Below are 55850 nucleotides of genomic sequence, written 5' to 3' on the forward strand. Positions count from 1 at the left end.
CAGGCGCCCAGCCACCCGCCCCCCCTCTCCTCGCGGTGCGGCAATGTCAGGCGTTTCACATGAAGGAAGCCATCACGGGCCCCGAGCGCCCGCCTGCCCGTCCGCCCTGGCCATGGCGAGCGGTCGTCCCCACCTTCCCAGGTACGGATGAGCATCAAGGAGCGCAGGAAGAACGACCTGGAGCAGCCAGAGGTCTCTCAGCAGGCCATGGCGCAGCTCTTTCGTGGCGAGCTCAGCCGCTCGGACACGTGGCGTACGCGGCTGGACACGACGACGAACTGGGCGCTCACCACGACGGCGGCGGTCATCTCCTTCGGCTTCGCGTCGCCGGAGAGTTCGCACGTCACGTTCCTGGTGGGCATCTGGATGGTGGTGTCCTTCCTGCTCATCGAGGCGCGGCGCTACCGCTACTACGACCTGTGGAACCGCCGCGTGCGCCTGCTGGAGGACGGCTGGTGGGCGCCAATGCTGCGGCGCGAGCCGGTGGATCCAGACGCGCTGCGGGAGCTGGCGGTGGAGATGTCCCGGCCGCAGATCCAGCTATCGCTGGTGTCCGCCATCGCGACGCGGCTCAACCGCGCGTACGGGCCCATCCTCATCGTCCTGTTGGTGACCTGGTTCTTCAAGGTCTACAGCCACCCGCGTCCGCCGCGTGACTTCGGGGACTTCGTGGACCGGGCGCACGTGGCCTGGATTCCAGGCCCGGTGGTGATGGCCGCGCTGCTGTTCCTCACCGTGGCGGCGGCGTACCTCTTCAGCGCGTCCTTCTTCATCCGGGCACCGCTGGGCGAACTGCGCACCCGGCCGCGCGGACGCAGGGCGGCGCTGTGGGAGGCCTTCTACCGGCCCTACGCCATCCAGCGCCGCAAGCGCCCGCGTCCCCCGGGCGTGCGCGCCAGCACGCCGCGCCCGCCGGCCCCGTTCGACCGCTGACGTTAGCCGCCAAGCTGCGCGCCCACCTGCGCCATCAGCGCCATCACCCGCGCGCGCGTGGGGGCCTGGAGGTCCGGCCGCACCGCGATCGCCTGGAGCATCTGGAACACGGGCGTGCCCCCTTCCAGGTGCTGGGCCGCGACCGCCAGCAGCGCGGGCTCCTCGCCTGGCGCCAGCCCCCCGGCCACCACCCAGGCCCGCAGCTGCTCCAGCGCGCTGGCATCCAGCGGCCGCGTGTTCAGCGCGTCCAGCAGTGCCCGCTGCACGCCCCGGTCCTTCTCCGTCCCCAGCGCGTCCAGGAGCAGCCGCGTGGCCAGCTCCTGCGGGGCGGCGCGCAGCGCGTCCGCCGCCGCGGCCCGCACGTCCGGGGACTCCGCGCGCAGGTGCGGCGGCACCACGTCCATCAGCCGCTCCGCCCGCGTGCCGCCCATCGCTCGCAGCGCGTGCGACCGGGCCTCGTCCCCAGAGGCCTGGGCCACGGCGGTCTCCAGCGTCCGCACCGCGGCGCGCGCCTCCACGGAGTCCGGGTTCAGGTGCGACGACCAGACCCCCAACGCGTACGACGTGGCCCGCTCCACAGGGACGTCGTGCTCCATCCGGGCGCGCTCCAGCAGGCCGTTGATCATCACACCCGTCTCCGGCTCCGGCTTCGTCAGGAACCCCGCGCGCTGCACCATCATCACGTACGCGCCCGCGTGCTCCCGGGCCTCCGTCGACAAAAGCAGCGTGCGCAGCGTGGCCTGCGCCTGCGGGTGGCCCGCGCCCACCAGCAGGTCCAGCATCAATTCGCGCATGCCGGGCTTCGTGCCCGGCTTCAGGAACAGCCGCGCCAGTTCCTGGCAGCGCTTCGGCTCCAGCGTCAGCGCCGCGATGGCCCGCCGCGCGAACACGTCCAGCCCCGCGATGGCCTCCGGACCGCTGGCGTCCTCCAGCGTCTCCAGCAGTTCGTCCACCGTCATCCCGTCCGCCTGGCCGCGCAGCGCCGCCGTCTCCGGATCCATCTCGAAGGCAATCTGCGACGGCGTGCGAATCACCAGCTTCTGCTCGCCCGACGGCGGCAGGGGCTGCATCTCCCGCGACTGGTAGGTCAGCCTCAGGCGCAGCCGCTTGGACAGGAGCACGCGCCCGTCCGTGCCCAGCGCGTCCAGCACCTCGTCCTGGGTGATGGCGACGAGGCGCCCTTCCGCGTCCCGGTCGAAGGTCGTGAGCGAGCCCAGCTCCTGCTTCGCCACCGTCGCCGCGCCCGCCGCGCGCAGGCTCTGGTAGCGCGTCCTGCGGCGCGTCAGCCGCGAGGTGTCTCCGGGCTCGAAGGCGAACGCCGACTCCACGTCGCCCGTCTGCGTGGACTCCGTGGTGGTCCAGGCTGCCGCGTCGCGCAGCTCGGAGGGGAACAGCTCCGCCGCCAGCGTCTGCGCGAACTGGCGGAACAGCGGGGGCTCCGCCTCGGAGAAGCGCACCGCCTGGAGCGCGCCGCGCGCATCCAACTCCAGCCACGCGCTGGCGGTGTCCGGCAGGTGGGCCTGAAGCGCCGCCGCGTCGGGCAGCAGCGCCTGTCCGGAGAGGGTGGCTTCGTGCCGCGCCAGCCGGCGCAGCGTCAGGCGCAGCCGGGTGCCCGTCGCGCGCGTCTCCAGCGCCTGGAGCATCAGCTCGCCATCCAGGTGCAGCACGCCCTCCAGCTCCTGGGCCTTCGCGTCCTGCGCCGGCATGGGCAGCGCCACGCGCGTCAGGTCATCCCAGACGAGGTGGAAGGTGTGCGCCTCGCCCACGCGCCAGCGGAACAGCGGCAGCCGGTGGACGGACTCGGAGGCCTCCACCGTCGCGGCGGACGGAGACGACTCGGACAGCCAGAAGGGCAACGCTCCCAGGCACACCAGGGCACCCAGGCCGGCCACGCCACGAACGAGGGTCGAGCGACGCATGAAACACTCCCGCAAGGAAAAGTCGAAGAAGGTAGGGAACCACTCCCCGGGGCCGTTGAAGGCGGCCCCGGGGTCATGCGAGCGCGGCTAGTAGAGCTGCGCGAGCGGCAGGTAATGCTGGTCGTTGAAGAGCTGCGCGCTGGTGCCGAAGCCCGGCCACGACACGATGGGGAACTCCGCCTTCAGGAAGCCCAGCTCCGCGAACAGGGAGAGCCGGCCGTCCAGCGAGCGCAGCGTGAAGTTCAGGCTGGTGCCCAGCCCCAGGAACAGCGTGTTGGGGTTGGTCGGGTGCGTGGGCGAGCTCAGCGCCACGCCGATGCGGCCCTGGAGCGGCAGCTCGAAGCGCACGATGGTCAGCGTGCCGCGGACACCAATCTGGAGGCCCGGGATGCCGATGGCCAGCGACACGAAGCCGTTGGCGGACGCGTAGGGCCCGATGTTGCCCAGCAGGTCCAGCGTGATGAGGTTGCGCGTGCAGTCACGGCCCATGGCGCCGCCCAGCGAGGCGACGATGCCCACCTCCACGGACAGGCCGCCGCTCACCGTCACGGGGATGAACCACACCATGAAGGTGGCGCTCGCCTTGGCCGCGTCCTTGTCCACGAAGGGCTTGCGCTCCACGAAGGTGAAGCGCGCCGGGTAGGACTGGTCGAACGTGAAGACGGGGTTGCCCAGCACGCGCGCGCTCAGCTCCGCCCGGATGGCGGAGGGCTGCGTGGACGCGCGGCCCGTCAGGTAGGCGACCTCCGTGCGCGTCGGGCTGAACACGTTCGCGTAGAGCCCCAGCTCGCTGAAGATGCTGGCGTTGGTGTCGCACCAGTTGCCGTTGAACGCGGAGCCGGGCGTGCTGATCTCCCAGCCGGCGCGCAGCGAATAGCCACCGCCGAAGTTGTTGTCGCCCGCGTAGCCTCCCGCGGAGAAGTCCTGCCCCTGGCGCTTGGTCATGGTGACCGGGTTCGTGGGCGGCTGCTGATTCGCCGCCTGCTGCGCCAGGTACTCCGCCAGGATCCGGGAGTACGCGCTCACCAGCGTCGGGTTGAGCGTGTAGTCCTTCTGGTCCAGGCCCTTGATCTTCAGCCGGTCCGCGTTGCGGATGAAGCTCTCCACGCCGAAGTCATTGCCGGTGACGGTGAGGCACTGGCGCAGGTCCGCCTCGCGGCGGGGCACCATGACCGCGTCCACCATCGCCTTGTAGCGGCGGGGGCTCCAATCACACGCCGTGGTCTTGTCGGTAACGAGGCAGCCCTCGGCGTCCGCCTTCTCCAGCGACGCCTCCAGGGCCTTGTCCAGGCCGTACAGTTGCTCGGCGGTCTTCTCATCCAGCTCCACCGTGCTGAAGTCGCGGCTGCGCAGCATCTCCGACTCGCGCTGCCAGCTGGCATAGGCGGCGTTGCGCCGCTCCAGCAGGGCCGCGAAGGCCTCCTGGCGCTGCTGCGAATCGTTGAGCACGTCGTCGGCGACCTTGCTCAGCGACTTGCTCAGGGCCTGGTGCCACGCGTCCGAGGGCAGCACCGCCTGGCGGGCCTCGGCGTTGTTCGCCTTCAGCGCCGCCTCGGAGGTGAAGACGTAGCCCTTGGTGCCCTTGGGGTACGGCCCCGGCACGAAGCGGAAGTACGCGTTCTTCTCCACGCGCGTCTTGCCGTCCCAGAGGGGCGCCTGCTTCACCCCGTCCTTGCTGAACAGCGTGCGCTCCGCGATGCCCCCGGCGCCGTAGGCCGCGGTGAACAGCGCGCGGAAGTCGTCGCCGAAGCGGCCCGCGTTCTGCTCGAAGCGGCTGAAGTCGTAGTGCTTCTCGTGCACGTACTCCTGGCACGAACGCTCCAGCACGCCGTTGGCGTCCCACGCCTGGCGCTGCTTGTCGTACGCCTGCTCCACCTTGGTGAGGTTCTTGTAGCCCTTGCGCGCCAGCACCTGGCCGCGCTGCACCTGGCCCACGATGGACTCATCCGAACCGGAGAAGAACGTGTCGAGGACGGCGTTGGGCTGCACGGCCACCGACTCCACGCCGCCGCCCAGGGTGTCGGGCAGCAGCGCGGTGCGCTTGGGCGCGGACGTGTAGCGGGCCTTCCACTCGGACTCCATCAGGCCCTGGCAATACGAGTCGTTCTCCTGGCCGCACGCGGACGCGCGGTAGTCCACGTTGGAGCACTCGGTCAGCGTGGGCTGGAGGCAGGGGGCCGCCAGCGCCTGGGGCGCCGCCAGCGACACGGTGGACAGCAAGGCCCAGCGCACGGGGCGCGGCAGCCGGACGGGGGTTCTGCGCGAACTCATGAAAGCCTCATCTCGGGGAACGCACGGGCCGGCAGGGCCCGGACGCCGCTGCCCTTGAGCACGATGCGTGCCGGGCCCCTCCAACCCGCGCGTCAGAGGGAACATCGAGGGAGCGCCCACCGCCGTGAGGACACACAGACCACAAACGGCAAGAACCGCCGTTGCCCGGAAGGCAACGACAGACGCCTGGGACCTGGAGCGCGATACACGTTCGACACATGCGTTGGACGCGCCCTGCGCCTGCGCCGGCCCCCGTCGTCACGCGCCGGGCGGATCCCCCTCGGCCCCCCGCCGGGCGGCCGGACGGACCACCCGGGCTGATGGGGTCCATGCCCAGGGGTGAATCCCGGCTGCTTTCGCCCTTCCGGCCCTCCCGGATTTGTGGTGTGAACCGGGCCCATGGCGAACACGCGCACTGTGACGGTCATCAACGGCGACGGCATTGGTCCCGAGGTTTCGGCGGCCACCATCCGCGTCCTGGAAGCCCTCAAGGTCCCCCTGGAGTTCGAGTTCAAGGACGCGGGCACGGAGGTGGTGGCCAAGTTCGGCACCAACCTGCCCCACGAGACGGTGGAGGCCGTGCTCCGCAGCGGCGTGGCGCTCAAGGGCCCCACCGGCACCGTCGTGGGCGGCGGCCTGCCCTCCGCGAACGTGGGCCTGCGCAAGCGGCTGGACCTGTACTCGTCCCTGCGCCCGGTGAAGAGCGTCCCCAACGTCAAGACGCGCTACGAGAACGTCGACCTGGTCGTCGTGCGTGAGAACACCGAGGACCTCTACGCGGGCCTGGAGCACATCGTGGTGCCGGGCGTCGTGGAGGCCATCAAGGTCATCACGGAGAAGGCGTCCACGCGCATCGCCCGCTTCGCCTTCGAGTACGCCAAGAAGAACGGCCGCAAGAAGGTGTCCGCCATCCACAAGGCGAACATCATGAAGCTGTCGGACGGCCTCTTCCTGGACTGCTGCCGCAAGGTCAGCCGCGAGTTCCCGGAGGTCGCCTACGACGAGGTCATCGTCGACAACCTCTGCATGCAGCTGGTGAAGGACCCGACCCGCTTCGACGTGATGGTGCTGGAGAACCTGTACGGCGACATCGTCAGCGACCTGTGCGCGGGCCTGGTGGGCGGCCTGGGCATGGTGCCGGGCGCCAACATCGGCGAGCGCACCGCCGTCTTCGAGGCCGTGCACGGCACCGCCCCGGACATCGCGGGCAAGGGCATCGCGAACCCCACCGCGCTGATGATGTCCGCGGTGATGATGCTGGAGTGGCTGGACCTGCGTGAGGCGTCCCAGCGCATGGCCAACGCCATCCAGAAGGTCTACGGCAGCGAGTCGAAGGTGCGCACCGGCGACCTGGGCGGCAGCGCCACCACGCGCGAGTTCACCGACGCCATCATCGCCGCGCTGTAGTCCTCGACGCGCGGCGCATCACCGCTTCAAAAGCCAAAGGGGGCGGGAGGTTCTCCTCCGGCCCCCTTCCTGTTTTCAGCCGACAGTGACCCTGCGGACGCCTCGCGCTTCCAGGAGCGCGGGAAGCCGTTCGCGCTGGTCGCCCTGCAACACCAGCGCGTCCTCCTCCACCACGCCACCGCAGCCCAGGCCGTTCTTGAGTGCCTTGAGCCAGGTGTCCAGCTGGGCGGCGGGCAGCCCCAGTTGCTCCACCACCGTCACCTCTTTACCGCCCCGGCCCTTGCGCTCCATGCGCACCACGGCGCGCGCGGGCCCCTTCGGCTCCGGCTTCTCGCGAGGCGCGGGCGGAGGCGGCCCCACGGGCAGCGCTTCCCGCTGCGCGGACAGGGCGGCGAAGGGGTTGTTGAAGGGCCCCGGCGGCGGGGCCTCGTCCTTCTTGTCGCGCTTGCCCATGGCGTCCTCCGCGCTCCTGTCCCGTTACGGGTGGGCGTGGCCCTCGTGGCCGGGGGCGCCGGTGCCCCGCGCGCGCGGCGGCGGCAGGGCGCTGAAGCCAGGGGCGTCGGGGTTACCGCTCGCCAGCACCAGCGCGTAGATGAGCGGCGCGGACGGCGGCACCTCGCGGCCGTTCACCAGCACCAGCGGCGTGCCCTGGATGTTGAAGCGCATGGCGTATTCAACGTCCTGGCGCAGCTTCCCGATGGTCTCCGGCGCCGTCATGCACCCCTCCAGCTGCGGGCGCGCCACGGAGCCGGAGCTGGCGATCTCCATCACCTTGTCGGTGTCCAGGAAGGCCTGCGCCGCGAAGAGCTTCTCGCGCAGCGTCCAGAAGTCCTTCGCGCCCTCCAGGCACACCGTGGCCCGGGCCGCGGCGCAGCGCACGCTGAGCGCGTCCGGCCCGCGGTTGGGGATGGCGGGATTGCACTGGCCATCCAGCGGGAACTGCCGCGCCTCCACGGACAGCATGCCCTTGGGGGCGTGCTGCTTGATGAGGGCCAGCTCCTCCACCAACGACTTGCAGTGGGGGCACTTGCTGTCCGTCCACTCCAGCACCTTCACGGGCGCGTCCGCCGGACCGTAGAGGGCGCGCGGCGGATAGGCCGCGAGCTTCGGCGTGCCCGACCGGTACATGGCCAGCGAGTCCGACAGGAACTGCTTCTGGTCCTGCGGCAGGCTGGCGATGAACTCAGGCAGCGTGGTCGGCGGCGCGGGCGGGGGCGGCGGCATGGCCGAATTGGAGCCGGACGTGTTCTGCGCCTGCGTGGAGGCCACCGGCGGCAGGAAGGCGCCGGCCTTCGGCGCGTGCGGCGTGGCCCGGCCGGGCATCAGCATGGCCACGAAGGCGACGGCGGAGATGCCCACGGTCCACTGGAGCGTGCCGCCCCACTCGCCCGCCTGGGGCAGCAGGGGTCCGGGCAGGCCGCGCCACGCCACGCCCGCGAACGCGAGCACCAGCACGTAGGTGCCCAGACACGTGGGGCACACCACGCCCACGCTCGCGCTGACGCTGGCGAAGACGGCGACGGAGACAACACCCGCGAGCGCCAGCAGGCGCAGGCCACTGGCCGCCGGACGCACCGAGCGGCCCGCCTTCGCCCACGCGAGGTACAGCGCGGCGAGGCCCACGGCGGAGAGGCCCCACACGAGCCCCAGGCCCGCGATGGGGATGCCCAGGGTGTCGTGCACGCGGCTGGCGAAGTCCGAGTTCCAGACGGTCTCGCAGTTGACGTGCTCGTTGATGCCGCAGCTGGTGGCGCCACCGGCGCGCAGCGTGAGCAGCTCCATCCATTGATAGACGGCGAGCGCACTGGTGAGGAGGCCCAGCACCAGCAGCGCGAGTGCGCCACGGGTGGGAACGGGTGCGGCCGGGGTCGGGGCCTTCTTGCTCATGCGTGCTCCGGAGGCGGGGTCATCAGGACGAGGAGGCGGGCATTGTCCGGGCCGTCATTGACGACGCCGTGTTCGGTGCCCGCGGGGGCGAAAAGGGTGGAACCGGGGCCATGCGCCGCTTCCTCGTCGCCGATGCGGAAGCGGCAGCTCCCCTCCAGCACGAGGTACACCTTGTCGGACGTGGCATGCCGGTGGGGCTTCTGCGCCTGGCCCGGGGCCAGGCAGTAGACGTCGAGGAAGAAGCGACCCGACTGGAAGACGGTGTGCTTCTGGAGCTTCTCTAAAGAGAAGCCCTGGAAGGCCGAAAGCTGCTTCACATCCATCGTGGCATCCGCTCCTGCGCCTCTATATAGCGACGGGCATGGAACCGCTGACGCTGCATTTTGTTCACGAGCAGGTAGGTGCCCGCTTCATTTCGGTGGGCGGCCGCGAGGTCGTGGCCGGGTATGGAGACGTGGGCGCGGAGTATGGCGCGGCCCGTGACGCAGTGGCACTGCACGATGCGTCCTACCGCGAAATCCTCCGGATAACGGGGGAGGATCGCGCCTCCTTCCTCCACGGCATGGTCACCCAGGAGGTGAAGAACCTCCCGGTGGGCTCGGCCGCCTATGCCGCCTTCCTCACGGTGAAGGGCGCCATGGTGGGAGATGCGCGCATCCTCAAGCGGGAGGACGACCTCCTGCTGGACCTGGAGCCCGGCCTGGGCGCCAAGGTGCGGGAGTTCCTGGACAAATACCTCATCTCCGAGGACGCGGAGCTGCACGACGGCACCCCGGACCAGGGCTGGCTCAAGCTGCTCGGCCCCCGGACGGCCCAGGTGCTGGCCGCCGTCCCGGGCGGCCTTTCGGAGCTTCCGGCGCCCCTGTCCAGCCGCAAGGCCACCCTCGCCGGGCAGGAGGTGTGGTTGCTGGGGACGGCGCTGCCGGGTGGGCTGTCCGGCGTGGACGTGCTGGTGCCGCGCGCGGGCCTGGAGGCGGTGTGGGCGGCGCTGGTCCAGGCGGGCGGGGCGCACGGGCTGAAGCCGCTGGGGTTCGACGCGCTGGAGCTGGTGCGGGTGGAGGCGGGGGTGCCGCGCTACGGGCAGGACATGGTGGACACGACCATCCCCCTGGAGGCGAACCTCACCAACGCCATCTCCTACAACAAGGGGTGCTACATCGGGCAGGAGGTCATCGCCCGGGCCACCTTCCGCGGGCAGATGAACCGCAAGCTGGCGGGGCTGCTGTTGGGTGAGAAGGACGTGGCGCCCGGCACGGAGCTGCGCCGCGGGGAGAAGAAGGTGGGCTGGGTCACGAGCGTGGTGACGTCCCCGGTGAAGGGCCAGCGGGTGGCGCTGGGCTACGTGCACCGCGACTCGCTGGAGCCGGGCACGGAGCTGACGCTGGGCGAAGGCGCGGGCACCGTCACGGTGGCCGCGCTGCCCTTCACGGCCTCGTAGCCTGGGACAGCGCCTGGCGCACCGCCGCGCGCACGGGCGCGGGCACCTCATCTCCTGGAATGCGCCGGCACAGGGACACCGTGCGCTTGAGCGAGTCGCACGTGTCGGTACAGCGCGGGCAGCGCGACAGATGGTCCTCGAGACGCACGCAGGTGGCCTGGTCCACCTCCTGCGCGACGAACTCGGAGAGCTCCTGCGCCAGCTCCGGGCACGCCGGGGCCTGCCCCTGGGCGCCCTCCCCCATCAGCGTGGAGAGGTGTTCGCGCACCTGGAGCCGCGCGCGGTGCAGCCGGCTCTTGAGCGCCCGCACCTCGATACCCACCACCTTCGCCGCCTCCTCCGCGGAGAGGTCCTCCACGTCCCGGAGGATGAGCACCTCCCGGTGGGCCTCCGGCAGCGCGAGGATGGCCGCCTGCAACACCTCTCCCATCTGCCGCGCCAGGGAGACCACGTCCGGGGTGGCCTCCTCCGCGGCGACGTGGGTGGCCGCGGGAGAGTCCAGGGGCTGGAACTCCTCGGGCGTTCCCACGCGCCTGCGGCGCAGGCGGTGGCAGTGCGTGCGGGCCAGCTGATACAGCCACGTGGACAGCTCCGCGTCGCCCCGGAACGCGTGGATGCCCCGGAAGGCCGCGAGCAGCGTCTCCTGGAGCACCTCCTTGGCGTCCTCCTCCGAGCCGCACATGCGCAGGCCGAAGCGGTACACCTGTTTCTCGTGGCGGGCGAGGACCGACTCCAACGCCTTGCTGTCGCCAGCGCGCGCGGCCTCCATCAGCGGATCATCGGTTCGCGTCGCCATCACCCGGTCGCCTCCTCCACATGTCACCGTCACGGCCGAGACGGAGACCGCTCGGTCGTCAGGAGGCCGTCCTGGCCATCCTCATGAGGATGCATAGCGGGAACCAGGCGCCGGTGCTGAAGGGACACGCCGAGCGGGTCCATGGGCGCGAGGAACTCCGCATGGGATGGATGATGCTCCCTAGTAGCGGATGACCTGATAGCCCTCGGCCACCAGGCGCGAGAGCTCCGCCACGCCGTTGTCCACCACCTCCGCCTCCGGCTGGAGCTTCTTCGGGTCGATGTCGAACTTCGCGAGCGCGTGGCCGCAGGCCACCAGCCGGACGCCCGCGGCCTTCGCGGCCTGGGCCTCCTTGCGAACCTCCTCCGGAACGGCCTTGACCGTCGGATCCAACGCCACCACCGCACGGCCATAGCTCAGCCACACCACGTCCGACAGGTAGCCGGACTCCCTGGCCGTCTTCGCGTGCCGGAAGGAGCTGGAGAGCGTGCCGAGGTCCTCCAGGCCCGTGGTGGACACGAAGACGAGCTTGCCCTGGTGCGCGGGCAGCTTCTTCCCGGTGGCCTGGGACGGCGCCGTGGCGATGGCGGCGAGAGGGACGATGACGAGCGCGGCGAGGACGAGCAGCAGGTTGCGATTCATTCGAGGGACTCCGCTTCGGGGCTGGTTGAACAGAGGCTCACTGCACCTGCTGGGTGCGCAGCACGGGCGGGAGGTCCTCGCCCACGGCGCGCCCTTGCAGCGCGTCGTTCAGACGCGGCTTGCCGGCGAGGAAGCGGCGCACCGCCTCGTGCGCATCGATGTCCAGGACATGCGGCTCCTGGACGCCGGGAATCCGGCACACCATGTCGGGGGCATCGCCCTCACGCTCGCAGGCCGTCACGGTGTAGAGGCGGTCGTCCTCCACCGGCCTGTCTCCGACTTCGATTGCCAGCAGGCGATTGCCCTTGGGCGCGTCGGCCCGGAAGCGCAGCGTCATCCCCGAGGGACGCGGCAGCCACCCACCGAAGCGCTTCTCCGGATCCTTCGCGAAGACGTTCTCCAGCTCCTGCTCCCAGAAGGCGCGAAGCTGGCGGCCACTCACCTTGCCTGTCTTCAGCTTGTTGACGATGGGGAAGAGGTTCCACAGGTCCGCCTCGCGCACCGGCCCGGGCAGCAGCGGCGTGCCGAAGCGGAAGCCGTTGGAGAGGCCAATCTCCGTCCCTCCGGCGGCGCGGATGGCGTCGGCCAGCACGTTGTCGAGCGGATTCTCCACCACCGCGTAGCGCGCGAGCGTGACGTCGGTGCGGCCCACCGGCGCGGACAGCTTCGCCTCGTGCGGAGCGAGGGCGGCGTCCACCAGCCGGGCCACCTTCGGGTCCTCCGGGAAGCGCGAGGCGGTCAGCTCGATGAGCTCCCAGCGGCGGTCCACCACCCGGCCCTCCTCCACCCACACGTCCAGCCGCCCGAGGAAGGAGCCGAAGGCACCGGGCTCCACCACCCAGCTCCCGGCCTGCGCAATCGGCACATAGGTGCGCTCGTGCGTGTCCCCCGACAGGTGGACATCCACCCCGGGCACCTTGCCAGCGAGCCCCACCGCCTTGGCGAGCCCCACGTGCGTCATCAACAGCACCACCTGGGCCCCCTCGCGCTCGCGCACCTCGCGCACGAGCGCCGGCAGTTCCTCCGGGCCGTCGTAGCGCAGGCCCTGGCTGTAGCCGGGAGGCTGGCGGCGCGGGACATCCGGATCCGTGAAGCCGACGACGGCCACCTTCACCCCGCCCACCTCCTTCACGAAGTACGGCGGGAAGAGGCGCTCGCCGCTCGCCGCGTCGCGCAGGTTGGCGGCGACGAGTGGATGCTTCAGCTCGCGGGCGCGCTGGCGCAGCACCTGGGGGCCGTACACCACCTCCCAGTTGCCAGGCACCGCGGCGTCCAGCCCGAGCGCGTTGAGCGGCTCGATGAGGGCACCGCCCTCGGTGAGCGCCGCCGCGCCCGAGCCCTGAATCGTGTCACCGGCATCGAGCACCAGCACGTCACCGCCGCGCTCTGCGCGGATCCGCTGGATGGCGACGGCCACGCGGGCGAAGCCGCCGGCCTCTTCGATGCGCTCCTTCCCTTCGTGCCAGAACAGCTCGGGGTGGGCGCGCAGCTGCGCGTGCAGATCCGCCACGTAGAGGACGGTGAGCTGCTTGCGCTGGGACGAAACGCTGTCGGCCGACAGGGTGATGGATCCCGGCCGCGTCAGGGTACAGCCGGAGCCCAGGCCGCCCAGCGAGAACAGCGCGCCGAGCAGGGAGAGGAGAGACAGCATCATCATGAAGCACCTTGAGGAAGAAGGACTGCGGAGGGGACACGAGGTGTGCCGCGCGAAGTTCCCGCGGCGCCCCGACCGCACCCCTCCCATCACTCCCAGGCCGACATGGGGCCCAGGTTGAAGACGTCCTGGAATCCACGCTCCTTCAGGAGGAGCTCGGCGCGGCTGCTGCGCGCGCCACTGCGGCAGTAGATGACGAGGGGCTTCTCCGGCGAGCCGAGCTCGGCGAGCCGCTGGGGCAGCTCATCCACGGGGATGTTCACCGCCCCGGGAAGGTGCCCGGCGGCGAACTCCTCCGGCGTGCGGACATCCACCAGCGTGGCGCCCGCCTCCACCCGCTGGTGGGCCTCGGCCCCGGCGGAGCGCTGGTGCGCACAGGAGACGAGGAACGGACCGGCGAACAGGGCAGCGACGACGAGAACGGACTTCATGGAGCGGCTCCGACCGGGCCCAGAGGCCCGCTGGGCCCTGGGGAACGGGGTACAGCGGGGTGGAACGTCAGAATGCCCGCGAGGAAGCTGCCGGAGAGGCCGGGACTCATGCCCCGAGGACACGGCCGGGAAGCTCGAAGGTTCCCGGCCTCGCGACCTCAAGGCGCCAGACGGGCCAGGGCGTCGACGAGCACCGGCTGCTCCAGCTCGGAGACGGCGAGCGCGGCCTGCCCGCCCCCGCGCGGCGCCACGCAGATGCGCTCACCGATGGGGCCCTGCGTGCAGCGCGTCCCTTCTCCGGCGAAGCTCGCCGCCTCCCGCGCCGCGGGTGAGCCCGGCGGCGGCAGGAAGAGCGTCATCGCCGTGCCCCCCTCGTGCCGGTACAGCAGCGAGGCGGAGAGCTGTCCATGCAGCCGGCAGCGGCGGGCCCCCAGCAGCGTCGCGCCGGGCACCACCGGTACGTCCACCGCATAGCCCACCTCCCGCGCCACCCAGGCCTTCACCGCGGCCGGATCCGAGGACTCGAACTCGCAGGGAGTGGCGCGCGAGAAGGCCTTGAGGTGGTGCCGCTCGAGGTCCATCGCCAGCGCGTCGTTCATGCCACCGGGCCACGACGTCCAGAGGATGCCCACGGACGCGACCGCCGCGGCCAGGCCCACCGTCCACCGTCGCCGGAAGGCGGGGCGGGAGCGCGGAGCCAGGCGGGAGACACGCGCCCTCAGCTCGGGCGGCACGTGCGTCTCCGTGGCGGCCTGGGCCTTCAGCGCCTCGCGCAGCGAGGCATAGCGGGCCGCCTCCCGGGCACAGCCCACGCATCGGGCCAGGTGCTGCTCCACGGCCTGCCGCTCGTGCGCCGGGCCCTCCCCATCGAACCACGCGGAGAGACGTTCCTGCCACGCCGGGCTACAGGCTTCCATGTGACTTCTCCTTCTCCAGGAGGTCGAGCATCGCCCCCCGGGCCCGCGCGAGGCGCGAGCGCACGGTGCCCACCGGACAGCCCTGGACCTGGGCGATCTCCTCGTAACTCAGCTCTTCGACTTCGCGCAGCCACAGCGCATCCCGCCACTCGGGGGCCAGCGACTCCAGCGCCGCCTTCATGCCCGAGCTGAGCGTGTGGGCGTGCAGCTCCGCCTCCAGGTCCGCGGAAGGCTCGGGAGCGGCCTCCTTCCCCAGACCACCCTCCAGCACCTCCAGCCGGGGGCGCAGGCCCCGCCGGGAGTTGAGGAAGACAGCGCGCTGGACGGCGAGCAGCCATCCCTTGAGCCGCTCCGGGTCGCGCAGCTCGTCGTGCCGCTCCAGCGCGCGCGCCACCGTCTCCTGCACCAGGTCATCCGCCTCGGCGGTGCTGCCCGTCAGTCGGCGGCCCACCCGTCGAAGGGCTGGCAGGTGCTCCAGGGCACGTTCAATGAAGGACCGGCTGCTCACGTTTCCTCAGGACACGGTGTCGGCTGCGAAAAGTTCCCGAGGGGCTACGGAGTGGGCGATGCGCCCGGGACCGGAGTCCCCGCGCTCGCGCTCCGTCGCGCCTGCAGCACCTGGGCGAGGGCCATGCCGGCGAACATGGCGGGCACGAAGACGAGCAACTGCGTCGCGCCGGTGGCGAGCGAGGTGAGCGCGGGGCCGGGGCAATAGCCGCCGAGCCCCCAGCCCACTCCGAAGAGGCCCGCGCCCACGAGGAGCCCGCGGTCCACCCTGCTGGCGGAGAACGAGGGGAACTTCGCGGCGAACAGGGGCCGCTCACGTCCGAGGATGAGGGGCCGCAGCGCCGCGTGCACGGCGATGGCGCCGCCCATCACGAACGCGAGCCGGTAATCCCAATGCCCCGCGATGTCGAGGAAGCCGAGGACGTTGGCCGGGTCCGTCATGCCGCTGATGCCCAGGCCGATGGCGAAGAGGAGGCCGCTGAGAAACGCACTGATGTTTGAACGCATGGAGGGCTTTCCCTAGAGGACGTGGCGGACCAGGAAGACGGTGAGGACACCGGTGGCCATGAAGGTGAGCGTGGCCGCGATGGAGCGGGCCGAACCGCGGCTGATGCCGCAGACGCCGTGCCCGCTGGTGCAGCCATTGCCCAGCCGCGAGCCGAACCCCACCAGCAGTCCGGCCCCCACCAGCAGCCAGGCGCCGCCCGCGCTCAAGGACGTGGGGGCCGGGAAGGAGCCAGGGCGCAGCCACGCCAGCAGCAGGCCCCCGGAGAGCAGCCCGGCGAGGAAGAGCACGCGCCAGGCGACATCCCCGCGCACGGGGGCCAGCAGCGAGCCCACCACGCCGCTGATGCCGGCGACCCGGCCATTGGCCAATAGGAGCAAGGAGGCACTCAGGCCGATGAGCGCCCCACCCAGGAGGGGAGGGAGGAGGGAGGAGATCATGTCCCGTGAGAGCCAGATTCGAAGGTGGAGGATTCCGCCAGGGGAAGGCCCTGAATCCTTTTGCCTGACCGCTGGCTCTCAAGGACAGGAGGCTTCGACATGATTTTCCGCCAGCTTTTCGACTCAGAGTCCTCGACCTACACCTATCTCCTCGGCGACGAGTCCACGCGGCAGGCCGTCCTCATCGACCCTGTCATCGAGCAGGTCGACCGGGACCTGCGGCTGGTGGGCGAGCTGGGCCTCACCCTCACCCACGTCTTCGATACCCACGTGCACGCGGACCACGTCACCGCGTCCGGAGTGCTGCGCGAGCGCACGCAGGCCACGGTGGTCGGGGGCAAGGGAGGAGCCGCCTGCGCCAACGTCCAGGTGGGCCACGGAGACGAGGTGCGCGTCGGGCAGCTCGTCTTCCAGGTGCTCGCCACCCCGGGCCATACGGATGACAGCGTCAGCTACCTGCTGGGCGACCGCGTCTTCACCGGGGACGCGCTGCTCGTGCGCGGCAACGGCCGCACCGACTTCCAGAACGGGAACGCGAGCCAGCTGTACGACAGCCTCACCCGCGTCCTCTTCCGCCTGCCGGATGAAACGCTCGTCTACCCCGCGCACGACTACCACGGCCACATGGTGACGAGCATCGGCGAGGAGAAGCGGCACAACCCGCGCGTCGCGGGCAAGAGCCGGGAGGAGTTCATCGAGGTGATGAACAACCTCCACCTGCCCAAGCCCAAGAAGATCGACGTCGCCGTCCCAGCCAACCGTGCCTGTGGGCACACGGCGCCTTCACCGCAGGGGGCCTGAAGTCCCCTGCCCTTCCCAACAGGAGCAAGCCATGACACCCCACCCCTATCAGGACCTCACGCCCTCGCAGCTCGACACGCTCGGCCCCGAGGTGCGGCGCATCGACGTGCGTGAGCCGGACGAGTTCACGGGCCCCTTGAGCCACCTTCCCGGAGCGGAGCTCGTCCCGTTGGGCACGCTGGAGGCGGCGTCCGCGTCGTGGCCGCGGGAACAACCGCTGCTGCTCATCTGCCGCTCGGGTGGGCGCTCCTCGAAGGCCGCGCAGGCGCTCGCCCAGCGTGGCTTCAAACACCTCTACAACCTGGCGGGCGGGATGCTCGCCGTGCGCGAGCCCCGCGCGCCCCAGGGCTAGCGGAAACGAACTCCATGCCCATCATCGGCTTCTCGCTCGCGGCCCTCATCGGCCTGTCGCTCGGCCTGCTCGGCGGCGGCGGCTCCATCATCACCGTGCCCATCCTCGTGTACGTCCTGGGCTTCGGGGCCAAGGAGTCCATCGCCATGGGGCTGGCCGTGGTGGGCGTCACCAGCCTCTTCGGCGCGGCGGGCCACTGGCGCAAGGGCAACGTGCAGCTCCGAGCGGCCCTCGTCTTCGGGGCGGTGGCCATGGTGGGCACCTACGCGGGGGCGCGCCTGTCCGTCTTCGTCTCGGGCGCCTTGCAGCTGCTGCTCTTCGCCACGGTGATGCTCGTGGCCGCCTTCTTCATGTTCCGCAACGGCCGCAAGGAGGCCGCGCTCGCCGCGAGAAAGGAGTCCGCGCCCGTGCCCGAGCCCCGCAAGGCGTCCTTCCCGGTCATGGCCCTGGCCGCGCTCGGCGTGGGCGGGCTCACGGGGCTCGTCGGGGTGGGCGGCGGCTTCCTCATCGTCCCGGCGCTGGTGCTCCTGGTGGGCCTCCCGATGAAGCAGGCGGTGGGCACGAGCCTGCTCGTCATCTCCCTCAACTCCTTCGTGGGCTTCGCCGGCTACCTCGGCCATGTCCAGGTGCCCTGGCTCTACCTGGGCATCTTCACGGCCATCGCCGTGGCGGGCATCCTGATTGGCACCTGGGCCACCCACTACGTCTCGCAGGCGGCCCTCAAGCGGGCCTTCTCCCTCTTCCTCGTCGTGATGGGCGCCTTCATCATGTTCAAGAACCGGGAGGCGTTGGCGCGAGGTGGCGATGAGCCCGCGCCCCGCTCCAGCCACACCTCCTCAAAACGAGAGCAGTCAGGGGCGCTCCGGGGAGCGCTTTCCCCGCAGCTCCAGCAGCATCGCCAGGACAAGCAGTAACAGGATGAGGAGGACGGGGCCCAGCACGAGGCCCCCGAGCAGACCCGCCGCCGCCCAGCCGATTCCGGATCCGAAGCCCCAGACCGCACCCGTCACACCTCCAATGACGGCGCCCACGAGCATGATGGGTTCAATGAGAGTCATTGGGGATTCGCGTCGCAGTACACGTACTTCGTGCCGGGGGAGCAGCCCATGACGGCGCACTGCGGATCCTTCTTCGCCTCCTGGTCCTTCTGGATGAGGGCCTGGAGGTCATCCCCGTTCGCGCAGGACAGACACTTCACCTCTGGCTCCGCCCCGCCACAGCAGCCGCAACCACAAGCGACGTAGGTGGCGTTGCAGTCCAGGGGCGCCTTCGCCTGTGCCTTATCCCCGGCGGCCTGGCAGCCCCACCCCAGCGTGCCCGCCAGAAACAGTCCCATGAGCATTCGCATGGAGTGAAGATAGCGACATGCGCCTGCCCCTTCACCTCGCTGCACTGCTCGTCGCGGGTTGCGCGTCGACACCTCCATTCCCTCCGGAGTACCCAGGACCGCCCCAGGACGGCAAGGAGCGCGTCTGCACGCTGATTGGTTGCGGCTCGGGCATGGGGCTGGAGATGAACGTGGACGCCACCCTCGCGCAGCTGCGGGCCGGGACCTTCACGATGTGCCGGAACGGGACGTGCGTCCGGTCGCGTCTGGAGGGGTTCCGAACAGACCTGGGACGGGGATTCCTGAGACTGGAGATGCCGAAAGAGGCCGGGCGCCTTCCCTTGCTGGAGCTCTCCACGAAGCCCCTGCCCACGGGAGGCACGCAGGTCCAAGTCTCCTACGGCACCGATTCAGTGGTGCTGAAGCAGGGCGACATCTACCGGGTGACGCTCCAGGCCGTGGATGGGCGGACGCTCGGGGAGTTCCGCGGCGTGGCCCATTACAAGAAGGTCGAACCCAACGGCCCGGACTGCGGCACCTGCTACAACGTCTACTTCGGTCCAGACCGAAGCACTCCGTAGCCGCGGGAGAGGTGACTCCCCTCCCCCGCGACACGGCGCTCGTGACTACACGCGCCCTTCGGCCTTCTGCGCGCGCTCGATGCTCTCGAACAGGGCGCGGAAGTTGCCGCCGCCGAAGCCCTGGTCGCCCTTGCGCTGGATGATTTCGTAGAAGAACGGGCCCGCGTCCGCCTGCTTGTAGAGGCTCGCCGCGTCCTTCATGAAGATCTGGAGCATGTAGCTGCGCTCCTTGTCACCGTCGATGAGCACCTCCAGGTCGCGCAGGACGTTGATGTCCTCGTCGATCTTCTTGATGCCCATGTTCTGGATGCGCTCCGGCAGCGCGTCGTAATACGAGCCCGGCGTGGGCATGAACTGGATGCCCGCGTTCTGCCGCATGTCCTTCACCGAGGACAGGATGTCCTTCACCGTGATGGCCAGGTGCTGCACGCCGTCACCGCGGTGGTCCTCGTTGAAGATGTTGATCTGGCTGGCCTTGAAGAACGGGAACTTGGGCTCGTTGTTCGCGAACTTCACGCCGCTCTTCGGATCCCACATCACCTCCGACTTCAGGCCGCTGCCGTGGTCGCGCTTCTGCTGCGACGCCACGTCGTCCGTGTGGAACTCGATGTGCCAGAACTTCTCGAAGCCCATCACGTGCTCCATCCACAGGAGCATGGGCTTCATCGTCTGGAAGTTCGACGTGACGTGGTCCAGCTTGTCGAAGCCGTACTTGTTCTTGCCGCCCTTGGGCTGCGCGTGCACCTGGAAGCCCGGGTAGATGGACTTGTAGTTGTCCCGCTGCAGGAAGCGGAACGTGGTGTCGCCAAACGGCGTCGTGATGGAGAAGAACGCCAGCTTGCCGCCCGCGTCGTCCGTGAAGCGCTGGATGTCCGTGATGAACGTGGCGCCGCGCTGCTCCAGCAGCTTGAACGCCTTCTCCACGTCCTCCACCTCGAAGTTCAGCGTGCCCACGCCGTCCGGGTGCTTGCGCAGGTAGCGCCACGCGCGGCCGCCCTCGCCCACGGGCTGGCTCACGACGAGGGCAATCTCACCCGCCTGGAACAGCGCGGACTTCTGCTTGCCGTGCGCGTCCAGCTCCGGCCCGGACACCGCCACCTCCGCGAAGTCCAACCCCTTCGTGTAGAACTGGCGGCTGCGCTCCAGGTCATGCACGTACCAGTGGATGCTCTCCAGGGCCTTGATGCCCAGCGATTCCTGCTTGGCCATGTCGCTGACTCCTCGTGGTGATGAAGAAGATGATTCGTGACTACGCCGGCTGCGCGTCGGGCTGCCGGTCCGGCTGCGCCGCCTGGAAGGCGGGGAGTTCGTTGCACGCCGCTTCAATCCGCAGCAGCGTGGGATAGGGCTTCAGGTCTACACCGAACCGGCGGGCCCCGTAGAGCTGGGGAACGAGCAGGACGTCCGCGAACGACACTGCGTCTCCCACACAATAACGCCCCGCCGTCGCCTGCACCGCCGCCTCCAGCGCCGTCAGCCCGTGCACGTTCCAGTGCGCCGCCCAGGCCTTCTCGTCCGCCTTCAGCTCGTTCTTGATGCGCAGCGTTACCGACGTGTTCTGCAGGGGCTGCATGCCGGCGTTCACCATCTCCGCCAGCATGCGAGCCTTCGCGCGGAGGTACGCGTCGGTGGGCAGGAGGGCGGGCGAGGGCACGCGCTCCTCCAGGTACTCCAGGATGGCCATGGACTCGGACAGCTTGCGCGCCTGCCCGTCCGCGTCCGTCCACTCCAGGGTGGGCACGCGGGCCATGGGGTTCACCGCGCGGTAGTCCGCGGAGTTCTGCTGGCCGCCGTCCTTGAGCAGGTGCACCGCCAGGTACTCGAAGGGGAGCCCCTTCCAGTTCAGCGCGATGCGCGCGCGCCAGGACGCGGAAGAGCGCCAGTAGCTGTGCAGCTTGAGGTTCTTCATGGCGCCTTCACCACCGTCTGGGAGATGCGGCCGAAGAGGCTGTGCCCCTCGCCATCCAGCATCTCAATCTCGATGGTGTCGCCGGGCTTCATGAAGGACGTCTTCGGCTTGCCCTCGTCGATGGTCTCAATCATCCGGCGCTCGGCGAGGCAGGAGATGCCGCGCGAGCGGTCCTCGTTGGACACCGTGCCGCTGCCCAGGATGGTGCCCGCGGTGAAGGCGCGCGTGCGCGTCAGGTGCTGGATGAGGTCGCGGAAGGAGAAGTGCATCTCCGGGCCCGCGTCCGCGTCACCCACGAGCTGGCCGTTGAGCGTGCTGCGCATGCGCAGGTGCACGCGGCCGTCCTTCCACGCCGCGCCCAGTTCATCCGGCGTCAGCGCGAAGGGGCCGAACGCGGTGGCGGGCTTGCTCTGGAAGAAGCCGAAGCCCTTGGCCAGCTCCTCCGGGATGAGGTTCCGCAGGGACACGTCGTTGGCGATCATCACCAGCTTGATGTGCTTGTCCGCGTCCTCGGCCTTCGTGCCCATGGGCGTGTCACCCAGCACGACGCAGACCTCGCTCTCGAAGTCCAGGCCCCACGCCTCGTCGCGCAGCGGGATGTCCTGCGTGGGCGCCAGGAAGTCGCCGGAGCCGCCCTGGTACACCAGCGGATCCGTGCGCAGCGTGGCCGGCGGCTCCGCGTTGCGCGCCTTGCGCACCAGCATCACGTGGTTGATGTACGCGCTGCCGTCCACCCATTCGTAGGCGCGCGGCAGGGGCGCGTGCAGCGCCTTCACGTCCAGCGGGCGGCTCTGCACCGCGCCGGCTTCCAGCTGCTGCGCCAGCGCGCGCAGCTGCGGCTCCTTCACGGCCCAGTCATCCAGGGCCGCCTGCAGCGTGAGGGCCACGTTGGTGGCCAGCGCGTAGGCGGAGTTGTCCCGCTTGACGACGATGAGCCGCCCATCGCGGGTTCCGTCCTTGAGCGTCGCGAGCTTCAATTTCGCGCTCCCTCGGCGGCCTGTGGGGGAGGAAGGGGGAGGCCGCCTGACCCGACGGGCTTTTCCGCCGGGCCACCAGGCGAGTCAAGCACGCCTGTTGAACGCGGCGCGGCATCCTTCCTCCCTCCAGCAACGTTGCTGGCCGCTCGCATTCGCGTGGCTGTCGGCTGAAGGACGAAGCGCGGACCTCCCACGCCGGGGCGTCGTGGAAACCCACGTGTTCGCCTGTCGGGCCGCCTGCTCCACGAACGGACAGGGGGCACCCGGGGACGGGGGCGGGAAGCAGGAGCGTGCCGACTGTTCAAATCCCGAGCAGCGCGCGCACTGCGCGGGCCGCTCCCCCCTGGCAGGGACCCGGGCGGCAACCCAGCTTGTGGAAGAGGGACATCCGGCCGACCACGCCGCCGGGGCGACGCGGTTGGGGGGCTCGCGAGGGCACTGAATGGCGCAAGGCTTCCAACAGGCCGGCGACACCCCAAAGGAGCCACACCCGGGCCAGCGGCTGGGCAACCGCTACGAGCTGCGCCAGCGGGTGAAGGCGGGCCGGGGCATCTCCACGTGGCAGGGGCTGGACCTGCTCACGCACGAGCGCGTGCTCGTGAAGGTCACCGCCCTGTCCGCCTTCGTCCCCACGGCCCGCCACCGGCTGGAGCACGAGGCGGAGGTGCTGTCGCGGCTGCACAGCCCCGCGCTGGTGCCCGTGCGCTACCTGGGCACGTTCGACGAGCTGCTCTACCTGGTCACCCCGTGGGTGGAGGGCGAGACGCTGGAGGAGCGCCTGCGGCGCGGCCCCCTGTCGCTGCCGGAAGCCATCGTCCTGGGGCAGCGCCTGCTGAAGGCGCTCTCGGAGGCGCACCGCGAGGGCGTCCTCCACCGCGACGTGAAGCCCTCCAACATCCTGGTGCGCGACTTTCCGCTGTCCGTCGCGTGGCTCACCGACTTCGGCCTGTCGCGCAGCGAGCGGTTGGACCCGTCCCTGCGCGATTTGCCCGTGGGCACCGCGCGCTACATGTCCCCGGAGCAGGCGGGGCTCATCAACCGGCCGGTGGAGGCGCCGTCGGACCTGTACGCCGTGGGCCTGGTCCTCTTCGAGGCGCTGTCCGGCCGCCCCGCCCTGGAGGGCGCGACGGTGGGCGAGGTGCTGCGCCTGCACCTCGCCGCGCACCCGCGCCTGAGGCCCGTGGGCGTGGAGGTGCCGCTGGCGATGGAGGAGCTCATCGCGCGGCTGAGCCAGACGGATCCGGGCGACCGCTACCAGTCCGCGGACGCCGCGCTCGCGGACCTGAACGCGCTGGAGGCCGCGCTGTCCCGGGGTGAAGCGGAGCCCGCGCTCGTCACCGGCGCGCACGACCACCGCCAGAGCCTCACCGAGCCGTCCTTCGTGGGCCGCCGCGAGGAGCTGATGACGCTGGAGCTCGAGCTCGAGCACGCGCGCGAGGACGGCTCGCGCGCCGTGGTGGTGGAGGGCGAGTCCGGCGGCGGCAAGAGCCGGCTGTTGGAGGAGTTCTCCGCCCGGGCCTCGGGCCAGCGCGCGTGGGTGCTGCACGGACAGGCGCAGGACCAGGCCGCGCAGCGCCCCTTCCAGCTCTTCGCGGGCGTGGCGGAGGGCATCGCCGCCCAGGTCCGCGAGGAGCCCGCGCTGGGCGCGCTCCTGCGTGAACGGCTCGCGGGCCAGGAGGCCGGCCTGTGCACGGTGCTGCCCCGGCTCACGGAGGTGCTCCTCCCGGACTCGCGGACGCCGCGGTCGCAGGGGCTGGGGCCGGAGTCCCTGAGCGAGAGCCGCAGCGTGTGGAGCCTCACCGCGCTGTTGAACGCGCTGGGCACGCCGGACGCGCCCGCGGTGGTGGTGCTGGAGGATTGCCAGTGGGCGGACACGCTCACGCTGCGCGCGCTGGAGGCGTGGTCGCAGGGCCGCCGCGCCGGAGACGGACGGCTCCTGCTCATCGTGTCCTTCCGCAGCGAGGACATCCACGCGGACCACGTGCTGAAGCGCCTGGCCCCGGGCGCGCACCTGAAGCTGTCCGCCTTTGGCGCGGCGGAGGTGGCGCTGCTGGCGGAGTCCATGGCCGGCGTGCTGCCGCCGGAGGCCGTGGAGCTGGTGACGCGGCTGGCGGAGGGCAATCCGTTCATGGCCTCCGCGGTGCTGCACGGGCTGGTGGAGGACGGCGTCCTCATGCCCGGCCCGGAGGGCTGGTGGGTGCAGCCGGAGGCGATGGCGCACGCGCGCTCGTCGCGCCAGGCGGCCACCTTCCTGGTGCGGCGCCTGCGCCTCTTGCCACCGGAGTCCCTGCACGTGCTCAGCGTGGGCGCCGTGATGGGCAAGTCCTTCGACACGAGGGCGGTGGCGGCCCTCTCCGGCACGCCGCTGGAGGCCGTCAACACCGCGCTGGAGCCCCCGCGCCGCCGGCACATGCTGTGGACGCAAGGAACGCGCTCCACCTTCGTGCACGACAAGCTGCGCGAGGTGCTGTTGGATTTGCTCTCCCCGGAGGAGCGCCGGGAGCTGCACCGGCTGGCCGCGCGGGCCGCCCAGCAGTCCGTGCCCACCGACCCGTTCGAGCTGGCCTACCACTTCGACGCGGCCGGTGAGCGCGCGCAGGCCCTGCCCTACGCGCTGGTGGCCGCGGAGCAGGCGCGCCAGCGCTTCTCATTGGACAGCGCGGAGGTGAACTACCGCATCGCCGAGCGCGGCGCGGAAGGCGCGGACGCGCACACCCGCTACCGCATCGCGTCCGGGCTGGGCACCGCGCTGATGATGCGCGGACGCTACGACGAAGCGCAGCGGCAGCTGGAGGCCGCGCAGGCCCTGGCGCGCGACCGGCTGGAGCAGGGCCGCACGCTGGGCCACCTGGGCGAGCTCGCCTTCAAGCGCGGCCAGACGGTGCAGGCCAACGCCTACCTGGAGCAGGGCCTGAAGCTCCTGGGCCGCTGGGTGCCGCCCGGCATGCTGACCACCGGCGCCAGCGCGGCGTGGGAAATCCTCACGCAGGCCGCGCACACCGTGGCGCCGCGCCTGTGGCTGGGCCGCAAGTCCCTGGCGCGGGGCGAGGAGGACCTGCTCGCGGTCAACCTCTACAGCCGGCTCGCGTACGGCTACTGGTACCAGCGGGGCCGCGCCGCGGTGCTGTGGGCGCACCTGCGTGACATGAACCTGGCGGAGCGCTACCCGCCCACGCCGGAGCTGGCGCAGGCGTACTCCGCGCACTCGCCCGCGCTCACCACCCTGCCCTGGTTCCAGCGCGCGTACGCCTACGCGGAGAAGTCGCTGGCCCTGCGTCAGCAACTGGGCGACGTGTGGGGCCAGGGCCAGTCGCTGCACTTCTACGGCCTGGCCCTCTATGCGTCATCGCGCTTCAAGGACTGCATCGAGAAGTGCCGGGAAGCGGTGCGCCTGTTGGAACGCACCGGCGACCCGTGGGAGGTGAACAACGCCACCTTTCAAATCGCCATGTCGCTCTACCGCCTGGGCCGCCTGAAGGAGGCCGCGGCGGTGAGCCAGAAGCTGCACGCGGCGGCGCTCGCGCTGGGGGACCGGTACTCGCTGCGCCTGGGCCTGGAGGCGTGGGCCAAGTCCACCGGAGGCCGCATCCCCGCGGCGCTGCTGGAGACGGAGCTGGCGGCGCCCACCGCCACCGACCCGCAGTCCTTCGCGGGCGTGCTCCAGGCGGAGGGCCTGCGCCTGTTGCGCGAGAACGAACCCGCGCGCGCCGCGGAGGTGCTGGAGCGCGCCGAGCGCGTGGTGGAGGACGCGCACCTGCGTCAGGAGTACGTGGCCCCCATCACCCCGTGGCTCGCCACCGCGCGAAGGCGGCTGGCGCAGCAGGCCAGCCCCCTCAACCCCAGGCAGCGCGAGCGGCTTCTGAAGGAGGCGGATGGCGTGGCGAAGCGCGCCCACGACGTCGCGCGCACCTACCGCAACAACCTGCCCCATGCGCTGCGCGAGCGCGGCCTGATGTGCGCGCTGCGTGGCCGGCCCGCGAGGGCCCGCACGCACCTGGACGAAGCCCTGCGCGTGGCCGAACAACTGGAGATGCGCCAGGAGCGCGCGCTCACGCTCCAGGCCCGCGGCGAGGTGGGCCGGGTGCAGGGCTGGCCCGGCGCCGCGCGCGACCTGGAGATGGCGGCGCGCGAGCTGGTGGCCATGGAGGACGGCCTGCACCGGGAGGCGGAGCACGCCACGGCCGGCGTGGAGACGCTGTCGCTGGTGGACCGCTTCCCGCGCGTGCTGGAGGTGGGGCGCAGGCTCGCCTCCGCCCTGTCGCGCGAGGCCGTCTTCGAGACCGCGCGCCAGTCCATGCAGGAGCTGCTGCGCGCGGAGCGCTGCGCCGTGGTGGACCCTCGCGCGGTGGTGTCCGAGGAGGACGCGAGGAACCAGGGCCTCAGCCGCACCGCGCTCGCGCGCGCGCTGGAGACGGGCCGCATCACCGTGCTGGGCCAGGGGCTGCCCGGTGGCATCAGCGAGAGCATGGAGCTGCTCGGGGTGCGCTCGCTCCTGTGCGCGCCCCTCCAGGTCCGCGGCAAGACGGTGGCGTGCGTGGTGGCCAGCCACCGCAAGGTGGGCGCGCTCTTCGGCGAGGACGAGGAGCGGCTGGCCTCCTTCGTGGCCATCCTCGCGGGCGCGGCGCTGGAGAACGCGGAGAACTTCGAGCGCGTCGCCGCCCTCTCCGAGGAGCAGGGCCGCCTGTACCGGGAGGAGCAGGAGGCCGTGCGCCGGCGCGACGACTTCCTGTCCATCGCCGCGCACGAACTGAAGACGCCGCTCACGTCGCTGCAGCTGCACATCCAGGGGCTCCAGTCCAAGGCGAAGGGCGCGCCCATGCCTCCGGAGAAGCTGACCGCGAAGCTGGAGTCCGCCTATTCGCAGACGCAGCGGCTGGGGAAGCTGGTCAACGACCTGTTGGACATCTCCCGCATCGCGCAGGGCCAGCTGCACATCAAGCGCGAGGACGTGGACCTGGTGGCGCTGGTGCGCGGCCAACTGGAGCGCAGCCGCGAGGCCCTGGTCCGCGCCGAGTGCGAGGTGCGCTTCCACGCCAGCGAGCCACGCCTCATCGGTCACTGGGACGCGCTCCGGATGGAGCAGGTGGTGGGCAACCTCTTGACCAACGCCATGAAGTACGGCGCGGGCAAGCCGGTGGAGGTGACGCTGGACGGGGACGCGACGGGCGTGCGCCTGGAGGTGCGCGACCACGGCATCGGCATCGCGGAGGAGGACCGGGCGCGCATCTTCGAGCGCTTCGAGCGCGCGGTGTCCGTGCGCCACTACGGCGGCTTCGGGCTGGGGCTCTGGATCGTCCGCGAAATCGTCCAGGCGCTGGGTGGCAACATCGACGTCGCCAGCGCCCCGGAGCAGGGCTCCACCTTCACCGTCACCCTGCCCCGCTCCGGCTCACCGATGCACTGACTAGCGGCGCGTCACTTCCAGGTAGATGACGTTGTCCTGCGAGTCGCGGAACAGCCGCACGTTGTCCACCTGCTCCAGCGGCGTCTCCGCCAGCAGGTCGCGCATGCCGTCCTCGTCCCGGTAGGTGAGCCACCAGTCCATGAAGGCCTCCATGTAGCCCGTCTCCGGCGGGTGCACCGCGAAGTTGGCCACCAGCAGGCGTCCGCCCGGGCGCAGCATCTGGAAGAGCAGCGCGGTGAGGCGGGCGGCCACGGAGTCCGACAGGTAGTCGTACAGCCCGGCGGAGTACGCGAAGTCCAGGTCCGCGAACGCCGCCTTGCCTGCGAGCAGCGAGCGGACCGAGCCACACACCGGCCGCACGATGCCGCCCGGATGCAGGCGCGAAATCTCCGCCAGGCTCACCGGATCCTGGTCGAACGCGATGAGCTCCTGGAGCCGGCGCTCCGCCACCGCGCGCGACGCCTCCGCCTCCCGCAGGTGCCCGCACGCCACCGACAGCACGCGCCCGTCCGGCCGCCGCCCGGCCGTCTCGTCCATCATCCGCGCGAGCAGCTCCCGGCGCTCGCGCACGCTCCGCGCGGAGGGCTGCCCGTGCATGTAGCGGTAGATTTCGCGGCCCGCGTGCAGCTCGTCCGCCGCGTGGTCCATGTAGAGGTAGTCGATGAGCGCCGCGTCCCCCGCGTAGCCGCGCGGCCGCTCGAAGGCGTGCCGGGTGAAGGGACACTGATGCAGGAAGGGGCGCATGGGGTGCTTGCGCGCCAGCTCCTGACAGAAGCGCTTCCACACCTCCGGGCTCCACTGCCGCCGCCGCTTGATGAGCCCCCCGTGCAGGGCCGTCATGCCGGCATGCAGCGTGTCGTCCGGGCCCTGCATCATCCGGGAGTGCAGGCTGTCCAGCCACTCCCGCGCCTCCATGAACGATTCCTCGGGTGGAGGCGCCTCTTCCCGGGGGGCATTCACCAGGATGAGGTGGTTGGCTTCAGGCGCGACCGGAAGAGCCGCGCCGTGGACCGACAAGATGGGTTGGCGCATAGGCATCATCCTGACAACCGGGGAGCGGGGGGCATCCACTTCCCGCGCCCCCGCCCTTCGCCAGGCCCGGCTCCAGCCATCCGGCCGAGCCACCCTGCACCACCCGGCCCACACCGGGCGCACGTGGCGTGACGCCCCGGGTCCGCGGGGCCCTCCGGGCGCGGTTCTACCCGCGAGGTCCGACAATCCCCGCTCCGGGGGGAGGGATTGCGGGGGGCGCGGTATCCGGCGACAGGCACTGCGGTTAGGATGGCGCGCCCCGCCTGGAAGAGAGCCGCAAGCCGCGCATGAAGATTGAAATCGCCCACCTGCCCCACGACATCATCGAGATCATCTATCCCTCGGAAGTGACGCCGAAGGACGTGACCGAGTACGTCGAGCAACTGAAGAAGGACATCACCGCCCGCGGGGGCACGGAGTGGTCCGCGCTGGTGGACCAGTCCAAGCTTCGGGTGATGCCCGCCACGGTGGTGGGGGAGATGGCCCGGCTGAACGCCTACGCCCAGCAGCGCGGCATGAAGCGCTCCGCGCGTGTGGTGAGCGACCCCGGCAGCGGCCTGCAGGCGTGGCGCATGACCAAGAACGCCGGCCTCACCATCCCGGCGAAGACCTTCGAGTCCCGCTCCGAGGCCCTGTCCTGGCTCGAAGCCCCCGACGCGGACTGAAAGCAGAACCCCCGACGTCCCCTCCCCCCGGTCCTTTCATGCGACCGCACGGGTCCGCCTACGTCTTCCAGTAACACCCCCTTTCTTCGCTGTGTCTGTCGCCGTACCCGTCAGGAGTCACCCCGCATGTCCGTGCCCGTCCCCGCCCGCCGCGCGAAGCTGCTCGGCACCCTGTTCTGTACCCTCACCGCCCTGGCCTGCGGGCCGGCCCCCGAGTCCGGCGCGCCGGAGCAGCAGCCCGCGCTGACCGAGTCCAGCGCGCCGGTCGTCTACGGCAACGACGACCGCTACGACGTCTACGCGCACCCCAACGCGGCCCTGCGGGACCTGGCGCGTCAGTCCACCGTGATGCTGACGGTCCCGGACTTCCTCGACATGAGGGACCCGAACAACGTCAAGGTGGACCCGCTGACGCTGGGCGAATACGAGGAACTCTGCTCGGACCAGCGCTTCTACGACGACCCCATCCCGGCCCTCTGCTCCGGCACGCTCATCGACGATGACCTGGTGCTCACCGCCGGCCACTGCGTGGGGCCCGCGACGCCCAACGACGACTTCATCGAGTGCAAGGACGCGCGCTTCGTCTTCAACTTCTACAAGACGGCGGACGGCCAGCTGCAGAACATCACCAGCCAGGACGTCTTCTCCTGCAAGAGCATCGTCGCGCGGCACCTGAGCACCGGGAACGAAGCCAGCATCCTGGACTACGCCATCATCCGGCTGGACCGCTCCGCGGCGCCGCGCTTCAAGCCCGCCCCGGTGCGTCCGGGCAACGCGGCCCTGACGACGGGCCAGAACGTGGCCGTCATCGGCAGCGGCAGCGGCGTCCCGTTCAAGATCGACTCGGGCGGCTCCGTGCGTGAGAACAACGCCGAGTACATGGACTTCTTCGTCGCCAGCACGGACACCTTCGCGGGCAACTCCGGCTCCGGCGTGTACGAGACGGCCAACAACACGGTGGCGGGCATCCTGGTGCGCGGCGACGAGGACTACAAGCGGCGCGCGGGCGCCAGCTGCTACGAGGTCAACGTCTGCGCGGAGAATGGCTGCAACGGTGAGGAGATCACCTACGTGCACCACGCCATCCAGGGGCTGTGCACGGCCACCACCAACCTGCGCCTGTGCGGCACCACGCCGCCGAACTTCACCTTCACCGCGACCAACACCTCCAGCGCCACGCGCAACACCGTCAACGGCACGGTGACGCTCAAGGCGGGCGACAAGCTCACCGTGGGCACCTGCGGCGTCAAGGACGCGGCCCTCACCAGCGGTGACTCCTGGGTGCGCCTGCGCGGCCCGTCCGGCACGGAGGTCGCCTCCAACGACGACGGCTGCGGCAGCGGCTTCGGTTCGAAGCTCACCTACACCGCCAGCGTCGCGGGCACCTATGAAGTCCGCGCCGGCTGCTACCAGAACGGCAGCTGCGCCGGCACGGTGGCCTGGGAAATCACCTCGGGCGGCACGACCACGCCCCCGGGCGGCACCCAGGCCTTCAGCGTCAGCGACACCGCCAACGCCACGCGCAACACGCAGAACGTGAACGTGGACATCGCGCCCGGCCAGACGCTGACCTTCGGCAGCTGCGGCGTGGGGAGCGCGACGGGCACGGGTGACACGGTGGTGCGCCTGTTCAACGCCGCCGGCCAGCAGGTGACGTTCAACGACGACGCCTCCGGTTGCGGCTCGCTGTCCCGCGCGACCTACACCGCGCCGGCGAGCGCGGGCGGCGCGTATGTGATCCGCGTGGGCTGCTTCGGCGGCGATGCGTGCAGCGGCACGCTGGCCTGGACCCTCCAGTAGCCTTTCGCTTCCCTGTTTCCCTTCCGGGCCCGTCCCTCCCCACCGTGGGGAGTGGCGGGCCCGGTGTCTTTCCGGCTTCCTGCCGCCCCGCCAGGAAGGCAGGCGAGAAAGGCAGGCGGAGGCACGGGCCCCGCGCAGGCAGGGAACAACCGCGGACCTAACTTGAAGGACTCATCCCAGTCCCTTCGAGGCCGCGCGTGCAGTCACCGGACGCCCGACAACAGGAACTCTGGCGCCGGGCACGCCGGCTGTCGTCCGCCGTGGCGGGGCTGACGCTCGTGCTGAGCGCGGCGGTGCTCCTGGGGTGGGCGGTGGGCAGCGTGACGCTGACGCAGCTCGTTCCCGGCCTGCCAGCGATGGTCCCCCTGACGGCCTCGGCCCTGATGCTCACCGCGGGCGCGGAGCTGGCGCTGGGTGGACGGCAGGCCGCGGCGCGGCGGATGGGCGTGCTCATGGCCCTGACGGTCGCGTTGTGGAGCGTGCTGCTGCTGGGCACCTACGTGGGGGATTCCCCCCGCTGGGACGCCCTCTTCCAGGCGCTGGGCGGGCGCACGTCGCCGCAATCCGCGTCGCTGCTGCTGCTGCTCGGCCTGGCCCTGGCGCTCCGGGATGCACGAAGCCGGTGGGGCGCGCGGGCCTTCCAGGGGATGGCGCTGGGGGCCCTGGTCCTGTCCTTCAGCGTGATGGTGGCCTACTCGTTCCAGGAGCCGCGGTTCTACTGGTTCGCCGGCCGGGGGGGCGTCGGCATCGCGCTGCACACCGACGTGTCCCTGCTGCTGCTCTCCCTGGGAGCGTTGCTCTTGCGTCCGGAGCAGGGCGTGGTGGGTGCGTTCCTGCACGCGGGCGCGGGCGGGATCATGGCCCGGCGGCTGCTGCCCGCGCTGCTCGTGCCCCTGGTGGGCGGCGTGGCGGCGCACCAGATGCTGCGCCACACGCGGATGGAGCCCCACCTGGTCTGGTCGCTGCTGGAGGTGGCACAGGCGGCGGTGCTGACCTGGGTGGTCTGGCGCGCGGCCACGCGCCTCAACGCCCTGCATGCCGAGCAGCTGCGGGCCGAGGAGCGCACCCGGGAGGACGCGCGGGCCCAGCGGCGGCTGGCGGAGGAGAACGCGCGGCTCTACGCGGAGGCGGAGGCGTCCTCCCGCGCGCGCGAGGACGTGCTGGCCATCGTGTCCCACGACCTCAAGAACCCGCTCTCCACGGTGCGGATGGGGACGGGCGTGCTCACGCGGCGGCTGGACACCCTGGCGGGAGGGGCGGCGCTCCAGCGGCAGGTGGACGCCATCGACCGGGCGGCGGCGCACATGCAGGACCTCATCACCCGGCTCCTGGACGCCGCGCGGATGGACGCGGGGCACCTCCTCATGCTGGACCGCCGCTCCGAAGCCGTGGAGCCGCTCGCCCAGGAGGCGCTGGCGATGGTGGAGCCCCAGGCCCGGGACAAGGGCGTCCGCCTGGAGCGCCGGCTCTCCCAGGGGCTGCGCGCCTCCTGCGACCGCCCGCGCATCCTCCAGGTGCTGGCCAACCTGCTGGGCAACGCCGTCAAGTTCACCCCGCCCGGGGGCACCGTGACGGTGAGCACCACGCAGGACGCGGGGACCGTGCGCGTGAGCGTGCGCGACACCGGCCCCGGCATCCCCAAGGCCCACCAGGCCCGGCTCTTCCAGCGCCACTGGCAGGCGAGCGACACCGCCCACCAGGGCAGCGGCCTGGGGCTCTACATCGCCTGCGGCATCGTCACCGCCCACGGGGGCCGCCTCTGGGTGGACAGCGACGAAGGGGCAGGGACGACGTTCACCTTTACCTTGCCGGAGTCTCCCCCCGACCATCCGCCCCTTGACACCTTGGAGGGCGAGGTCTAACGCAAGGCGCCATGAGCACACCCCGCTTCCCGCCGTCGCCCCGCCGCCCCGTGAGCACCGAGGGTCCGCTGCGAGTCCTGCTGCTGGAGAACATCCACGCCTCGGCCCAGGAGATGCTGAAGGCGGAGGGCTTCGAGGTGGAGCGGCTGTCCGCGGCGCTCAAGCCGGAGGACCTGGCGGAGCGGCTCAAGGGCGTGCACCTGTTGGGCATCCGCAGCAAGACGACGGTGCCGGAGGAGTCGCTGAAGTACGCGGAGGACCTGCTGGCGATTGGGGCCTTCTGCATCGGCACCAACCAGGTGGATCTGCTCGCCTCCAGCGTGCACGGCGTGCCGGTGTTCAACGCGCCGTTCAGCAACACGCGCAGCGTGGCGGAGATGGTGTTGGCGGAGGTGGTGGTGCTGACGCGCCAGCTCTTCGACCGCAGCCGGGAGGTGCACACGGGGCAGTGGCGCAAGGTGGCCACGGGCAGCCACGAGGTGCGCGGCAAGACGCTGGGCATCATCGGCTACGGGCACATCGGCTCGCAGCTGGGCGTGCTGGCGGAGGCGCTGGGCATGCGCGTCCTCTACTACGACGTGATGACGAAGCTGCCCCTGGGCAACTCGCGGTCGGTGGCCACGCTGAACGCGCTGCTGGCGGAGTCCGACTTCGTGACGCTGCACGTGCCGGCGCTCGCGTCCACGCACTTGATGATGGGCGCGGAGCAATTGGCCGCCATGAAGCCGGGCGCGTGCCTCATCAACGCCAGCCGCGGCACGGTGGTGGACATCCCGGCGCTGGCGCAGGCGCTGCGCTCCAAGCACCTGGGCGGCGCGGCGGTGGACGTGTACCCGGAGGAGCCGGAGGGCAACTCGGACGGCTTCGTGACGGAGCTGCAGGGGCTGCCCAACGTGGTGCTCACGCCGCACATCGGCGGCTCCACGGAGGAGGCGCAGGCGTCCATTGGCAAGGAGGTGGCCACGTCGCTGCTCAAGTTCGTGAAGGGCGGCGCGACGACGGGTGCGGTGAACTTCCCCAACGTGGAGACGCCCATCAACCCGGGCACCCACCGCATCATCAACGTGCACCGCAACACGCCGGGCGTGCTGCGTGACATCAACCGCATCGTGTCCGACATGAACGCCAACATCCACGCGCAGGTGCTGAGCACGGACGCGAACGTGGGCTACCTGGTGATGGACCTGGACCAGGACGTGTCCCGCCAGGTGTGCGAGGCCATCGCCGGGCTGGAGACGGACATCAAGACGCGCATCGTGTCCTGATGTGCCCGGCCCAGGCCCGGACGGCCTGGGCAACACCCCATGCGGCCCGCTCCAGGAGCAGGCCCTGGATGAGGAAGCCCAGGGCCCAGAACAGGGGCGCTCCCACGGGATCCCAGTTCACGGCGTACGTGGGGAAGAGCCCGGTGAGGAAGTACAGGACGCGCACGGGGATGCCCAGGAACACCATCCCCCAGCGGTGCTGTCCGAGTCCGGCATCCCCCAGCAGCGTCGCCAGGCCCATCCACAGGAGCAGCGGCAGCACCGCCCACGCACCCACCCGCATCAACCACTTGAAGACCTTCATGTCCCCCGCCTTCCGGCTCCGTGTTTCACCGGACCGAAGCTAGCGGGGACCGCCGCGCGAAGCTGCTCCGGCCCGCCGACACTGTCTGTCGTTGCCGGGCCTGCTCAGGCGTCCAATATCTTTCCCGGGTTGAGGATGCCGGCCGGATCCAGCGCGCGCTTGAGGGTGCGCAGCAGCTCCAGCTCCCCGGGCGCGCGTGTGTAGTCCAGGTAGTCCTTCTTGAGCAGGCCGATGCCGTGCTCGGCGGAGATGCTGCCGCCGTGCTTGCGCACGAGGTCGAACATGGCGTGGTCGGACTGCTTCGCGTGGGCGAAGAAGTCCGCCTTCTCCACCGCGTCCGGCTTCATCACGTTGACGTGCAGGTTGCCGTCGCCAATGTGGCCGAAGAGGCAGATCTCCCAGCCCGGGTAGCGGCTGGCGAAGATGGCATCCAGCTCCGCGCAGAACGCCTCCAGGTTCGCCACCGGCAGGGAGATGTCGTTCTTGTGCAGCACGCCCGTGGCGGAGAGGCTCTCGCTGATGGACTCGCGCAGCGACCAAAGCTCCTGCGCCTGCGCGGCGCCTTGCGCCTGGGTGCCGTCGGTGACGAGCCCGCGCTCGAAGAGGGAGCCGAGCCACGCCTCCACCGCCGCCGGGTCACCCCCCTCGGACTCCAAGAGGACGTAGCAGCCGCTGGGGGCCTCGAAGGGCGAGCGCAGCTTGCGGTGGCGCTGCACGCGGGCCAGACACTTGTCGGTGAAGAACTCGTAGGCGGACAGCACCAGCGGCGCCTGGCGCGCGTCGCGGAACAGCCGCAGCACGGCGGCCACGTCCGGCACCGCGAAGAGGAAGACGTCCTGCTTGCCCGGCAGCCGCGTCAGCTTGAGGGTGGCCTCCGTGATGACGCCCAGCGTGCCCTCGCTGCCGATGAAGAGCTGGCGCAGGTCCGCGCCGGTGTTGTTCTTCTCCAGCGCGCCGTTGAGCTCCAGCACCTGCCCCTGCGCCGTCACCACCTGGAGGCCCAGCACCCACTGCCGGGTGAGGCCGTAGCGGATGACCTTCACGCCGCCCGCGTTGGTGGCGATGTTGCCGCCCACGGTGCTGCTGCCCTTGGACGCGAAGTCCACCGGCCACGTGAGCCCGTGCGGCGCGCAGTGCTGGTGCACGGCCTCCGTCACCGCGCCGGCCTGCACGCGCACCGTGTTGCCCAGCAGGTCCACGGGCTCCATGCGGGTCATCCGCTTGAGCGACAGCACCACCTCGCCGCGCATGGCCACCGCCCCGCCCGCCAGGCCCGTGCGCCCGCCGGAGGGCACCACCGCGACGCGGTGCTGGTGGCACAGCGCCACGAAGCGGGCCACCTCCTCCGTGGTGCGAGGGAAGACCACCGCACCCGGAGCAGGGGCGTACACGCGCGTCCAGTCGCGGCCGTACTCCTGGAGCTCCGCAGGCTCCCGGGTGAGGAAGTCGGCGGGGAAGGACTCGGCGATGGCGCGGAGGAAGTCGGCGGGCAGCGCGGCGGTGGACATGGGTCCAAGGCGTATTGCAGCCCCCGGGGCCTGACAAGCCCGGCGGCGGCCCGGCGCACGGCCCCCGACGCATGCCGGGCCGGGAAAGAGCCAAGGGTTCCAGCTCACCCCGTATAGGGCTCGGACGCCGCGCCCCCATCGCGGCCCTGCCCTTTCGAGGAACATCCATCATGTCGTCGCTCCGCGCACTCGCCCTGCTGGCCGCCCTGTCCCTTGCCCCGAGCACCGCCGGGGCCGAACCGGAAGTGCCCGTCTCGGGCGAGACCTATGTCTTCACGTCGGTGGATGCCTACTCCGTGGGCCCCACCACGTTCGACGTCACCGGGACCCTCGTGGGTGAGAGCACACCACGCACCTTCAGGTTCTGGTCCGGGGGCGACTACGCCGTCGAGGCGTCGCGGTGTGATCGGCTGGCGCTGCTCGCCATGACCCGGCCCGGGCGCTATCTGTTCTCGTGGAGCCACGAGATTGCCTACATCACCCCCCCGACCTGCACGCTGACCCGTCAGTAGCCCCGGCTCCTTCCATGAAGACGCGGGTGCGCATGATGCGGGCATGGGTGTGGCTGGCCCTGGGACTCCAGCTGGGCTGCGGTGGCGTGGCCCCCAGGGACCTGGACGGCGACGGCCATCCGGCGGCGCTGGACTGTGATGACACGAACCCCACCTTGTGGCGGTCCGTCACGGGGTACGCGGACACGGACGGGGATGGCCACGGCGACGCGGCCCAGCCCGTCATCTGCGTGGGCGACACGACGAAGGGCTGGACGCAGGAGGCGGGCGACTGCGCCCCCGGGGATGCCACCCGCTGGCGCTCCGTGCCGGGCCTGTACCCGGACGCGGACGGGGACGGGGCCACGGGCAAGGGGCCGGTGACGGGCTGCGTGGGGGACTCGCTCCTGGGCTACCGGGAGCAGGCGGGCCCACCGGACTGCGATGATGGGGACGCCACGGTGTCGGCGCTCGCCCAGGCGTGGGTGGATGCGGACCTGGACGGCGTGGGCGCGGGCGACGCCATCACCTGGTGTCCGAGCCAGGGGCGCTCGCCGCCCCAGGGGCACGTGCTCACTTCGGGCGACTGCGCCCCTCGGGACACCCGCTTCTGGCAACAACTGCCCTTCACGCACCGGGACGAGGACGGGGACGGCTTCACCGTGGCGCAGGAAGGCACCGTGTGCGCGGGCGAGCACCTGCCCGCGGGATACGACACCGTGTCCGGCCCGGCCGACTGCGACGACCACCATGCCCTGCGCACCGTGAGGGTCGAGCGCTGGTGGGATGCGGATGGGGACGGCTACGGCGACGGAGCATCGATGCTTCGCTGCGTGGGTCCGGAGGAGTCCGTGCCGGGAGAGACCTTCCGGGGAGGGGACTGCGCGCCGGGTGACAGCACCCGCTGGCAGCCCCGGGCCTACGCCTCGCGGGATGCTGACGGCGACGGCTACTTCTCCCTGGCGACGGGCGAGGTCTGCAGCGGCTTCTGGCTGCCCCAGGGCTGCTCCCAGGCGGTGTGGAATGACGACTGCGATGACGGGAACCAGACGCGGTTCCGCGCCTGGAGCGTCCACGCGGACGTGGATGGGGACGGCGTGGGTTCCGGCGCGGCGACTTCCGTCTGCGGCACGGCGGCCGTGCCCACGGGCTACTCCACGCAGGCCACCGACTGCGCGCCCCAGGACGCCACCGTGTGGCGGATGCTGGGCTTCACCCGCCGCGACGCCGACGGCGACACGTACACCGTGGCGCAGACGGGCGAGCTGTGCGCGGGCTCCAGCCTCCCCGCGGGCTACGCCTCCCAGCCGCTGTCCGGCGAGGACTGCGACGACACGAACGCCGCCGCCTTCCGGAACGTGGCGGCCTACGAGGACACGGACGGGGACGGAGTGGGGGCGGGAGCATCGACGCTCCTCTGCACCAACGGCCAGGTCCCCAGCCCCTGGTCCGCCAGCGACACGGACTGCGACGCGCAGGACGCGGCGCGCTGGCAGGACCTGGAGGCCACCCACGCGGACCACGACGGGGACGGTTTCACCGCGCCCATCCCCGCGCAGCGCTTCTGCACGGGAAAAGCCCTGCCCCCGCCCTACTTCGCCAAGGCCGTGGGCAACGACTGCGACGACTCGGACGCGGACCGCTACCGGTGGCTCTTCCTCTACCGCGACCAGGACGCCGACGGCGTCGGCGCCCCGCCCCGGCAGATGACGTGTCTGGGCCCGGCGGTACTCGCCGGCTGGTCGCGGTACGGGGATGACGCGGATGACAACGACACCGCCGTCCAGACGGATGAAGCCATGGACGAGGAGCTGAGCCTCATCCTGGACCTGTGAGCCCCTATTCCTCGAGGAAGGCCAGCAGTGCTTCGTTGACGACGTCCTTGTTGACGGAGCACATGCCGTGGCTGAAGCCTGGGAAGACCTGGAGCTTCGCGCCCTTCACGAGCGTGGCGGTGATGCGCGCCGAGCCGTCGATGGGGACGAGCTGATCATCATCGCCGTGCATCACCAGCGTGGGCACGTCGAAGCGGGCCAGGTCGGCTCGGAAGTCCGTCTCGGAGAAGGCCTTGATGCAGTCGTACTCGGCCTTGAGGCTCCCCATCACCCCCTGGAGGCGGTAGCTCTCGAGCAACCCCTCCGACACCCGCGCGCCGGGACGGTTGAAGCCGTAGAACGCCAGGCTCAGCTCCTTGAAGAAGCTGGAGCGATCCCCACGCACTCCAGCGCGAAGGTCGTCGAAGACCTGCATGGGCAGGCCATTGGGGTGCCAGTCCGTCTTGATCAGGATGGGCAGCACGGCGCCGATGAGCACCACCTTGGCCACGCGAGAAGTGCCGTGGCGCCCGATGTAGCGCGCCACCTCGCCGCCGCCCAGGGAGTGGCCCACGTGCACGGCCTTGCGCAGCGCCAGCGCGGAGGTCAGCTCCGACAGGTCGTCCGCATACGTGTCCATGTCGTGGCCGTCCCAGGGTTGCGACGAGCGCCCGTGCCCCCGGCGGTCGTGAGCGATGGTGCGATACCCATGCTCGGACAGAAACAGCATCTGGTCCTCGAACGCATCGGACGTGAGCGCCCAACCGTGTGAGAAGACGACGGGCTGTCCGTCCTTGGGTCCCCAGTCCTTGAAGTAGAGCTGGGTGCCGTCCTTCGTGGTGAGGAAGGTGCCGGAAATCCGTTCCAGGTGCGGGGAGCCCGTCTGCGTTTCGCTGGTCATGCGCCCGTCCTTCGCGATGGGGAGTCCCACCGCTCGCGACGGTGCGCATCACCTCCGGGGCCGGGCATTGCCCCCGGGGGTCAGGTCAACGCTCCTGGAGCGCCGCGCCCTCAGTGCTGTTGGCCAGGCCCCGCGTAGCCGTCATCCCCGATGACGTAGGTCCGCAGCTCGCGCACCCACTCCGCCTCGCCCGCCAGCCACACGAAGCCATCCCCCGGCGGAGGCGTGAACTTCGCCAGCTCGCGCCGCGGCAGCGCGCCGTCGCCCGGCCCCGGCGCTCCTCGCACCACCCAGGTCGGCTGCCAGGAGGCCTTCGTGACGAAGGTCTGCTTCTCGGACGCGTTGGCCACGACCACCACGGTCGTCACGGGCACGCCCGGACGCAGCAACTCCACCCGGCGGCCGAGCGCGGGCAGCGCGCTCTCGTCGCCCATCATCGGGTACCAGTCGAAGTCATCGGGCACGAGCTGCGAGCCCTTCGGTCCGCCAATCTCCAGCGTGGAGCCGACCTTCGCGCCCGCCGCCCACTCCGTCGCGGGTCCGGAGCCGCGCAGCGCGAAGTCGATGGTCAGCGTCTGGCCTCGGTTGTCGTAGGCGCGAGGCGTGAAGTCGCGCATCACCTGCTCCCCCGCCTGCGGGAAGAACAGCTTGATGTGGTCATCCGTCGACGGGCTGTGGAAGTCCGCCAGGTCCGGCGACGCGAAGTGGATGCGCCGCATGCGAGGCGTCACGGACTCCACGCCGCTGACCACCAGCCTGCGCCGCCGCAGCTCGTGGCGCACGCGAACGATTTTGATGCGGGTCCTGGGTGCTCATGAGCGGAGCCTCTCGATCTTCTGCGCGGCCTCGTCGATCAACGCCGCCACGTCGAGCACGACCTTCTTGTCGACGCCGGGCGACAGCGTGTCGAACAGCACGCTCTTCAGGTTCTGCATCGCGCGACGGGCGGGAGCCGCGTCCGTGCGCTCGCGAATCTCTCCGGCCTCTCCCAGCCGCCGCAGCAGCCCCTCCACCGTCTTCGCGTTCTCCGCGAGCAGCGCCTTGCCCTGCTCCGTGATGGCGAAGAGCTTGCGCTGCGTGTCGGTCGTGTCCGGCTCACCCACCAGCGCCATGTCCTTGAGCAGGGTGAGCGTGGGGTAGATGCCCCCGGGACTGGGGGGCGTACACGCCCCGGCCTGGCTGATTTGTCAGGGCCGGCGGCTATGAACGGGCGCTGCACGCCGCACCGGAGTGCAGCCAGGAGGCACGAGCGATGGGCAACCGCTGGTGGGCGGTGCTGTGGCCGCGGCGCAGTTCCTGGAGCGCTCGGTGAAGGGCCTGGGGGTGGACAATGCGCGCTGACGTCCTGCTCGGGTGCGTGGCACTGCTCCTCACCGGCTGCGCTTCGTTGCCTCCCGGGCCTGGAAGGACGCTGAGCTACACGTCCCGCACGGAGACTGACTCCCCTGGAGTACGAGCGTCGAACGACGAGGCGCCGCGTGCATCCGCCCCGGTACCGGGTGTCACGCCCCGTGAGGAAGCGCCTCCCCTGTACCGCCGCAAGACCGTCCGCGAAGCGGTGACGGGGGCGCGCCCCGTTCGTGCGGTGACCCTGGCGGACGTCACCCGCTCCGACGACGTGCAACCGGATGCCTGGGAGCAGTTGCTGACGAACGCGGGACTGGAAGCGAGAGACGAACGCCCCCTGGGAGGTGCGCTGACGCCCACGCAAGCGGAGCGGTTGCTGGGAGCTCTTCTGGACAAGCCCGTCACGTTGAGCACCTTCCCGCCTCGCATGGCCGCAGGCTTCATCCTGCGCGAGGTGATGGAGGGAGGAGAAGTCACGCGGAAGGAGCTGTCGCGGCGGGTAGAGCGCTTTTCCCAGGAGCGGATCGCGGTGCTGCGACCCGACGGATATCTGGCGTGGGCACTCACCGGGCGTACCCAGCAGAAGGTGGCACCTGTCGAGTGGAAGGACGGCACCTTCCGCGCACATGGCTTCGAGCTGGGCCGCTTCTACAGCGGCAAGGGCGGCGTCTTCCGGACCGTGGACGCGCAGCTCCAGTCCTCGGATTGGCGGCCCCTGGCCGAGGTGTACGACGACGCGGACGTCATCAGCCGCACCCTGGATGGCGCCGAGGATGCCGTCGCGGAGCTGTACCACGCGTTGGGACAACTGCTCACGCGTCCCGTGGACAGCATCGCGGGGCTGAGCCACCTGCCAGCGGGCGTGGCGGCGCTCATCGCGTCATCGCCCGCGTACTGGGAACGCTTCCAGTCCATGACCCGTGGCGAGCAGATCCGCGAAGTGTCGCGACTGACGACGGGGATGCTCGTCACCGGGGGCGCGGCCTCGGCCACGACACGGACACTGAAGGGGATGTCCCTGGGCGCGGAGGCCACGGTGCCTGTGCTCTCGCTATCAGCGAAGGGCGCGCTGGCGCTGGAGCGCGTCGCGGTGCCCGCGGGGCGGGCGGCGGCAGTGCTGAGCGGCGGACCTGGGGCAGTCATCATCCTCCAGCGTTCGAATGCTTCCGGTTCAGGACCCGCGCCATCCAATGGGCCCGGACAGTGGGCGCCTGCCAATGAGTCCATGTCCCCGCGCGCCCGGCAATACCAGGAGCAGATCACCGGACACTCGGCGGATGAGGCGTACTGGGTCGGCGGCACGAGCACGAAGGATGGCGGGCTCAAGTTCGATGGATTCAAGGATGACGCGCTACTGGAGGCCAAAGGGCCCGGCTACGCTGAATTCTTTGAAGCCAACCTCGCACCCAAGCGCTGGTTCGACGCATCGGGCAAAGCTCGCGAACTCGTGAATCAAGGCCGGAAGCAACGCGATATCGTCCGTGGAATGGGCATCCGTATTGAATGGCACGTCGCGGAGAAGCATGCGGCAGACTCCATTCGGAAACTGCTGAGGGACAATGACATCCCGGAGATCATCGTCATCCCCACTGCGATGCGCCCGTTGAAACCTTGAGAACATCACCTCATGACACCCCCCGCCGATTCCCAGACCCATCCCGAAACCTACTACGCCGGGGCCTACTGGGGCCCGCGACGGGAATCCCCCGAAGAATGTGCCCAGCGAGCGGCGGCCTTCCTCAACATGCTGGCCACGTGTGATCCCCTGCTGGCGAACTGGAACAAGATTCCCAAGCCGCGCGGCAGGGGACGCAAGACCCCCCTCATGCCTCCCGACCTGCCCACCCTGACGGAGGCGTTCCGGCGTGGCGTCAACCGCGAGCCGGGGGGACCGCCCATTGAGCATCTGGGCTTGAGCGTCTCGGCATACAATGACGGGACCAGCCAGGACCATGCTTCCGTGAACATGAACTGCGGGAGTTACGCGAAGCACCGCTCCGCCAACGTATGCGTCCTGTCACTTCCGTCGAAGGGAGAGGCGGCGGAGCGCATCCTCACGGCCTCCGTGCTGAAGGAAGTGATTCGCAGCATGGCGCTGGCCTGGGAACCAGACTGGGCCGTGGCCATGTCTCACTCACATCGGGACATGGATGAGGGAGGAGACAAGGCTGACATCTGGCTCGGCTGGGTGACCTACCTGTCCCGCCACCGGGGCACGGTGCCGCCACTGCCCGCCCCTGTACGCATCGAGCCCGTGGAGGACAGAGGCACGTTGCTCATCCTGACCCCCGAGCGCTTCACGGTGGCCAACCCCGAGCACGTCGCACTGGCGCGGCAGGTACGTGAGCTGCTGGCCCGGGCAGGGCTCATGCGGTCCGCGGCGCTCTGAAGCGCAGCCCACGGTCTGAAGTCCCGACACTCAGTCCCGGAAGAACTCGGAGGGATGCGAGTCGACATAGCGCAGGAAGCAGGCCTCGAGCTTCACCTCGCCTTCGCATCCTTCCCAGACACCCATGGCGCCTCCCGTTCACGGCCCAGGCCGTACGGGTTCCTCACATATCAGGCGTCCGCGAGCGCTACGACCAGCGGCCCGGACAACAGGTGCCCGGGCCGCCGAGTGTCTTCCGCTACGGGTGGCTGGCGGGGTCCGCCGGGTTGGTGCCCGCGGCCCGCTCATCACCGTCCAGGAAGCCGTCCAGGTCCCGGTCGATGCCCACGCGCTGACCGGAGCCCGGCGGCGTGCAGGTGTACGTCAGCACGCCCTGGTTCGCGGCCACGCCCGAGCGCAGCGACGCGGACGGCACCAGCGGCAGCGCCGCGCGGTCCGCCTTGAACTGCCCGCTGCCCAGGTAGCGGAAGCCCATCTCGTACGTGCCCGCGCGGCCCTTGGCCACCAGGTCGCACTCGCCCGCGTCCGCGCGCGCCATCAAGAGGTCGATGCGCGTCCCCACCACCGTCGCGTTGGTCGCGGTGAGCGTCACCTGCTGCCCGACGATGGGCGCCAGGTTGGTCTCGAAGGCGAACATGTATTCCTCCATGTCCTTCTTCGCCTGGAAGCCCGCGGGCGTGTCCGGGATGCCCACCTGGTTGAAGATGGGGTGGAAGTCGAAGCCGCTGTTGAAGAGGAACAGCGTGGGGATGGCGCCGTCGCTGTTGAAGCCCGTGCCACGCACCTGGTCCCCCAGGAACGGATCCACCGGCGTGTTGCCGAAGGGGAAGCCGGCGCCGAACATGCCGACCTTCTGGTACAGGTTCCGCAGGTGCGGGACCTTGGGGAACAGCGGCTCCGCGTCGAAGGAGCTGCGGCCGTCCGTGCCGAAGAAGCCCTTGAAGGGGCCCTCGCCCGGGTTCGCGTTCACGTCCACGCGGTGGCAGGACTCGCACGAGCCCGGGAAGAAGCTGGTGGTGTTCGTGAAGAAGTCCTTGCCCGCCTGCTGCGAAGCCGTGAGCGAGTTGTCCAGCTTGCGGATGGGGTTGGGCGGGTAGACGACCTGGAGGATGAAGTCGGAGAACTTCTGCATCTCCACTTCCGACAACTGCGAGCTGCGGCCCAGCAGGTCCTTGAACGCGGGGTTGAACTGCTTGAAGGCCGCGACCTCGTCGAAGGTGCCGCTGTTGGGCTGCACGCTGGGCGCGCTGTCGCCGCCGGTGCGGTCCCCGCGCCAGTGCATGGGGCCCTGGTTGGCCATGCCGCGCAGGCTCTGCGTGGACAGGGGGCCCTTCAGCGGGTGGAAGGACGTGTCCTGACCGAACGTGGGGTCCGTGCCGAACTCCGGCAGCACCGGCACGATGGGGTTGTAGCTCGCCTTCACGTCACCGTCCGGGTTGCCCAGGTCCCAGGTGGTGCTGTCGAAGTCGCCGAAGATGTGGCAGCTGCCGCAGGACGAATCGCCGTGGCTGGAGCTGCTGCGCGCGTCGTAGAGGAACGGGCGGCCCTGCACCACGCTGACCGGCTCCGGGTTGAACATGGGCAGGTGCGCGACCTCCGTCTTCGTCGCGGTGTTGACGACGGAGATGGCGTTGTCGAAGCGGGTGAGCACGTACAGGCGCCCCCGGGCTTCATCCAGCACCAGGCCGGTGGGGCCTCCGCCCGTCAGCGCGACCTGGTTCGCGGTGGAGGGCGTGAAGGTGCCGGACTCCAACTGGGACGTGGCGTACACGCCCAGCTTCGACGAGCCGAACGCGGCGACGTAGAGCGTGGCGCCGTCGGACGTCACGGCCATGCCCGTGGGCTGCGCGAGGCTCTTCTCGCTCTCCGTGTTGGGCGTGGCCGCGCAGCAGGCCGCGTAGTTGATGTGCGTGTTGAGGTGGCGGGGCGTGACGGAGGGAGCGCTGGGGCCGCCCAGCACGGTGATGCGGCTTTCGTGCAGGTGGCCGCGCAGGGTGTTGCCCGTCATGGTGCCGGGGCCCTCGAAGCGCAGGTCGTTTCGCGCTTCGGTGTTGCTCACGTAGACCTTCCCACTCACCGGGTTGACGGCCATGTTGAACAGGATGGTGCCCACGCCAGCGTAGGTGCCCGCCGCGCCGGACACCTGCACGGGCGGGTTGGCGGTGGCGGAGATGGCGAAGACGTCCTTGTCCGGCAGGGAGAAGCGGACGTAATCGGTCCACGGGCGGTTGAGCACGTCCACCCAGTCCTCGCCGTTGTACTTCACGATGACGGAGACCTCCGGGGCGGGGATGCCCTGGTGGTTGACGTTGGGGCCGGGGACGCCGCCCACGGACTCGCCGCCGTTGGGGACCAGGCTCTCGTGGACCACGGAGGTGCGGTTGCCGGAGTGGAACGCGGCCGCGTACACCCGGCTGCCGTCCGGCGTGGCCGCGAGCGCGCGAGGCGTGTCACCGAACAGGGTGAGGCGGGTGAGCGGCGTGCCGCCCAGCGTCGTGCCCAGGTTGTCCGAGTCGAACACCCAGACGTCCGCGCGGCCTACGCCCGGCGTGGTGAGCTGCGGGTCGAACCCGGTGTTCTGGCCACGGTGCGCGGCGGTGATGAACGCGCGCTTCTTGCCGGTGCCCGCGAAGACGATGTCGCGGGGCTCGTCGCCCACGAGCAGCGTCCGCGTCACGCTGCCGCCCTGACCATTCGAGTCCACCTTCACGACGCTGACGCTGTCGGACAGGTGGTTGACCACCCAGACCTCGTTGTTGGTGCGCGCGGCCACGGCCACGGGCTCCAGACCCACGGGCACGGAGCCCTTGTGGGTGAGGCCGCTGGTGCCCACCTGGAAGATCTCCAACCGGTTGTCCGGCGTGTTGACGGCGTAGAGCCACTGGCCGTTGGGCGACAGTGCCAGGGGACGCACCTGGCCACTCTCGAAGACGGTGAAGTGCTGCGCGTGCGACGGGCTGCCCATGGCGAGGCCCAACAGCAGCGTCGCCGCGGACGCGGTGCGCATGAAGACACGGCGCACCACCGGGTGTCTGACTTTCATGGATGTCTCTCGGGAAAGGGGGATGGGGACCCCGGCTTCACTGTAGGTGTGGCGTCTGACATTGAGGAACGGGTGAACCCGGACCCGGTGGAATCGTTGCGCGGCGCAAAGACTCCATCCCTGTGTACGCAGTGAAGGGCGTTCCCTGGTCGGACCGCCGTCAACGAGGCCAGTCGCGCAGGAGCCGTTCGGCGGCGTCCTGCTGGTCCCACTCCACGCGGCCGGTCAGCGTCAGGCCCCCGCGCTCGATACGGATTTGCCGCCACACCGGAGCGCCCGGCACGTAGCGCGCCTCCGAGCGGGCCCATGCCGCGCCGCCGGTGGCCTCCACCATGCGCATCACGCAGGCGTCGAACTCCGCCTCTGGCAGCCAGCGCAGCGCGTCCAGCACCTGGTCGGACTCGAAGTCGCGCAGCGCGGACGGATGGCCGGTGACGGCCCTCAAGGCCTGGGGGCCCCTTCCTTCCGGGATGAAGGAGAGGCCCTGGGGTCCCAGCACGCAGAAGCCCGTGCGCTTGCCGAGCTTCGCGGGAAACACCGCCACGCTGTCCAGGCGCACGCCCGTCCGGGCCGCGCCGCGCAGCGGGGGCTGACGGTGCAGTTCCACGAGCAGGGCGACCGCCGTGACCCCGCGGACGGAGCGTGCATGGAGCCGCCGATCTCCCTCCACCTTGAGGTCCACGTTCTGTTCCAGCCGGAAGCCGTCAGGGGAAATGGTTCCCAACCGCACCTCCTGCGGTTCACCGAACATCGGCACCCAGATGAGCCGCTCGCTGGTGAGCCGGAGCCGGCCAGCGCGTAGGAACTGTGCCGCCAGGATGCCAAGGGTGCCCGACACCAGGCAGGCCACCACCGGGACATCCATCGACCTGGGGACGACGAGCAACAGCAGGGAGCACAGCGCGGTCAGCACTCCCCAGGCGAACACCATGCGCGGCGACACTTCCTGCCTCAGGGACATGGGCACGAGGCTCGGGTCCGACCTTCGCCGGGTGTCGTCCTCGAAGACGAGCACCTCGCCCGGCTTCAGCGCCCAGCTCGCGGGTTGGCGCACCAGCGAATCCAGCCGCGTCAGCGCCTCTTCGAGTGACACGCCCGCGGGAGCCACCGTCAGCACATCCAGCCTGCGCCAGGCCAGCCGCATCAGCCGCTCCCGCCGCGCCGACAACTCCCGGGCCGCCTTCAACACAGGCGTGTCGTCCGGCCAGGCCTCCTGCGCCGCGCGGCGCTGGACGCGCTCCAGCGCCTCCTCCACCGCACGCGCTTCGGCCACGAGCGCGGGCACCAGCTCCGGACGCCGCACCAGTGCGCGCCGCCACCGCCGGCCGGACAGCGCCTTCTCCAGCTCCGCGTACGGCCGCCGCGCCGCCGTGAGGACCTCCGCGCGGCCCTCCAGCTGACGCTCGACGTCGGCCACCGTGAGGCCTGGCAGGGCAGTGCTGGGACGTGACCGCTCACGCATCGCGCGGGACAGCATAGCCCCGCGCGCGACAGGCCGCCGGATGCATGCCCCCGCCGTTACTCCACCGGCGGCTCCAGCTCCAATCGCTCACACTGACGCAGCATCTCCGCCGCGTCAGCGGGTTCGTCGGGCGAGGGCGGCACCGCCTCCGACCAGGGCACGGCCGGCTGGGCCGGCGCTCCCATCGACTCCTTCAGGAGCGCGATGAGGTCCCTCGCGGGGTCCCTGGGAAACGACGTCACCGCCTGCAACGGCCGAGGCGCGACGGGCGGCAGCTCCGACAGGTCCTCGCAAGGAAGCGCGGCGGCCTGGAGCAACAGCGCGGGCGACGGTGGCGGGGCCACCACCGCCACGGGCTCCGTGGGCAGCAGGTCATCCGGGTCGAACCCGAAGGGCACCTGGGGCACCACCTGGAGCGACACGGCCTCGCGCTCCACGTCCGGCACGTCCCCCTCCGTCGGGATGCACCGCAGCGTGTTCAAGCGGGGCGTGGGCGCCTCCGCGAGCGTCTCGGTGGACACCGCGTCCGAGCGCACCGGCGACAGGGGCTCGCCCCCCCTGGGAGGCCACAGGGGCACCGGCAGCAGCACCACGGCCGGCTCGCGCAGGGGCAGCGAGCGCACCCGCGCGCCTCCCAGCTCCACCGCCGCCTTCGCCACCGCGGCGGCGTGCTCCGCGAGCACCCGCTCCGCCCAGGCCTTCACCCACCGCGCCAGGGACAGCACCCAGGCGAGGTGCCGCCGCGCGCGGGGCCGCGCCACCAGGGCCTCGGCTGGCGGAGCCGCGTGCATCGTCAGTCCTCCTTCACCGGCATCCGGATGATCAACGGCGACGTCCCGGTGGCCAGCCCCTCCGACTCCACCGACAGCAGCTCTCCTTCCGCGCGCACCTCCAGCCGGCCCAGCGACTCTCCCTGCGGCAGACGGGGGAAGTGGAAGTGCCCCTCCGCATCCGTGCGCGTACTCAACTGCAGCGAGGGCAGCGCCACCCACGCGTCCCGGATGGGCACATCACCGGGCCCCACCACCCGACCCAGCAGGGGGGCCGGCGCGGACGCCGCGTCCACCAATGACAGACATCGCCCCTCCGCCTGGGGTTTCTCCTTGCGCACCTGCACCCGCAGGCGGAAGGCCGGACGCGGCACCGAACGCAACCCCGCCCACAGCGCCGCCGGCAACGGACTCAGGTCCACCTCCAATTCCTTGTCGCCCATGGCCGCGAAGACCAGGTCACCCAGCAGCCGGTGCGCGCGCTCGGGCGTCTCCGCGCCCACCGTCACCAGATAGCAGACGGTGAACTGTAGGGCGCCCCGCTTCCCCGCCCGGGTCAGGGGCGCCGGACCCAGCTCCAGGAGGTAAAGACAGACACCCCGGTCCAGGGCCTCACGGTCGGGCACGCCCAGGTGCACCGGCGCATCCGTGGCAATGCGTCCCACCCACGCCTTCATGCGCAGATCGACTTCGTCGATCATCCTTGGCCCCCCGGTTCCCGGCCTTGAATGCCACGCCACCGTTTCCCTTCATCATACGCTCTCATTGAGCGGTTTGGCTGGACATCACCCAGGGGATTGAACAGGACGTCCTTGATTTGACAGGCATTGCACGCATTTCCAGGCTCTGAGGGACTACGCAGCGTGTCGGGAACCGGGCAGTCCCTCCACCGCGGGTCGTGGCATCCCGGAAAGCCCGTACGGGTTTCGCGTGAAGCACTTCATTTCCCGCTCGCCTTCCGCGAAGAATGCCCACTGGGCCGGCATTCACCGTGGAACTTTCGTCATGACGATGGACTCTTCTTCCTTGAGACGACGACACCCTTCCCTTCTCTCCTCCGGCATCGCCCTGGGGTGCCTGGCGGTGTTGGGCACCGCCACCCCGGCGCTCGCCCAGGACGACGCGCCCCACAAGGTGGGCCTGCTGCTGGACGCGGGCGCTCCGCACGGCATCGGTCTGTCCGCGGTGGTGCGCCCCACGAACTGGCTGCGGCTGCAAGCGGGCCCCACCACGAACACGCTCAGCATCGGCGTGCGCGGCGGTGTGACCCTCCTGCCGATTGACACCTTCATCGCGCCGACCCTCAACGTGGAGGCCGGGCACTACTTCGGTTCGGAGTACAGCGAGGTGCTGGACTGGCTGGGCCGTGAGCCGAGCGCCGCGTCGGAGGCCATCCGCGACGTCACCTACAACTACGTGACGGGCAGCGTGGGCCTGGAGGTGGGCACCAAGAGCCGCTTCAACTTCTTCCTGAACGTGGGCCTGAGCTACGTGGCGCTCACCGTGCCGGAGCCCACGCCGCTCATCCAGGACGCCTCCGGCGACGACAGCGTCACGTCCGGACCGCTGCACCTGCGCGCCACCATCCCGTCGGTGAAGCTGGGCTTCATCGTCTACTTCTTCTGAGCCAGGAGACCTTCCACCATGCGAACGAAATCCTTCCGCACCCTCCTGCTCGCTGGCGCCGTGACCCTGTTGGGCACGGGCTGTGATTCGCTCTTCACCATCGAGGTGGAGGCCGAGCGCATCTGCAAGACCGAGAACGACCTGTCCTTCCCCGCCTCCCCGCCCATCGCCGGCTCCGTGGAGCAGTCCTTCACGATTCCGCTGGGTGACTTCGCCAGCGCGCTGCCCGAGGACGCCGACGTGGAGACGGAGCTGCGGCTGAAGCTCTTCGACGCCACCGCCAGCACGGACATCAGCGGCATCGAGCGCGCCAGCCTCGCCGTGCGCAAGCCGGGCTCCGCGGAGTACGTGGTGCTGGGCGAGTTCCGGCGCACCGGCACCGGGGGCTCCACGAACAAGCTGGAGCTCACCAGCAGCGGCGCGGTGGACGTGCTGGACCTGGCCAAGCAGGAGGAGCTGGAGTTCCGCTTCCAGGCCACGGGGTCGCCCCCCACGCAGTCGTGGACCGCGGACGTCGAGGTCTGCGTGGGCGCCAAGGCGAGCGCCAACTACTTCGGCCTGCTGTTCTGATTCCTCCACTCCCGCCCCGGCGCAGGACGCCGCCGGGGCGGCGAGCCGGCCGGAAGCTGGACGGGAACACCTGGCGCCCTTAAGAGGGGAGGGTGGGACGCAAGCGGGCCGTGGGCGGCATCGAGATTCCGGGATGGGCGTGGCTGGTGCCGTGCGCGCTGGTGCCCGTGGTGCTGCTCAACCTGGGCGTGGCGTGGCTGGGCGGGACGCACGTGTCGCCCCTCTCCTTCTCCTTCCTCCAGACGAAGGCGCGCGCGCTGGGGGCCTACGTGGCGCACCGGCCCGAGTGCGTGCTGGATGGACATCCCCCGCTGGAGCCGCTCATCGAGGACACGGAGCACCGCCACGGGATTCCGCCAGGGCTCTTGAAGGCGCTCATCCAGGTGGAGTCGGAGACGCGGGTGCACCGCATCTCGCCCGCGGGGGCCATGGGGCCCGGGCAGCTCATGCCGGACACGGCGGCGCTGATGCGGGTGGAGGACCCCTTCGACCCGGCGCCGTCCGTCGACGCGAGCGGGCGCTACCTGGCCGAACAGCTGCGAAGGTTCCGCGACGTGCGCCTGGCGGTGGCCGCGTACAACGCGGGCCCGGGGTCGGTGAACGGGCGCGTGCCGCGCAATGGAGAGACGGAGTTCTACGTGGCCAAGGTGCTCGCGGCCTATGAGCACACGCGGCCGAAGGCGCCGGTCGTGGCGAAGCGCCCGGCTGTCTCCGCGACTCCGGTCAAGGCGGCCGCCGTGAAGGCCCCCGTCGCGCGGAAGGCCCGTCCACCGGATGCGACCGCGAAGCCGTCCGCCGCACCGAAGCGGACGGCCCCCGTGAAGCCCGCGTCCCGCCCGGTGTCGGGCAGCAAGCCTCCCGCGAAGCTCGCCTCCGCGACGCGTTAGGGTCGAAGCCCGGGTGGGCCTTCTGCCTCACGGCGCAGCACGAAGAAGTAGGGCGCCATCTCCCGTGCATCCATCAGCCCCAGCAGCGTGTCCCGGTCCACCTTCCGGAACACGTCGAGGATGGGCCGGTCGTCGTAGACCATCGTCGCGCTGAGCCGCCCCCGGAACTCCAGCATGCGCAGCCGTGCCTTGAACTGCCCGGTCTCCACCGCGGCCCGGTGCGGCGCCACGGGTCCCGGGAGCTCCGGGGATGGCCACTTCCGCGGATCCACCGGGAACACCTCTTTGCGGTCCTCCGTGTAGAAGAGCAACGGGTGCACGCTCTCCGCGTCGATGAACTGCTTGCCGTACCAGCCGGTCGAAGCGAGCAGTCCGTCCAACGGGTGTCCCGTCTGGAACTCGCGCCCCTGCCACGTGCCGCGCATGAACCCGACGTCCACCGCGGGCAGGCTGTCGAACAACGCGAGCGCATCCTCCACATGGATACGCCCGGCCTTCACTGCTTCGTCGAACATCATGTCGTTCCGCCTCCTGGCATCCGCAGCACCGGTTTGACCGCCACGCGCGCCTCCATGTCGTGAACCGCGTCGTTGATGGCTTCGAAGGGATAGGCGCGGCTCAGCTTCTCCAGTGGGAAGCGCCCCTCCGCGTTCAGCGCGACCAGCCTGGGGATGAAGGCCTTGGGGTCCACGTTGCCTTCGAGGATGCCCACCAGCCTCCGGCCCATGAGCAGCGCCGTCATGGAGAGCGAGACCTCCGCGTCCCGGCCAGGAAGCCCGAGCAACCCGCACGTGCCCAGGGGCCGTGTCACGTCGAACGCCTGCCGCAACACCTGGGGCGACCCGACGCACTCCAGCGCGAAGTCCACACCTCCCCGGGTGAGCGTCACCATCATCTTCGTGAGCCCGGGCTCATCCGCCAGGAACGTGTCCGTGGCCCCCAACTCACGCGCGAGCTCCAGCCGCTCCGCGCTGAGGTCCACCGCGAGGATGCGCGCCGCGCCCGCGACCTGCGCCGCCATGATGGCCGCGAGGCCGACGGAGCCCGCCCCGAAGACAGCGAGCTGCTGCCCCCGCTGGAGCCGGAACGCCTCCAGCACCGCGCCCGCTCCCGTCTGGAACCCACAGCCCAGCGGAGCAATCCGCTCGAGCGGCACCGAGCCGTCTACCTTCACCGCGTTGTGCTGATGCGCCAGCACGTGCGTGGCGAACGACGACTGATGGAAGAAGCTCGAACGGACGGGCTCGCCGCGCCAGCGCATGGGGAACGAGCCGTCCGGCCGCGAGCCGGAGAAGTTCCCCGCGTAGCCCCGCTCGCAGTACGGAAAGTGTCCGCCCGCGCACGTGCGGCAGCCACGGCACGAGAAGTAGCTGAGCACCACCGCGTCGCCGGGCTGGAAGCCCGTCACGCCCTCCCCCACCGCCTCCACCACGCCCGCGCCTTCGTGGCCCAACACCACAGGCAGTGGGAAGCGGCCCGCTCCCGCCCGGTACGTGAGGTCGGTGTGACAGATGCCGCTCGCCGCCACCCGCACGCGCAGCTCTCCCTCCCGCGGCGCATCGAGCTCAACCTCGTCGATGACGAAGGGACCACCCACTTCCCGCAACAGCGCGGCTCGCACTGGAAGACCCATGGCCACATACTATTGGCAGTCCGCCAATAAAGTCACATGCCCCGGGCCTTTTGGGGTCGCACATGCCTCTCCGGGTCAGCTCTGGGCTGCTTCCAGCTTGCGCCCGTGCAGGCCGCTGGCCGCGCCCGTGTCCAGCCACAGCTCCACGTCGCGGTGGAGCTGGAGGAACGACGCGGGCCACCGGGGTGTGAGCGGTCCGTGCACCATCGCCGTCACCGCCGCGGCCTTGTTCACGCCAAACGCCAGCACCACCACCTTGCGCGCCTGGAGCACCGCCGCCATGCCCATCGTCAGCGCCGCCATGGGCACCTTCGACGGATCATCGCCAAATGCCATCACGTGAGACAGCCGCGTCTCCCGCGACAGGCGCGCGCGGTGGCTCGTGGCCGTCAGCACCTCGCCGGGTTCGTTGAACGCGATGTGCCCGTTGGGCCCCACGCCCAACAGCAGCAGGTCCAGCCCCCCGGCCGCCGCGAGCGCCGCGTCATAGCGCGCGCATTCCGCCTCCGCGTCCGGCGCGCACCCGTCGAAGAAGTGGATCCGTTCCGTTGACAGATTCACATGCCGGAACAGGTGCCGGTCCATGTACGCGCGGAAGCTGCCAGCGTCCTCGGGCGGCAGTCCCAGGAACTCGTCCACGTTGAACGTCGTCGCTCGCGACAGGTCCAGCGCCCCCCGGGCCGCCAGCTCCACGAGGTTCCGGTACACGTTGAGCGGCGAGCGCCCCGTGACGAGCCCCAGCACCAGTTCCGGCGTGTGACGCACCGCCTCGGCGATGCGCGCCGCGCAGGTGGCGGCCGCCTCCTGCTCCGTCTGGAACACCCGTAGGTTCATGTGTTGGCCAGCATATGCCGGCCTCCCCGCCCCGGTCGCCGGTCCCCCAGCCGCCCGGTGCGTGGCGCCGCGCGGCAAGGCCCCACGCTTCCGGGAATGACACGTGAGCGCCGCGGACGATTGACAAGCCCGGTCCCCCGCACGCCCGGGGACCGGGGAAGGTTTCCCACGGGCGTTCCGTGCAATCCGTCCTCACGCGCGGAGGCCGGGTCGCGCTAGAACCGGACTCATGAAAGTCGCCGTGCTCACCGGCGGGGGTGATTGCCCCGGCCTCAATGCGGTCATCCGCGCCATTGTCCGCCGTGCCAGCGAGCACGGCTTCGAGATGATGGGCCTGCGTGATGGATGGAAGGGCCTGCTGGATGACAGCCACTTCCGCCTCACGCGGGAGACCACCTCCGGCATCCTCCACCGGGGTGGCACCATCCTGGGCACCTCGCGCGTCAACCCGTTCAAGGTGGAGAACGGCCTGGAGCGCGTGAAGCGCTCCATGGAGCGCAATGGCATCCACGCCGTCATCGCCATTGGCGGCGAGGGCACCCTGTCCGCCGCCACGCGCATGTCCCAGGAGGGCCTGCGCATCGTCGGTGTGCCGAAGACCATCGACAACGACCTCAACGGCACGGACTTCACCTTCGGCTTCGACACCGCGGTCGCCATCGCGACGGAGGCCGTGGACCGGCTGCACTCCACCGCGGAGTCCCACAAGCGCGTCATCGTCTGCGAGGTGATGGGCCGTCACGTCGGGTGGATCGCCACCTACGCGGGCATCGCCGGCGGCGCGGACGTCATCCTCGTCCCGGAGATTCCCGCGGACCTGGAGGCCGTCGCGCAGCACCTCCAGCGCCGGCACGCGGGCGGGCGCACCTTCTCCATCGTGGTGGTGGCGGAGGGCACGCGCATCAAGATGTCCGCGGAGCAGAACGAGCAGCTCGTCACGACGGGAGCCCTGGACGAAGCGGGCCGTCCGCGCCTGGGCGGCGTGGGCAACATCGTCGCGTCGGAGATTGAGCGGCGCACCGGCTTCGAGACGCGCGTCTCCGTGCTTGGCCACATCCAGCGCGGCGGCGCCCCCACGGCGCACGACCGCGTGCTCGCCACCCGGTTCGGCGTGCATGCGTGCGACATGGTGGCCCGGGGCGAGTTCGGCAAGATGGCCGCCCTGCGCGGCAACGAAATCGTCAGCGAGCACCTGGCGGAGGCCACCCGCGAGCTCAAGCGCGTGCCCAAGGAGTTCTTCGAGGTCGCGCAGGTTTTCTTCGGCTGACATTGACGTAATGCGCCATGCCTGCCCCCACCGGGAGTGGCAGGCATGACGCCGCGCATCCGGTAGCATCCGGCCCTTCCCCCTCTCCCAAAGGGATGGTGCCGATGCTCACCGGTCGCATGATGGACTTCCCGCTCACCCTGACGCACTTCCTGGAGCGGGCGCGCTCCTATTACGGCGCGCAGGAGATCGTCAGCCGCAAGCCGGACAAGTCCCTGCACCGCTACACGTACGCGGACTTCCACAAGCGTGTCTGCCAATTGGCGAACGCGCTCACGCGGCTGGGGGTGAAGCCCGGGGACCGCGTGGCGTCGCTGAGCTGGAACCACCACCAGCACCTGGAGGTGTACTTCGGCGTGCCGGCGATGGGCGCGGTGATGCACACGCTCAACCTGCGGCTGCACCCCAACGACCTGGGCTACATCGCGCGCCACGCCGAGGACACGGTGGTGGTGGTGGACCGCTCGCTGCTGCCTTTGGTGGAGAAGTTCGAGAAGGCCGCCGGCAGCATCAAGCACGTCATCGTCATCCCGGATGACGGGCCGGTGCCGGAGGGGCGGCTGGACTACGAGAAGCTGCTCGCGGCGGAGTCGCCCACGTTCGAGTTCCCGCGCCTGGATGAGAACAGCGCGGCGATGCTCTGCTACACGTCCGGCACGACGGGCAACCCGAAGGGCGTGCTCTTCAGCCACCGCTCCATCGTGTTGCACACGCTGGTGTGTTGCATGCCGGAGGTGCTGGGGCTGAGGGAGTCCGACACGGTGCTGGCGGTGGTGCCCATGTTCCACGCGGCGGCGTGGGGCCTGCCGTTCGACGCGTTGCTCACGGGCGCGAAGCAGGTGCTGCCGGGGCCACACCTGGATCCGCAGTCACTGCTGGAGCTGATGCAGAACGAGAAGGTCACGGTGGCGGGCGGCGTGCCCACCATCTGGCTGGGCATCCTGGCGCAGCTGGACCGCGAGCCGGGCAAGTGGGACCTGAGCCGGATGCGGCACATGGTGATTGGTGGCTCCGCGGCGCCGCCGGCGCTGATTGACGGGTTCCGCAAGCGCCACGGACAGAACGTGCTGCACGCGTGGGGCATGACGGAGATGAACCCGGTGGGCACGCTCGCGCGGCTCAAGGGGGACCTGCACACGGCGTCGTCGGAGACGCAGCTGGATGCGTACGCGTCACAGGGCTACTCCGTGCCGTTCGTGGAGACGCGCCACGTGAGCGACACGGGGGAGATTCTTCCCTGGGACGGCAAGGCCATGGGTGAATTGGAGGTGCGCGGGCCCAT

General features: G+C 70.6%; 51 protein-coding genes (1 of these 51 running past the window's edge). 21 read left to right on the plus strand and 30 right to left on the minus strand.

Going from position 1 to position 55850, the window contains the following annotated elements:
- Positions 1 to 147: 147 nt before the first annotated feature.
- Positions 148 to 933, plus strand: a complete 786-nt coding sequence (locus D7Y21_RS00250) for a DUF2270 domain-containing protein (protein ID WP_120561381.1) — start codon at positions 148 to 150, stop codon at positions 931 to 933.
- A 2-nt stretch (positions 934 to 935) separates the two neighbouring features.
- On the opposite strand, the gene D7Y21_RS00255 is transcribed toward D7Y21_RS00250, so the two are convergent.
- Together D7Y21_RS00255 and D7Y21_RS00260 are read right to left on the minus strand one after the other, a co-directional pair.
- Positions 936 to 2852 (minus strand): HEAT repeat domain-containing protein, encoded by a 1917-nt coding sequence (locus D7Y21_RS00255; RefSeq protein WP_121710477.1) that lies wholly within the window; start codon positions 2850 to 2852, stop codon positions 936 to 938.
- 87 nt (positions 2853 to 2939) lie between these two features.
- On the minus strand, positions 2940 to 5123 hold the full coding sequence (locus tag D7Y21_RS00260) for a hypothetical protein (protein ID WP_121710479.1): 2184 nt from the start codon (positions 5121 to 5123) through the stop codon (positions 2940 to 2942).
- Positions 5124 to 5522: 399 nt separating this feature from the next.
- On the opposite strand from D7Y21_RS00260, the gene D7Y21_RS00265 reads away from it, so the two are divergent.
- Entirely contained in the window at positions 5523 to 6530 is a 1008-nt protein-coding gene (locus D7Y21_RS00265; RefSeq protein WP_120561378.1) for an isocitrate/isopropylmalate dehydrogenase family protein, read from the plus strand.
- A 75-nt stretch (positions 6531 to 6605) separates the two neighbouring features.
- Here the strand turns inward: D7Y21_RS00265 and D7Y21_RS00270 are convergent, their stop codons facing one another.
- Genes D7Y21_RS00270 through D7Y21_RS00280 form a run of 3 tightly spaced genes read right to left on the minus strand, consistent with a single transcriptional unit; the run spans position 6606 to position 8740 of the window.
- A complete protein-coding gene (locus tag D7Y21_RS00270; RefSeq protein ID WP_121710481.1) occupies positions 6606 to 6983 on the minus strand; it encodes a translation initiation factor in 378 nt (125 codons plus the stop codon).
- Between the two features lie 24 nt (positions 6984 to 7007).
- Complete coding sequence (locus D7Y21_RS00275) at positions 7008 to 8417, minus strand: vitamin K epoxide reductase family protein (protein WP_121710483.1); 1410 nt, start codon at positions 8415 to 8417, stop codon at positions 7008 to 7010.
- Entirely contained in the window at positions 8414 to 8740 is a 327-nt protein-coding gene (locus D7Y21_RS00280) for a cupin domain-containing protein (RefSeq protein ID WP_014399741.1), read from the minus strand. Before D7Y21_RS00280 ends, D7Y21_RS00275 begins: the two co-directional genes overlap by 4 nt.
- 38 nt (positions 8741 to 8778) lie before the next feature.
- On the opposite strand from D7Y21_RS00280, the gene D7Y21_RS00285 reads away from it, so the two are divergent.
- On the plus strand, positions 8779 to 9855 hold the full coding sequence (locus D7Y21_RS00285) for an aminomethyltransferase family protein (RefSeq protein ID WP_121710485.1): 1077 nt from the start codon (positions 8779 to 8781) through the stop codon (positions 9853 to 9855).
- On the opposite strand, the gene D7Y21_RS00290 is transcribed toward D7Y21_RS00285, so the two are convergent.
- The 8 genes from D7Y21_RS00290 to D7Y21_RS00325 all read right to left on the minus strand — a co-directional run bounded on the left by D7Y21_RS00290 (position 9842) and on the right by D7Y21_RS00325 (position 15747).
- Entirely contained in the window at positions 9842 to 10651 is an 810-nt protein-coding gene (locus D7Y21_RS00290) for a sigma-70 family RNA polymerase sigma factor (protein ID WP_121710487.1), read from the minus strand. The two genes, D7Y21_RS00285 and D7Y21_RS00290, sit on opposite strands and share 14 nt — an antisense overlap.
- Positions 10652 to 10831: 180 nt before the next feature.
- Entirely contained in the window at positions 10832 to 11293 is a 462-nt protein-coding gene (locus D7Y21_RS00295) for a DsrE family protein (RefSeq protein WP_120561373.1), read from the minus strand.
- 37 nt (positions 11294 to 11330) lie between these two features.
- Positions 11331 to 12950, minus strand: a complete 1620-nt coding sequence (locus D7Y21_RS00300) for a bifunctional UDP-sugar hydrolase/5'-nucleotidase (RefSeq protein WP_233611878.1) — start codon at positions 12948 to 12950, stop codon at positions 11331 to 11333.
- Between the two features lie 86 nt (positions 12951 to 13036).
- Positions 13037 to 13378 (minus strand): rhodanese-like domain-containing protein, encoded by a 342-nt coding sequence (locus D7Y21_RS00305; RefSeq protein ID WP_121710488.1) that lies wholly within the window; start codon positions 13376 to 13378, stop codon positions 13037 to 13039.
- A 158-nt stretch (positions 13379 to 13536) separates the two neighbouring features.
- Positions 13537 to 14295 (minus strand): anti-sigma factor, encoded by a 759-nt coding sequence (locus tag D7Y21_RS00310; protein ID WP_121710490.1) that lies wholly within the window; start codon positions 14293 to 14295, stop codon positions 13537 to 13539.
- Complete coding sequence (locus D7Y21_RS00315) at positions 14282 to 14803, minus strand: RNA polymerase sigma factor (RefSeq protein ID WP_120561369.1); 522 nt, start codon at positions 14801 to 14803, stop codon at positions 14282 to 14284. The genes D7Y21_RS00310 and D7Y21_RS00315 overlap by 14 nt, the downstream gene beginning before the upstream one ends.
- Positions 14804 to 14847: 44 nt before the next feature.
- Positions 14848 to 15309 carry a DUF6691 family protein gene (locus tag D7Y21_RS00320; protein WP_120561368.1) on the minus strand — a complete coding sequence of 154 codons (462 nt, stop codon included), beginning with the start codon at positions 15307 to 15309 and terminating at the stop codon, positions 14848 to 14850.
- Between the two features lie 12 nt (positions 15310 to 15321).
- The gene (locus D7Y21_RS00325; protein WP_120561367.1) at positions 15322 to 15747 is read right to left on the minus strand and encodes a YeeE/YedE family protein; all 426 of its coding nucleotides are present in this window, start codon (positions 15745 to 15747) and stop codon (positions 15322 to 15324) included.
- A gap of 99 nt (positions 15748 to 15846) precedes the next feature.
- Between D7Y21_RS00325 and D7Y21_RS00330 the strand changes: the two genes are divergently transcribed.
- Genes D7Y21_RS00330 through D7Y21_RS00340 form a run of 3 tightly spaced genes read left to right on the plus strand, consistent with a single transcriptional unit; the run spans position 15847 to position 17814 of the window.
- Positions 15847 to 16548: an MBL fold metallo-hydrolase gene (locus D7Y21_RS00330; protein WP_121710492.1), complete on the plus strand. Its 702-nt coding sequence runs from the start codon at positions 15847 to 15849 to the stop codon at positions 16546 to 16548.
- 31 nt (positions 16549 to 16579) lie between these two features.
- The gene (locus D7Y21_RS00335) at positions 16580 to 16900 is read left to right on the plus strand and encodes a rhodanese-like domain-containing protein (protein ID WP_120561365.1); all 321 of its coding nucleotides are present in this window, start codon (positions 16580 to 16582) and stop codon (positions 16898 to 16900) included.
- A 14-nt stretch (positions 16901 to 16914) separates the two neighbouring features.
- Positions 16915 to 17814, plus strand: coding sequence for a sulfite exporter TauE/SafE family protein (locus D7Y21_RS00340; protein WP_121710494.1), 900 nt, complete (start codon positions 16915 to 16917; stop codon positions 17812 to 17814).
- A 140-nt stretch (positions 17815 to 17954) separates the two neighbouring features.
- Here D7Y21_RS00340 and D7Y21_RS00345 read toward each other — a convergent pair whose 3' ends face one another.
- The gene (locus tag D7Y21_RS00345; RefSeq protein WP_147469151.1) at positions 17955 to 18236 is read right to left on the minus strand and encodes a hypothetical protein; all 282 of its coding nucleotides are present in this window, start codon (positions 18234 to 18236) and stop codon (positions 17955 to 17957) included.
- Positions 18237 to 18265: 29 nt separating this feature from the next.
- On the opposite strand from D7Y21_RS00345, the gene D7Y21_RS00350 reads away from it, so the two are divergent.
- Positions 18266 to 18808 carry a hypothetical protein gene (locus tag D7Y21_RS00350; RefSeq protein ID WP_147469152.1) on the plus strand — a complete coding sequence of 181 codons (543 nt, stop codon included), beginning with the start codon at positions 18266 to 18268 and terminating at the stop codon, positions 18806 to 18808.
- Positions 18809 to 18853: 45 nt separating this feature from the next.
- Here D7Y21_RS00350 and hppD read toward each other — a convergent pair whose 3' ends face one another.
- Genes hppD through D7Y21_RS00365 form a run of 3 tightly spaced genes read right to left on the minus strand, consistent with a single transcriptional unit; the run spans position 18854 to position 21694 of the window.
- Entirely contained in the window at positions 18854 to 20017 is a 1164-nt protein-coding gene (gene hppD, locus D7Y21_RS00355; RefSeq protein ID WP_120561360.1) for a 4-hydroxyphenylpyruvate dioxygenase, read from the minus strand.
- Positions 20018 to 20057: 40 nt separating this feature from the next.
- Positions 20058 to 20717: a maleylacetoacetate isomerase gene (gene maiA / locus D7Y21_RS00360; protein WP_121710500.1), complete on the minus strand. Its 660-nt coding sequence runs from the start codon at positions 20715 to 20717 to the stop codon at positions 20058 to 20060.
- Positions 20714 to 21694 (minus strand): fumarylacetoacetate hydrolase family protein, encoded by a 981-nt coding sequence (locus D7Y21_RS00365; protein WP_121710502.1) that lies wholly within the window; start codon positions 21692 to 21694, stop codon positions 20714 to 20716. Before D7Y21_RS00365 ends, maiA begins: the two co-directional genes overlap by 4 nt.
- Before the next feature lie 442 nt (positions 21695 to 22136).
- On the opposite strand from D7Y21_RS00365, the gene D7Y21_RS00370 reads away from it, so the two are divergent.
- Positions 22137 to 27098, plus strand: coding sequence for an ATP-binding protein (locus D7Y21_RS00370; RefSeq protein WP_121710504.1), 4962 nt, complete (start codon positions 22137 to 22139; stop codon positions 27096 to 27098).
- On the opposite strand, the gene D7Y21_RS00375 is transcribed toward D7Y21_RS00370, so the two are convergent.
- Positions 27099 to 28130, minus strand: a complete 1032-nt coding sequence (locus tag D7Y21_RS00375) for a class I SAM-dependent methyltransferase (RefSeq protein ID WP_120561356.1) — start codon at positions 28128 to 28130, stop codon at positions 27099 to 27101. It lies immediately after the preceding gene.
- Positions 28131 to 28417: 287 nt separating this feature from the next.
- On the opposite strand from D7Y21_RS00375, the gene D7Y21_RS00380 reads away from it, so the two are divergent.
- The 4 genes from D7Y21_RS00380 (at position 28418) to serA (ending at position 33722) form a co-directional block, all read left to right on the plus strand.
- On the plus strand, positions 28418 to 28795 hold the full coding sequence (locus tag D7Y21_RS00380; RefSeq protein ID WP_120561355.1) for an STAS/SEC14 domain-containing protein: 378 nt from the start codon (positions 28418 to 28420) through the stop codon (positions 28793 to 28795).
- Between the two features lie 126 nt (positions 28796 to 28921).
- Positions 28922 to 30595 (plus strand): serine protease, encoded by a 1674-nt coding sequence (locus D7Y21_RS00385; protein ID WP_121710506.1) that lies wholly within the window; start codon positions 28922 to 28924, stop codon positions 30593 to 30595.
- A 197-nt stretch (positions 30596 to 30792) separates the two neighbouring features.
- Positions 30793 to 32457 carry a HAMP domain-containing sensor histidine kinase gene (locus tag D7Y21_RS00390; RefSeq protein ID WP_147469153.1) on the plus strand — a complete coding sequence of 555 codons (1665 nt, stop codon included), beginning with the start codon at positions 30793 to 30795 and terminating at the stop codon, positions 32455 to 32457.
- Between the two features lie 11 nt (positions 32458 to 32468).
- Entirely contained in the window at positions 32469 to 33722 is a 1254-nt protein-coding gene (gene serA, locus D7Y21_RS00395) for a phosphoglycerate dehydrogenase (protein WP_121710509.1), read from the plus strand.
- On the opposite strand, the gene D7Y21_RS00400 is transcribed toward serA, so the two are convergent.
- Together D7Y21_RS00400 and D7Y21_RS00405 are read right to left on the minus strand one after the other, a co-directional pair.
- Positions 33700 to 34026, minus strand: a complete 327-nt coding sequence (locus D7Y21_RS00400) for a hypothetical protein (RefSeq protein WP_121710511.1) — start codon at positions 34024 to 34026, stop codon at positions 33700 to 33702. The genes serA and D7Y21_RS00400 overlap by 23 nt on opposite strands.
- A gap of 104 nt (positions 34027 to 34130) precedes the next feature.
- A complete protein-coding gene (locus D7Y21_RS00405; RefSeq protein WP_121710513.1) occupies positions 34131 to 35534 on the minus strand; it encodes an FAD-binding oxidoreductase in 1404 nt (467 codons plus the stop codon).
- A 170-nt stretch (positions 35535 to 35704) separates the two neighbouring features.
- On the opposite strand from D7Y21_RS00405, the gene D7Y21_RS00410 reads away from it, so the two are divergent.
- Together D7Y21_RS00410 and D7Y21_RS00415 are read left to right on the plus strand one after the other, a co-directional pair.
- Positions 35705 to 36046, plus strand: a complete 342-nt coding sequence (locus D7Y21_RS00410; RefSeq protein WP_120561349.1) for a hypothetical protein — start codon at positions 35705 to 35707, stop codon at positions 36044 to 36046.
- A 14-nt stretch (positions 36047 to 36060) separates the two neighbouring features.
- On the plus strand, positions 36061 to 37860 hold the full coding sequence (locus D7Y21_RS00415) for a hypothetical protein (protein WP_147469154.1): 1800 nt from the start codon (positions 36061 to 36063) through the stop codon (positions 37858 to 37860).
- Between the two features lie 4 nt (positions 37861 to 37864).
- On the opposite strand, the gene D7Y21_RS00420 is transcribed toward D7Y21_RS00415, so the two are convergent.
- The 3 genes from D7Y21_RS00420 to D7Y21_RS00430 form a co-directional block, all read right to left on the minus strand.
- Positions 37865 to 38740: an alpha/beta fold hydrolase gene (locus D7Y21_RS00420; protein ID WP_121710540.1), complete on the minus strand. Its 876-nt coding sequence runs from the start codon at positions 38738 to 38740 to the stop codon at positions 37865 to 37867.
- A 110-nt stretch (positions 38741 to 38850) separates the two neighbouring features.
- Entirely contained in the window at positions 38851 to 39522 is a 672-nt protein-coding gene (locus D7Y21_RS00425; RefSeq protein ID WP_121710516.1) for a siderophore-interacting protein, read from the minus strand.
- A gap of 30 nt (positions 39523 to 39552) precedes the next feature.
- Positions 39553 to 39852, minus strand: a complete 300-nt coding sequence (locus tag D7Y21_RS00430; protein ID WP_233591353.1) for a hypothetical protein — start codon at positions 39850 to 39852, stop codon at positions 39553 to 39555.
- Between the two features lie 218 nt (positions 39853 to 40070).
- On the opposite strand from D7Y21_RS00430, the gene D7Y21_RS43390 reads away from it, so the two are divergent.
- The gene (locus D7Y21_RS43390) at positions 40071 to 41702 is read left to right on the plus strand and encodes a Tox-REase-5 domain-containing protein (RefSeq protein WP_121710518.1); all 1632 of its coding nucleotides are present in this window, start codon (positions 40071 to 40073) and stop codon (positions 41700 to 41702) included.
- Between the two features lie 12 nt (positions 41703 to 41714).
- Positions 41715 to 42476: an immunity 52 family protein gene (locus tag D7Y21_RS42495; RefSeq protein ID WP_233591352.1), complete on the plus strand. Its 762-nt coding sequence runs from the start codon at positions 41715 to 41717 to the stop codon at positions 42474 to 42476.
- Positions 42477 to 42714: 238 nt separating this feature from the next.
- Here the strand turns inward: D7Y21_RS42495 and D7Y21_RS00445 are convergent, their stop codons facing one another.
- The 4 genes from D7Y21_RS00445 to D7Y21_RS00460 all read right to left on the minus strand — a co-directional run bounded on the left by D7Y21_RS00445 (position 42715) and on the right by D7Y21_RS00460 (position 48452).
- The gene (locus D7Y21_RS00445) at positions 42715 to 45519 is read right to left on the minus strand and encodes a beta-propeller fold lactonase family protein (protein WP_121710520.1); all 2805 of its coding nucleotides are present in this window, start codon (positions 45517 to 45519) and stop codon (positions 42715 to 42717) included.
- Positions 45520 to 45679: 160 nt separating this feature from the next.
- Complete coding sequence (locus D7Y21_RS00450) at positions 45680 to 46936, minus strand: hypothetical protein (protein WP_147469155.1); 1257 nt, start codon at positions 46934 to 46936, stop codon at positions 45680 to 45682.
- Between the two features lie 101 nt (positions 46937 to 47037).
- Positions 47038 to 47772 (minus strand): hypothetical protein, encoded by a 735-nt coding sequence (locus tag D7Y21_RS00455; RefSeq protein WP_121710524.1) that lies wholly within the window; start codon positions 47770 to 47772, stop codon positions 47038 to 47040.
- A gap of 2 nt (positions 47773 to 47774) precedes the next feature.
- On the minus strand, positions 47775 to 48452 hold the full coding sequence (locus D7Y21_RS00460) for a carboxypeptidase-like regulatory domain-containing protein (RefSeq protein ID WP_120561342.1): 678 nt from the start codon (positions 48450 to 48452) through the stop codon (positions 47775 to 47777).
- Between the two features lie 325 nt (positions 48453 to 48777).
- Between D7Y21_RS00460 and D7Y21_RS00465 the strand changes: the two genes are divergently transcribed.
- The 3 genes from D7Y21_RS00465 to D7Y21_RS00475 all read left to right on the plus strand — a co-directional run bounded on the left by D7Y21_RS00465 (position 48778) and on the right by D7Y21_RS00475 (position 50834).
- Complete coding sequence (locus D7Y21_RS00465; RefSeq protein WP_233591351.1) at positions 48778 to 49377, plus strand: hypothetical protein; 600 nt, start codon at positions 48778 to 48780, stop codon at positions 49375 to 49377.
- Positions 49378 to 49395: 18 nt separating this feature from the next.
- A complete protein-coding gene (locus D7Y21_RS00470) occupies positions 49396 to 49947 on the plus strand; it encodes a hypothetical protein (RefSeq protein WP_121710526.1) in 552 nt (183 codons plus the stop codon).
- Between the two features lie 92 nt (positions 49948 to 50039).
- Positions 50040 to 50834 carry a lytic transglycosylase domain-containing protein gene (locus tag D7Y21_RS00475; RefSeq protein WP_121710528.1) on the plus strand — a complete coding sequence of 265 codons (795 nt, stop codon included), beginning with the start codon at positions 50040 to 50042 and terminating at the stop codon, positions 50832 to 50834.
- Here D7Y21_RS00475 and D7Y21_RS00480 read toward each other — a convergent pair.
- The 3 genes from D7Y21_RS00480 to D7Y21_RS00490 all read right to left on the minus strand — a co-directional run bounded on the left by D7Y21_RS00480 (position 50831) and on the right by D7Y21_RS00490 (position 53301).
- Positions 50831 to 51352, minus strand: a complete 522-nt coding sequence (locus D7Y21_RS00480; protein ID WP_121710530.1) for a DUF4334 domain-containing protein — start codon at positions 51350 to 51352, stop codon at positions 50831 to 50833. The genes D7Y21_RS00475 and D7Y21_RS00480 overlap by 4 nt on opposite strands.
- Complete coding sequence (locus D7Y21_RS00485) at positions 51349 to 52467, minus strand: NAD(P)-dependent alcohol dehydrogenase (RefSeq protein ID WP_121710542.1); 1119 nt, start codon at positions 52465 to 52467, stop codon at positions 51349 to 51351. The genes D7Y21_RS00480 and D7Y21_RS00485 overlap by 4 nt, the downstream gene beginning before the upstream one ends.
- Before the next feature lie 75 nt (positions 52468 to 52542).
- Complete coding sequence (locus D7Y21_RS00490; RefSeq protein WP_121710532.1) at positions 52543 to 53301, minus strand: glucosamine-6-phosphate deaminase; 759 nt, start codon at positions 53299 to 53301, stop codon at positions 52543 to 52545.
- 229 nt (positions 53302 to 53530) lie between these two features.
- Here D7Y21_RS00490 and D7Y21_RS00495 point away from each other — a divergent pair, with 229 nt between their 5' ends.
- Together D7Y21_RS00495 and D7Y21_RS00500 are read left to right on the plus strand one after the other, a co-directional pair.
- Entirely contained in the window at positions 53531 to 54568 is a 1038-nt protein-coding gene (locus tag D7Y21_RS00495) for a 6-phosphofructokinase (protein ID WP_120561335.1), read from the plus strand.
- 104 nt (positions 54569 to 54672) lie between these two features.
- On the plus strand, positions 54673 to 55850 hold the 5' portion of the coding sequence (locus D7Y21_RS00500; protein ID WP_121710534.1) for a long-chain fatty acid--CoA ligase. It continues 457 nt past the right edge of the window; 1178 of the gene's 1635 nt are visible here — the first part of the coding sequence; its start codon is at positions 54673 to 54675; the stop codon falls past the right edge of the window.

The sequence above is a fragment of the Corallococcus sp. AB045 genome, from assembly GCF_003668895.1.
Taxonomy (GTDB): Bacteria; Myxococcota; Myxococcia; order Myxococcales; family Myxococcaceae; genus Corallococcus; species Corallococcus coralloides.

Bases quoted from the DNA above. Each gene is read 5' to 3' on its own strand.
- D7Y21_RS00255 (WP_121710477.1), bottom strand. From the start codon at position 2,852: ATGCGTCGCTCGACCCTCGTTCGTGGCGTGGCCGGCCTGGGTGCCCTG.
- D7Y21_RS00455 (WP_121710524.1), bottom strand. From the start codon at position 47,772: ATGCACGCGGCTCCGCCAGCCGAGGCCCTGGTGGCGCGGCCCCGCGCG.
- D7Y21_RS00430 (WP_233591353.1), bottom strand. From the start codon at position 39,852: ATGGCGCTGGTGGGTGAGCCGGACACGACCGACACGCAGCGCAAGCTC.
- D7Y21_RS43390 (WP_121710518.1), top strand. From the start codon at position 40,071: ATGCGCGCTGACGTCCTGCTCGGGTGCGTGGCACTGCTCCTCACCGGC.
- D7Y21_RS00480 (WP_121710530.1), bottom strand. From the start codon at position 51,352: ATGATGTTCGACGAAGCAGTGAAGGCCGGGCGTATCCATGTGGAGGAT.
- D7Y21_RS00290 (WP_121710487.1), bottom strand. From the start codon at position 10,651: ATGGCGACGCGAACCGATGATCCGCTGATGGAGGCCGCGCGCGCTGGC.
- D7Y21_RS00320 (WP_120561368.1), bottom strand. From the start codon at position 15,309: ATGCGTTCAAACATCAGTGCGTTTCTCAGCGGCCTCCTCTTCGCCATC.
- D7Y21_RS00250 (WP_120561381.1), top strand. From the start codon at position 148: ATGAGCATCAAGGAGCGCAGGAAGAACGACCTGGAGCAGCCAGAGGTC.
- D7Y21_RS00270 (WP_121710481.1), bottom strand. From the start codon at position 6,983: ATGGGCAAGCGCGACAAGAAGGACGAGGCCCCGCCGCCGGGGCCCTTC.
- D7Y21_RS00340 (WP_121710494.1), top strand. From the start codon at position 16,915: ATGCCCATCATCGGCTTCTCGCTCGCGGCCCTCATCGGCCTGTCGCTC.
- D7Y21_RS42495 (WP_233591352.1), top strand. From the start codon at position 41,715: ATGACACCCCCCGCCGATTCCCAGACCCATCCCGAAACCTACTACGCC.
- D7Y21_RS00285 (WP_121710485.1), top strand. From the start codon at position 8,779: ATGGAACCGCTGACGCTGCATTTTGTTCACGAGCAGGTAGGTGCCCGC.
- D7Y21_RS00280 (WP_014399741.1), bottom strand. From the start codon at position 8,740: ATGGATGTGAAGCAGCTTTCGGCCTTCCAGGGCTTCTCTTTAGAGAAG.
- D7Y21_RS00375 (WP_120561356.1), bottom strand. From the start codon at position 28,130: ATGCGCCAACCCATCTTGTCGGTCCACGGCGCGGCTCTTCCGGTCGCG.
- D7Y21_RS00490 (WP_121710532.1), bottom strand. From the start codon at position 53,301: ATGAACCTACGGGTGTTCCAGACGGAGCAGGAGGCGGCCGCCACCTGC.
- D7Y21_RS00460 (WP_120561342.1), bottom strand. From the start codon at position 48,452: ATGATCGACGAAGTCGATCTGCGCATGAAGGCGTGGGTGGGACGCATT.
- D7Y21_RS00310 (WP_121710490.1), bottom strand. From the start codon at position 14,295: ATGGAAGCCTGTAGCCCGGCGTGGCAGGAACGTCTCTCCGCGTGGTTC.
- D7Y21_RS00275 (WP_121710483.1), bottom strand. From the start codon at position 8,417: ATGAGCAAGAAGGCCCCGACCCCGGCCGCACCCGTTCCCACCCGTGGC.
- D7Y21_RS00330 (WP_121710492.1), top strand. From the start codon at position 15,847: ATGATTTTCCGCCAGCTTTTCGACTCAGAGTCCTCGACCTACACCTAT.
- D7Y21_RS00385 (WP_121710506.1), top strand. From the start codon at position 28,922: ATGTCCGTGCCCGTCCCCGCCCGCCGCGCGAAGCTGCTCGGCACCCTG.
- D7Y21_RS00350 (WP_147469152.1), top strand. From the start codon at position 18,266: ATGCGCCTGCCCCTTCACCTCGCTGCACTGCTCGTCGCGGGTTGCGCG.
- D7Y21_RS00325 (WP_120561367.1), bottom strand. From the start codon at position 15,747: ATGATCTCCTCCCTCCTCCCTCCCCTCCTGGGTGGGGCGCTCATCGGC.
- D7Y21_RS00265 (WP_120561378.1), top strand. From the start codon at position 5,523: ATGGCGAACACGCGCACTGTGACGGTCATCAACGGCGACGGCATTGGT.
- D7Y21_RS00420 (WP_121710540.1), bottom strand. From the start codon at position 38,740: ATGACCAGCGAAACGCAGACGGGCTCCCCGCACCTGGAACGGATTTCC.
- maiA (WP_121710500.1), bottom strand. From the start codon at position 20,717: ATGAAGAACCTCAAGCTGCACAGCTACTGGCGCTCTTCCGCGTCCTGG.
- hppD (WP_120561360.1), bottom strand. From the start codon at position 20,017: ATGGCCAAGCAGGAATCGCTGGGCATCAAGGCCCTGGAGAGCATCCAC.
- D7Y21_RS00335 (WP_120561365.1), top strand. From the start codon at position 16,580: ATGACACCCCACCCCTATCAGGACCTCACGCCCTCGCAGCTCGACACG.
- D7Y21_RS00295 (WP_120561373.1), bottom strand. From the start codon at position 11,293: ATGAATCGCAACCTGCTGCTCGTCCTCGCCGCGCTCGTCATCGTCCCT.
- D7Y21_RS00415 (WP_147469154.1), top strand. From the start codon at position 36,061: ATGAAGACGCGGGTGCGCATGATGCGGGCATGGGTGTGGCTGGCCCTG.
- D7Y21_RS00300 (WP_233611878.1), bottom strand. From the start codon at position 12,950: ATGATGATGCTGTCTCTCCTCTCCCTGCTCGGCGCGCTGTTCTCGCTG.
- serA (WP_121710509.1), top strand. From the start codon at position 32,469: ATGAGCACACCCCGCTTCCCGCCGTCGCCCCGCCGCCCCGTGAGCACC.
- D7Y21_RS00485 (WP_121710542.1), bottom strand. From the start codon at position 52,467: ATGGGTCTTCCAGTGCGAGCCGCGCTGTTGCGGGAAGTGGGTGGTCCC.
- D7Y21_RS00345 (WP_147469151.1), bottom strand. From the start codon at position 18,236: ATGGGACTGTTTCTGGCGGGCACGCTGGGGTGGGGCTGCCAGGCCGCC.
- D7Y21_RS00405 (WP_121710513.1), bottom strand. From the start codon at position 35,534: ATGTCCACCGCCGCGCTGCCCGCCGACTTCCTCCGCGCCATCGCCGAG.
- D7Y21_RS00380 (WP_120561355.1), top strand. From the start codon at position 28,418: ATGAAGATTGAAATCGCCCACCTGCCCCACGACATCATCGAGATCATC.
- D7Y21_RS00400 (WP_121710511.1), bottom strand. From the start codon at position 34,026: ATGAAGGTCTTCAAGTGGTTGATGCGGGTGGGTGCGTGGGCGGTGCTG.
- D7Y21_RS00445 (WP_121710520.1), bottom strand. From the start codon at position 45,519: ATGAAAGTCAGACACCCGGTGGTGCGCCGTGTCTTCATGCGCACCGCG.
- D7Y21_RS00410 (WP_120561349.1), top strand. From the start codon at position 35,705: ATGTCGTCGCTCCGCGCACTCGCCCTGCTGGCCGCCCTGTCCCTTGCC.
- D7Y21_RS00495 (WP_120561335.1), top strand. From the start codon at position 53,531: ATGAAAGTCGCCGTGCTCACCGGCGGGGGTGATTGCCCCGGCCTCAAT.
- D7Y21_RS00470 (WP_121710526.1), top strand. From the start codon at position 49,396: ATGCGAACGAAATCCTTCCGCACCCTCCTGCTCGCTGGCGCCGTGACC.
- D7Y21_RS00370 (WP_121710504.1), top strand. From the start codon at position 22,137: ATGGCGCAAGGCTTCCAACAGGCCGGCGACACCCCAAAGGAGCCACAC.
- D7Y21_RS00260 (WP_121710479.1), bottom strand. From the start codon at position 5,123: ATGAGTTCGCGCAGAACCCCCGTCCGGCTGCCGCGCCCCGTGCGCTGG.
- D7Y21_RS00305 (WP_121710488.1), bottom strand. From the start codon at position 13,378: ATGAAGTCCGTTCTCGTCGTCGCTGCCCTGTTCGCCGGTCCGTTCCTC.